This window comes from Bartonella bilalgolemi (assembly GCF_023500045.1).
GTDB classification, from domain to species: Bacteria; Pseudomonadota; Alphaproteobacteria; order Rhizobiales; family Rhizobiaceae; genus Bartonella; species Bartonella bilalgolemii.
The window spans coordinates 115,343-173,013 of record NZ_JAMCOF010000002.1 but is presented as its reverse complement, the minus strand read 5'-3'; the positions used below and the strand labels follow the sequence as shown (position 1 = coordinate 173,013).

The 57,671-nt window shown below is 34.3% G+C and carries 42 protein-coding genes, 2 tRNA genes and 2 pseudogenes (2 of these 46 running past the window's edge); 24 read left to right on the top strand and 22 right to left on the bottom strand.

Annotated features, from left to right (window positions below; genetic code table 11):
* Together rnhB and M4Z11_RS02080 are read right to left on the bottom strand one after the other, a co-directional pair.
* Nucleotides 1-357: the 5' portion of a ribonuclease HII gene (gene rnhB, locus M4Z11_RS02085; RefSeq protein ID WP_249675535.1), read on the bottom strand. Its footprint begins 282 nt before the window's first position; only the first 357 of its 639 coding nucleotides appear in the window; its start codon is at nucleotides 355-357; its stop codon lies off the left edge, out of view.
* 675 nt (nucleotides 358-1,032) lie between these two features.
* Nucleotides 1,033-1,809 carry an energy transducer TonB family protein gene (locus M4Z11_RS02080; protein ID WP_249675532.1) on the bottom strand — a complete coding sequence of 259 codons (777 nt, stop codon included), beginning with the start codon at nucleotides 1,807-1,809 and terminating at the stop codon, nucleotides 1,033-1,035.
* A gap of 258 nt (nucleotides 1,810-2,067) precedes the next feature.
* On the opposite strand from M4Z11_RS02080, the gene M4Z11_RS02075 reads away from it, so the two are divergent.
* The 5 genes from M4Z11_RS02075 (at nucleotide 2,068) to M4Z11_RS02055 (ending at nucleotide 8,368) form a co-directional block, all read left to right on the top strand.
* Nucleotides 2,068-4,269 carry a TonB-dependent hemoglobin/transferrin/lactoferrin family receptor gene (locus M4Z11_RS02075; RefSeq protein ID WP_249675529.1) on the top strand — a complete coding sequence of 734 codons (2,202 nt, stop codon included), beginning with the start codon at nucleotides 2,068-2,070 and terminating at the stop codon, nucleotides 4,267-4,269.
* A gap of 241 nt (nucleotides 4,270-4,510) precedes the next feature.
* On the top strand, nucleotides 4,511-5,554 hold the full coding sequence (locus M4Z11_RS02070; protein ID WP_249675527.1) for a hemin-degrading factor: 1,044 nt from the start codon (nucleotides 4,511-4,513) through the stop codon (nucleotides 5,552-5,554).
* Nucleotides 5,555-5,570: 16 nt separating this feature from the next.
* The gene (locus M4Z11_RS02065; protein WP_249675524.1) at nucleotides 5,571-6,473 is read left to right on the top strand and encodes a heme/hemin ABC transporter substrate-binding protein; all 903 of its coding nucleotides are present in this window, start codon (nucleotides 5,571-5,573) and stop codon (nucleotides 6,471-6,473) included.
* Nucleotides 6,474-6,479: 6 nt separating this feature from the next.
* A complete protein-coding gene (locus M4Z11_RS02060; protein ID WP_249675522.1) occupies nucleotides 6,480-7,577 on the top strand; it encodes a FecCD family ABC transporter permease in 1,098 nt (365 codons plus the stop codon).
* Nucleotides 7,574-8,368, top strand: coding sequence for a heme ABC transporter ATP-binding protein (locus M4Z11_RS02055; RefSeq protein ID WP_249675520.1), 795 nt, complete (start codon nucleotides 7,574-7,576; stop codon nucleotides 8,366-8,368). The genes M4Z11_RS02060 and M4Z11_RS02055 overlap by 4 nt, the downstream gene beginning before the upstream one ends.
* Nucleotides 8,369-8,708: 340 nt before the next feature.
* Here M4Z11_RS02055 and M4Z11_RS02050 read toward each other — a convergent pair.
* Nucleotides 8,709-8,799, bottom strand: a tRNA-Ser gene (locus tag M4Z11_RS02050).
* Between the two features lie 367 nt (nucleotides 8,800-9,166).
* Here M4Z11_RS02050 and M4Z11_RS02045 point away from each other — a divergent pair.
* From M4Z11_RS02045 to M4Z11_RS02000, 10 genes are all read left to right on the top strand, one after another.
* The gene (locus M4Z11_RS02045) at nucleotides 9,167-10,426 is read left to right on the top strand and encodes a porin (RefSeq protein ID WP_249675517.1); all 1,260 of its coding nucleotides are present in this window, start codon (nucleotides 9,167-9,169) and stop codon (nucleotides 10,424-10,426) included.
* Between the two features lie 576 nt (nucleotides 10,427-11,002).
* Nucleotides 11,003-12,829: a phosphomethylpyrimidine synthase ThiC gene (gene thiC / locus M4Z11_RS02040; RefSeq protein ID WP_249675515.1), complete on the top strand. Its 1,827-nt coding sequence runs from the start codon at nucleotides 11,003-11,005 to the stop codon at nucleotides 12,827-12,829.
* The gene (locus M4Z11_RS02035; RefSeq protein ID WP_249675513.1) at nucleotides 12,826-13,776 is read left to right on the top strand and encodes an FAD-dependent oxidoreductase; all 951 of its coding nucleotides are present in this window, start codon (nucleotides 12,826-12,828) and stop codon (nucleotides 13,774-13,776) included. The genes thiC and M4Z11_RS02035 overlap by 4 nt, the downstream gene beginning before the upstream one ends.
* A gap of 3 nt (nucleotides 13,777-13,779) precedes the next feature.
* Nucleotides 13,780-13,977, top strand: a complete 198-nt coding sequence (thiS, locus tag M4Z11_RS02030) for a sulfur carrier protein ThiS (RefSeq protein WP_249675511.1) — start codon at nucleotides 13,780-13,782, stop codon at nucleotides 13,975-13,977.
* Nucleotides 13,978-13,981: 4 nt separating this feature from the next.
* Nucleotides 13,982-14,755 (top strand): thiazole synthase, encoded by a 774-nt coding sequence (locus M4Z11_RS02025; RefSeq protein WP_249675508.1) that lies wholly within the window; start codon nucleotides 13,982-13,984, stop codon nucleotides 14,753-14,755.
* Complete coding sequence (locus M4Z11_RS02020) at nucleotides 14,752-15,357, top strand: thiamine phosphate synthase (RefSeq protein ID WP_249675506.1); 606 nt, start codon at nucleotides 14,752-14,754, stop codon at nucleotides 15,355-15,357. Before M4Z11_RS02025 ends, M4Z11_RS02020 begins: the two co-directional genes overlap by 4 nt.
* Nucleotides 15,348-16,106, top strand: a complete 759-nt coding sequence (locus M4Z11_RS02015; RefSeq protein ID WP_249675504.1) for a hydroxymethylpyrimidine/phosphomethylpyrimidine kinase — start codon at nucleotides 15,348-15,350, stop codon at nucleotides 16,104-16,106. The genes M4Z11_RS02020 and M4Z11_RS02015 overlap by 10 nt, the downstream gene beginning before the upstream one ends.
* Before the next feature lie 126 nt (nucleotides 16,107-16,232).
* Nucleotides 16,233-17,054: a uracil-DNA glycosylase gene (locus M4Z11_RS02010; RefSeq protein WP_249675503.1), complete on the top strand. Its 822-nt coding sequence runs from the start codon at nucleotides 16,233-16,235 to the stop codon at nucleotides 17,052-17,054.
* A gap of 83 nt (nucleotides 17,055-17,137) precedes the next feature.
* Entirely contained in the window at nucleotides 17,138-19,765 is a 2,628-nt protein-coding gene (pepN, locus tag M4Z11_RS02005) for an aminopeptidase N (RefSeq protein WP_249675501.1), read from the top strand.
* A 293-nt stretch (nucleotides 19,766-20,058) separates the two neighbouring features.
* Entirely contained in the window at nucleotides 20,059-22,368 is a 2,310-nt protein-coding gene (locus M4Z11_RS02000; protein WP_249675499.1) for a sensor histidine kinase, read from the top strand.
* 4 nt (nucleotides 22,369-22,372) lie between these two features.
* Here M4Z11_RS02000 and M4Z11_RS01995 read toward each other — a convergent pair whose 3' ends face one another.
* From M4Z11_RS01995 to M4Z11_RS01940, 12 genes and pseudogenes are all read right to left on the bottom strand, one after another.
* Entirely contained in the window at nucleotides 22,373-22,828 is a 456-nt protein-coding gene (locus M4Z11_RS01995; protein WP_249675497.1) for a methylated-DNA--[protein]-cysteine S-methyltransferase, read from the bottom strand.
* A 461-nt stretch (nucleotides 22,829-23,289) separates the two neighbouring features.
* A complete protein-coding gene (locus M4Z11_RS01990) occupies nucleotides 23,290-26,214 on the bottom strand; it encodes a bifunctional [glutamine synthetase] adenylyltransferase/[glutamine synthetase]-adenylyl-L-tyrosine phosphorylase (protein WP_249675494.1) in 2,925 nt (974 codons plus the stop codon).
* A gap of 100 nt (nucleotides 26,215-26,314) precedes the next feature.
* Complete coding sequence (locus tag M4Z11_RS01985) at nucleotides 26,315-27,706, bottom strand: sensor histidine kinase (RefSeq protein ID WP_249675491.1); 1,392 nt, start codon at nucleotides 27,704-27,706, stop codon at nucleotides 26,315-26,317.
* Nucleotides 27,703-28,389, bottom strand: coding sequence for a response regulator transcription factor (locus M4Z11_RS01980; protein WP_249675488.1), 687 nt, complete (start codon nucleotides 28,387-28,389; stop codon nucleotides 27,703-27,705). The genes M4Z11_RS01985 and M4Z11_RS01980 overlap by 4 nt, the downstream gene beginning before the upstream one ends.
* Nucleotides 28,390-28,468: 79 nt before the next feature.
* Nucleotides 28,469-29,974 (bottom strand): Do family serine endopeptidase, encoded by a 1,506-nt coding sequence (locus M4Z11_RS01975; protein ID WP_249675484.1) that lies wholly within the window; start codon nucleotides 29,972-29,974, stop codon nucleotides 28,469-28,471.
* Nucleotides 29,975-30,180: 206 nt separating this feature from the next.
* A complete protein-coding gene (locus M4Z11_RS01970) occupies nucleotides 30,181-30,609 on the bottom strand; it encodes a cytochrome c-type biogenesis protein (protein WP_249675482.1) in 429 nt (142 codons plus the stop codon).
* A complete protein-coding gene (locus M4Z11_RS01965) occupies nucleotides 30,606-32,570 on the bottom strand; it encodes a heme lyase CcmF/NrfE family subunit (protein WP_249675479.1) in 1,965 nt (654 codons plus the stop codon). Before M4Z11_RS01965 ends, M4Z11_RS01970 begins: the two co-directional genes overlap by 4 nt.
* Nucleotides 32,560-33,057 carry a cytochrome c maturation protein CcmE gene (ccmE, locus tag M4Z11_RS01960; RefSeq protein ID WP_249675476.1) on the bottom strand — a complete coding sequence of 166 codons (498 nt, stop codon included), beginning with the start codon at nucleotides 33,055-33,057 and terminating at the stop codon, nucleotides 32,560-32,562. The genes M4Z11_RS01965 and ccmE overlap by 11 nt, the downstream gene beginning before the upstream one ends.
* A 152-nt stretch (nucleotides 33,058-33,209) precedes the next feature.
* Complete coding sequence (locus M4Z11_RS01955) at nucleotides 33,210-33,989, bottom strand: tetratricopeptide repeat protein (protein WP_249675472.1); 780 nt, start codon at nucleotides 33,987-33,989, stop codon at nucleotides 33,210-33,212.
* 74 nt (nucleotides 33,990-34,063) lie between these two features.
* Nucleotides 34,064-34,492, bottom strand: coding sequence for an RT0821/Lpp0805 family surface protein (locus M4Z11_RS01950; RefSeq protein ID WP_249675469.1), 429 nt, complete (start codon nucleotides 34,490-34,492; stop codon nucleotides 34,064-34,066).
* A gap of 209 nt (nucleotides 34,493-34,701) precedes the next feature.
* Nucleotides 34,702-36,103, bottom strand: a pseudogene (locus M4Z11_RS01945) (sensor histidine kinase).
* Nucleotides 36,104-36,106: 3 nt separating this feature from the next.
* Nucleotides 36,107-36,552 (bottom strand): annotated as a pseudogene (locus M4Z11_RS01940) (response regulator transcription factor); the annotation flags it as partial.
* 610 nt (nucleotides 36,553-37,162) lie between these two features.
* On the opposite strand from M4Z11_RS01940, the gene M4Z11_RS01935 reads away from it, so the two are divergent.
* The 3 genes from M4Z11_RS01935 to M4Z11_RS01925 are packed head-to-tail and all read left to right on the top strand — an operon-like array spanning nucleotide 37,163 to nucleotide 40,461.
* Nucleotides 37,163-39,286, top strand: a complete 2,124-nt coding sequence (locus M4Z11_RS01935) for a transglycosylase domain-containing protein (protein WP_249675464.1) — start codon at nucleotides 37,163-37,165, stop codon at nucleotides 39,284-39,286.
* A 49-nt stretch (nucleotides 39,287-39,335) separates the two neighbouring features.
* Nucleotides 39,336-39,929, top strand: a complete 594-nt coding sequence (locus M4Z11_RS01930) for a DUF1214 domain-containing protein (protein WP_409337878.1) — start codon at nucleotides 39,336-39,338, stop codon at nucleotides 39,927-39,929.
* On the top strand, nucleotides 39,922-40,461 hold the full coding sequence (locus tag M4Z11_RS01925) for a DUF1254 domain-containing protein (RefSeq protein ID WP_249675458.1): 540 nt from the start codon (nucleotides 39,922-39,924) through the stop codon (nucleotides 40,459-40,461). The genes M4Z11_RS01930 and M4Z11_RS01925 overlap by 8 nt, the downstream gene beginning before the upstream one ends.
* A gap of 493 nt (nucleotides 40,462-40,954) precedes the next feature.
* On the opposite strand, the gene M4Z11_RS01920 is transcribed toward M4Z11_RS01925, so the two are convergent.
* A complete protein-coding gene (locus tag M4Z11_RS01920; RefSeq protein WP_249675455.1) occupies nucleotides 40,955-41,323 on the bottom strand; it encodes a hypothetical protein in 369 nt (122 codons plus the stop codon).
* A gap of 1,006 nt (nucleotides 41,324-42,329) precedes the next feature.
* Here M4Z11_RS01920 and M4Z11_RS01915 point away from each other — a divergent pair.
* Nucleotides 42,330-42,791 (top strand): DUF5330 domain-containing protein, encoded by a 462-nt coding sequence (locus M4Z11_RS01915; protein ID WP_349628736.1) that lies wholly within the window; start codon nucleotides 42,330-42,332, stop codon nucleotides 42,789-42,791.
* A 130-nt stretch (nucleotides 42,792-42,921) separates the two neighbouring features.
* Nucleotides 42,922-43,332, top strand: coding sequence for a SufE family protein (locus M4Z11_RS01910; protein WP_249675453.1), 411 nt, complete (start codon nucleotides 42,922-42,924; stop codon nucleotides 43,330-43,332).
* A gap of 107 nt (nucleotides 43,333-43,439) precedes the next feature.
* Here the strand turns inward: M4Z11_RS01910 and M4Z11_RS01905 are convergent, their stop codons facing one another.
* A complete protein-coding gene (locus M4Z11_RS01905) occupies nucleotides 43,440-43,877 on the bottom strand; it encodes a Ros/MucR family transcriptional regulator (RefSeq protein WP_249675450.1) in 438 nt (145 codons plus the stop codon).
* 522 nt (nucleotides 43,878-44,399) lie between these two features.
* Between M4Z11_RS01905 and M4Z11_RS01900 the strand changes: the two genes are divergently transcribed.
* Nucleotides 44,400-46,493 (top strand): S9 family peptidase, encoded by a 2,094-nt coding sequence (locus M4Z11_RS01900; protein WP_249675446.1) that lies wholly within the window; start codon nucleotides 44,400-44,402, stop codon nucleotides 46,491-46,493.
* A gap of 84 nt (nucleotides 46,494-46,577) precedes the next feature.
* On the opposite strand, the gene M4Z11_RS01895 is transcribed toward M4Z11_RS01900, so the two are convergent.
* Entirely contained in the window at nucleotides 46,578-47,180 is a 603-nt protein-coding gene (locus M4Z11_RS01895; RefSeq protein ID WP_249675441.1) for a superoxide dismutase, read from the bottom strand.
* Between the two features lie 1,810 nt (nucleotides 47,181-48,990).
* Nucleotides 48,991-50,184 (bottom strand): outer membrane protein, encoded by a 1,194-nt coding sequence (locus M4Z11_RS01890; RefSeq protein WP_249675438.1) that lies wholly within the window; start codon nucleotides 50,182-50,184, stop codon nucleotides 48,991-48,993.
* 290 nt (nucleotides 50,185-50,474) lie between these two features.
* On the opposite strand from M4Z11_RS01890, the gene M4Z11_RS01885 reads away from it, so the two are divergent.
* Nucleotides 50,475-51,260: a DUF1499 domain-containing protein gene (locus tag M4Z11_RS01885; protein WP_249675433.1), complete on the top strand. Its 786-nt coding sequence runs from the start codon at nucleotides 50,475-50,477 to the stop codon at nucleotides 51,258-51,260.
* 508 nt (nucleotides 51,261-51,768) lie between these two features.
* A tRNA-Gln gene (locus M4Z11_RS01880) sits at nucleotides 51,769-51,843 on the top strand.
* 612 nt (nucleotides 51,844-52,455) lie between these two features.
* Here the strand turns inward: M4Z11_RS01880 and ppdK are convergent.
* The 3 genes from ppdK to M4Z11_RS01865 form a co-directional block, all read right to left on the bottom strand.
* Entirely contained in the window at nucleotides 52,456-55,128 is a 2,673-nt protein-coding gene (gene ppdK, locus M4Z11_RS01875; RefSeq protein ID WP_249675430.1) for a pyruvate, phosphate dikinase, read from the bottom strand.
* Nucleotides 55,129-55,324: 196 nt separating this feature from the next.
* Entirely contained in the window at nucleotides 55,325-55,975 is a 651-nt protein-coding gene (locus tag M4Z11_RS01870; RefSeq protein ID WP_249675428.1) for a DsbA family protein, read from the bottom strand.
* An 89-nt stretch (nucleotides 55,976-56,064) separates the two neighbouring features.
* The gene (locus M4Z11_RS01865; protein ID WP_249675426.1) at nucleotides 56,065-56,559 is read right to left on the bottom strand and encodes a DUF721 domain-containing protein; all 495 of its coding nucleotides are present in this window, start codon (nucleotides 56,557-56,559) and stop codon (nucleotides 56,065-56,067) included.
* A gap of 200 nt (nucleotides 56,560-56,759) precedes the next feature.
* On the opposite strand from M4Z11_RS01865, the gene mutY reads away from it, so the two are divergent.
* A protein-coding gene (gene mutY, locus M4Z11_RS01860; protein WP_249675423.1) for an A/G-specific adenine glycosylase crosses the window boundary here: on the top strand, nucleotides 56,760-57,671 show its 5' portion. It continues 147 nt past the right edge of the window; 912 of the gene's 1,059 nt are visible here — the first part of the coding sequence; its start codon is at nucleotides 56,760-56,762; its stop codon lies off the right edge, out of view.

Here is a 57,671-nt window from a genome sequence, read left to right as displayed (position 1 = left end):
AATCAACGCGTAATGTGCTGAAATGGCAAGCCCTGTAACACAACGCCGCATTGCTTCTAAAGTCGCTTTTCTAATATCAGACTTATCAATTGTCCGAGCACAAAGACTAGCAACCGAAATCGCTAATGCATTTTGCAAAATTTCATAATAAAGTCTATTGCGTTGTTGGCTAGAAAGCTTTTTTGAATCATTCAAGCCTTCAGGAATATGGTCTTTATCTAAAACAACTGCTGCCGTCACTACAGGCCCAGCTAAAGGCCCACGTCCAACTTCATCAACACCTGCTACATAAAAAAAACCCTTTTTTTGCAAATCCAATTCATATGAAAAATTTGGCTGAAACGGTACATTAAGCATATCTGAAAATCACGAATATGAAAAAATATGCATCCATTTTTGCATCGCTACCCATTTTCTGCAAACCTTATAATAAATTATTGCTATATTAGCATAACAGTTAAATAATTTAACTTAATTTTTATATAAACGCATTGCTTATTTTCTGTGTACAACAAAATAGTTTTACTTTTAAAAGTAATTACTTCCTTCCTTTTTACTGACCTTCTCTATCTCTTCTCATTGAGTATCTAGAAAGAATATGCGCATAAATTTCAGTTAGCCCTTCAATCTTAACAAAAATTATAAGCTAATTAGTTTTTATTGGGTAACATACACTTTTTCTTCGAGGATATATTCAAAGTAATCTCAGTTTCGTAAATCTCGCAAAGCGAATTTTGCCATAAAGTTAAGCGTTTTTAACAACGTTCTCTTCCATAAATCCCTATATAGTCATAACTGCATCTTTGTTATAAACATAAACATTTTTAGTAACGTAGAAACGCAGATATGTAATCAGAAATATTGATAGTGTTATCAACTTTTCTATCTCTATAAATCTAACAGAAGCTATCATGAAATTAGTTATTCCCATTCTCAATACGACTATGAATACCACAAGCCCCAATAATATTATCTTCCTGAAAAATCTAAATACGATATAAGGTATGATTTTGTATAGTAATTTTACTTTCTTTAATTAAAAACCAAAGATACTCTGATAGTTTTATTCACCATTTCACGTGGTGGTGGAGGAAACATGTCAATACGTTTAAGTGCTGTCATAGCCAACCAATCAAGTTCCCGACTACCAGAAGAAAATATAACACGGTTGGCAAAAATATCTCCTTGTTCACGCACCTTAAATTCTAACTGCACGACTCCCTGTACACTACTAATACGCTGTCCTACAATGTAACTTTTTTGTTTTTCTAACTGTGTTTGCACCTTTGCTAACCAATGTTCTGATAATGCATTATCAAGTGCTATTGTATTACTCTCTCTACTTACAGCAAATGAATGTGCTTTTTTTCGATTAATTTTCTTCTCTGTAATATTCAGTGTTGATGATTGCTTTTTTATAAAAACTTTACGATTTATCTTTGATGGAGAAGATCTTTTCAAAGGTTTCAGCACTGTAAAACCATCTTTTTTTACGATAGACTGAAACTCTTTCGTAATCTGATGCTCTTTTGATAGAGAATTCTCTGGTCGAACTTTACTAAGTTCTGGTTTTGATATTTCTTCTTCCTTTAAAACATTAAACTCTAATATTTCTGAATCTGGATTAACATCAGGGTGCACAATTTCTGGTACAACAATTAACATAGCCATCGGTGAGAATACAAACCCATTTATATGAATACTCTTCGAATAAAATCGTGCTCCTACTCCAACATGTAAAGCAAAAGCACACCCAAAAGCACCTATCCAAAGAGCTGATATTCGCCAAATACTTGCACCCTTCATCATCTCATCTACCACCATCCTAAGCTAAATAATCGATGCTTAATTTTATGAAAACAGGTCGTCTTTAAAGCACAACTTTTTTCTTGACGATTTTTATCATGTTTAATATGATCGCGTTAATAGCTATAAATTGAATTAGCGCTTGGCTTATCAATTATATGACTACATTTTGTAATTAGTAAGGCAAATGTTTTTATTGTATTTGTTTTATATGTGAGAAGCTATAGAGGGGGACATTTTTTTAAAGAACTATGGTGGACTATGCGAATAAAACGGAATATCTATAAAGAGTATAAAGGGCATATGATTTTAAGTATGCTCTTAGTTTGTATACCTTCATTTGTTTTTGCACAAAACAACGGTAAGATAACTAAACTTAAACCAATCATAATTGAAAAAAAAGTAGAACATCCCTTCAATAAAAAAACTGTTTTGACAGATCGTAACACTGCTCAAAATATTGATAAGAAACAAATAAATGATATTCACGATGTTAACCATCTTAATCCATCTATAAACTATAGTGCAGATAATAACAGCTTTGTAATTCGTGGTCTAAATGCCAATCGCATTTTAACAACAATGGATGGCATTCCTCTTCCATGGCTTGACGATGGGGTGCGTGGTATTAAAGGTGGAAGTTCTGCATTTGCTTTTAATGCGCTTTCTACAATTGACATTGTTCGTGGTTCAGATTCTAGCCTTCATGGTTCTGGTGCACTAGGTGGGATTATTGCCTTACGTACTCTTAATCCTGAAGACCTCCTCACAAAAGAAAAAAAATGGGGGACTCTTACAAAAGGGAGCTATAATTCTGTTGATAAAAGTTGGCACGTAGATCAAGCTTTTGCAGTGCGAGCTAATCAAACTTTATTGCTTTTTCAAGGTTCTCGTGCAGAAGGTCATCAACGTAAAAATATGGGTACTGTAGAAGGTTATGGAGATAAACGTACACGAGAGAACCCTGCTAACTTTGATAAAAATAATTTGCTTTTTAAAGTCCACCAATATTTTAATGATAATCACCGATTTGGCTTTACAGCAGAGCGTTTTGCTTACAATAAAGACACTCATGCATTAAATACTTCAACTGAAATATTTTTGCGACAATCTGTTTACAATGAGAAACACACACATCGTAAACGTTTTTCTGTCTCCTATGATTATAATGGTAATGAAGATGCTATTTTTGATGCATTTCATGGACAGCTTTATTGGCAAAAGCAATCAAATAATCACATCTTAAATGGATATCGTATACAAATGCCAAAAGGAGACTATTTAAGAGATAATTTTATGAGAAATATTGGTTATGGCTTTAATACTCATAGTTTCAAAAAATTAGATATTGGTTCTGTAAGTCATAAGCTAAAGTTTGCTACAAATGTTTTCGTTTCTAAATTCCATCAATATGCATTGGGTAAAGATAATTGTCATTTAAAAGGAAGTGAGCATGCATGTGTATTCCTAAGTACCAACAAATCAGATGCACCAAATACAAATAGCCAGGCTTTTGGTTTGGCTTTCGAAAACGAAATTGGTTTTTCTAACAATAGTCTTCGTCTTATCCCAGGAATACGTTATGATTGGTACAAACATATCCCTCAAAAGACACCTGCTTTTGAAAAAGCATTAGGTTCTAAAGTAATGCCCAAAGAAAGTAGCGGCTCACATTTTTCTCCTAAAATGCGAATAGAATGGGATACTGATAATCAAATATTATTTTATACTCAATGGGCGCAAGCTTTTCGTGCTCCAAGCGTTTCAGAGCTTTACTTAACCTTTGTCAGGCCTTCTTTTTATTATATGATTGGAAATCCTAATCTCAAACCAGAGACTGGTAATGGATATGATATCGGTGTACAATACAACAACATGCATTTTAATGGTTCTTTCAGTGTTTTCACCAATGAATATAAAAACCTTATTGATGTTATAGATAAGGGGCCTTCAAAAGAATTTATATATGCGCGCAAACATTATATAAATCGTGCTCATGTGCGTATTTCTGGTGTTGAAACAAAAGCACATTTCACCTTGATGAATGGTCTTTATAGTAATTTTGCCCTTGCTTATACACAAGGAAAAGATCTTGATAAAAATGAATATCTTAACTCAATCCCAGCCTTTAAAACAGTATTTGGATTAGGATATGAAAAAGAACTTTGGGGAACAGATATTGTACTTACTTTAGCTGCTAAGCGTGATAAAGTAAAAGGAAATTCTGATTATAATACAGTTCCAGGTTATGGTGTAGTTGATATATTGGGTTGGTGGAAACCTTTCGGTGAAAAAGGCCCAATTATAAGAGCTGGTATTTATAATCTTTTTGACCAAAAATACTGGAATGCAACTGATCTACCTTCCCCTTCTCCTATCCCTAGACGCCAATCACTACCACCAAAAGATTATTTTAGTCAGCCGGGTCGTAATTTTAAGGTGTCTTATGTACAAAAATTCTAATTGTTGCTGTTAATCTTTAAACTATTAAGGAAATCATAATTGATAAAAAGGTATGTTATTACATTTTAATCCTTACTTTATTCTACCCTCCCAAAAGGATTATAAATATTTTAATTTATCAGATTCAATTTTTGTTATTGATAGGAGCGATTTATTAGCAGGCTGAGTCATTGTTTACAATGACTCAGCGTAGTTTTTTAAAATGAAGTAAAATTGACTCTAAATAAAGTAAGGAAAATCTATGTCTTATACAGCTGAAATGATTATTAAACTGCGTGAAGAAAAAAAAGATATGCGTAATCGTGATTTTGCTACTTCGATTGGTATATCTGAAGCAGAATTCATCGCAGCTTATCGTACAATCGGAAAAGCAAAAAGACTAAAAGTTGATATTCCCACTCTCCTTGAAAAAGCTCCTAAAGTTGAAACGGTTATGGCATTAACACGCAATGAATATGCCGTTCATGAAAAAACAGGATGTTTTGAAAAAATTGTTCTGAATGAACATATCCCTATGACATTTGGGGAAATTGATTTGCGAATTTTTCCCAAAAAATGGGAATTCGGTTTTGAATACGAAATGATGGTTTTTGGAAAACCAACAAAAAGTTTACAATTTTTCGATCAATACGGAACTGCTATTTTTAAAGTCTATTCTAAAGATATGACAAATATGAAACAATGGGATGAACTTGTTGAAAAATTGCTTCATGAAGATCAATCATCTGATCTTCACATTCTTTCTACCCCCGCGCCTATACAACACAATATAACAAATTTAGATGTTGAGAAATTTCGTGACCGTTGGAGAAAAATGACTGATGTGCATCAGCTCCATGAAATTACTTCCGAATTTAAAATTGGTCGGCATGATGCTGTAAAACTCGCTGGAAACGAGTTTACTGATGAATTAAGTGTAGAATCTATTGAAATTATGCTGAATAAGACTGTTGAAAAAGAAATACCAATTATGTGTTTTGTTGGTAATAAAGGCTGCATCCAAATTTTCAGCGGACCAATTAAAAACATTAAACAAATGGGACCTTGGCTCAATATTCTCGATGAAAAATTTCACTTACATATGCTTATTTCTGGCGTTAACAAAGTATGGCACGTTCGCAAACCTATAAGTGAGGGTTATGTTAGTTCTCTTGAAGTTTTTGACCAAAATGGCGAAATGATTGTTCAATTCTTTGGTCTAAGAAAAGAAGGTCAAAAAGAATGCGAAAAATGGCGTTCTTTATTGAATAATTTACCTTTGTACCAAGAAACAAACATTACTTAAAGGATAAAACTTAGATATGTTGAGACCTTTTTTACATAAACCATCAGGCCTTTCTGTTTTAGGTTTGTTGTTCTTTTTTACTTTTTTTTCTAGACAAGTAATTGCCGAACCGACAATAAATTTTCCTGAAAATGCGCGAATTATTTCCATTGGTGGTTCTCTTACAGAAATTGTTTATGCATTAGGAGCTCAAAATCAACTTGTAGCTCGTGACAGCACAAGTATCTATCCACAAGCTGCACTCAAACTTCCTGAACTTGGGTATATGCGTAACCTTTCCCCTGAAGGTATTTTATCTCTTTCTCCAGAAGGTATATTACTTATTGAAGGAAGCGGTCCTCCTTCAACAATTGATGTTCTCAAAAAAACATCAATACCTCTTATAATCATACCAGAAAACTTTTCACGTGAAAGTGTCATAGAAAAAATTCACCTTATTGGTAAAGCTCTACATCGAGAGGTTCAAGCAACTGAACTGATTAAAAAACTGAACCGTAACTTTATGAACAATGATATGCTTTTAGCAAAAATAACTAAACCAAAACGTGTTCTTTTTATTTTTTCCGTACAAAACGGAGGTGTTATGGTATCTGGAACAGATACTGCAGCTGATGGTATGATAAAACTTTCAGGAGGTATAAATGCCATTTCTGATTATAAAGGATACAAACTTTTAAATAATGAAGCCTTATTAAACTCAAATCCTGATTTCATCTTGTTTGTAAATCACAATGGAAATGCAACTAAAATTGATACAATTTTAGCTATACCAGCAATTCGAGCAACACCTGCAGCTCAAAACCATGCTATTAAACAAATAGATACCATGTATTTTTTAGGTTTTGGTCCACGCACTGCAGATGCATCAAAAGAGCTGATTAATATGCTTTATAACACAGAACAAAATGGTAAGAGTTGAATAGAAATGGTTAAGCATATTTCCACAACGCATATTTCTGAAACAATAGAAAATACAAAAGAAAAAACTACAAACCGAGGAAAAATTGCGTTATTAAGTTTAATAGTGCTCCTTATCTTCAGTATTTTTAGTGGATTATTCAGTGGTGCATCAAATGCTTCTCTCATTAATCTCATTCATATAATTCTTACGCAAAATTTTTCAGTAGCTAGTAAGACATATGATTACCTTATACTTATTGATATCAGATTACCTCGTATTATCTTAAGTTCATTGGTTGGGGCAGCTCTTGCTGTTTCTGGGGTTCTTATGCAGGGGCTCTTTCGTAATCCTCTTGCAGATCCTGGAATCGTAGGTGTATCAGCAGGTGCGAGTCTCGGCGCTGTATTAGTCATTGTCATTGGTGTTTCCTTCCCACCTTTCTTTATTCCTTTTCTAGAATCTTACAAAATTGTCATAGGTGCATTTCTTGGTGGGCTTTTATCAACAATGATTCTCTATGTAATAGCAACACGACACAATTTTACCTCTATTGCAACGATGCTTCTTGCAGGCATTGCTCTCAGTGCTTTCAGTAGTGCTATTGTTGGAAGTTTAATTTTCACTGCCAATGATCAACAATTGCGTGATATTACTTTTTGGAATCTTGGTTCCCTTTCAGGTGCCACGTGGTTAAAAGTTTGTCTTATTTTACCTATTGTTTGGATTGGCTTGCTTTTTTCTCCATTTTTATCACGTGCGCTCAATGCACTAGCACTCGGAGAAGCTGTCGCTCAACATATTGGTTTTCATATTCAACGAATTAAAAATATTGCTGTTTTACTTGTTGCTCTCATGTGTGGAGGAGCAGTTGCTGTCAGTGGTGGTATTGGTTTTATTGGTATTGTTGTTCCACATATTTTACGTCTGCTTATTGGTCATGATCACCACTATCTCATTCCCTGTTCAGCTCTCTTAGGGGCAGTATTACTCATTTTTTCTGATACCTTTGCGCGTTGTATTATTGCTCCAGCAGAATTACCTATTGGAATTGTCACAGCACTTTTTGGCGCACCTTTTTTTCTTTGGATCCTTATATACCAACGAGGAATAAATTTTTCATGATTGAGGCAATTAATATCTGTATTCAGCGCGGGAAAACACATATTCTCAATCATATTCATCTTCAAGCTAGAAGTGGCGCTCTCACTATCATTATTGGCCCAAATGGATCTGGAAAAAGCACCTTTATACAAGCACTTAGTGGAGAAATTCCTTATAATGGCAAAATGACTCTAAATGGCCATGATATTAAACAAACACAAGCAAATAAAATGGCAATGATGCGTGCAGTTTTACCCCAATCAACAACATTAGCATTTCCATTTTTTGTTCATGAAGTAGTAAGACTTGGTCTTTCTATCAACCAAATTAACATCACAAAAGCTCAATTTAAAAGCCTCCCTCAAAAAGCCTTAAAACGTGTTGGTCTAGCAGATTATGAAAACCGATATTATCACCAGTTATCTGGTGGCGAACAAGCTAGAGTCCAGCTTGCCCGTGTTCTTTGCCAAGTATGGGAGCCTATTTATAATGGAGTTGCTCGTTGGTTGATATTAGATGAACCTATTGCCAACCTTGATATACAGCATCAGCTGATTGTTATGAATATTATAAAAAATTTCGTTCGTTGTGGTGGTGGTGTTCTTGCTGTTCTACATGATCTCAATCTTGCCGCTCACTATGCCGATAAAATGATACTATTAAAACAAGGGAAAATTTGTTGTGAAGGAGACGCCTCCACTGTTTTAACAACAGAAAATCTGCGTAAAGCTTATAATTGCTCGCTCACAGTTTCTGAAATACCTAAAAAAAACATCCCTTTCATACTACCACAAACAGCATCTCATTTATAACACATATAATACAATATCTTTTCCTGAAAAAAATTTGATTCAATCGGAAAATCAAGATTTTCGAATAGACTTTTTCATATAAACTATTGTTCTTAATATAGATACTTCTGTAGAGCAGTTTAGCATCTTACACTCAAACTTATTAACTCATTATTGAACCATCAAATTAACGAAACTTCTCTATAGCCTCTACAGCTTTTTATATACCAGAGCTTTAAAAAATTTAATGGAGAAAGCCGAAAGAAAAAAGACGCGCGCTCTAGGAACAAATATCAAAGCCCTATTCCAAATCTTAGTTACCTATCTCTAATCTTTAATAATATATTATTTTTATAAAAACTGGCGGAGAGGAAGAGATTCGAACTCTCGAGAGCCTTTTGAGCCCTACTCCCTTAGCAGGGGAGCGCCTTCGACCACTCGGCCACCTCTCCAACTAAAATGCATAAACAGTATCAATAAAAAATTCAAGATATTTTCGATTTTTTTCAAAAATATCTGAAATTTTCATTTTCATTGATTAGATTAAATTAAAAAATAAAATAATGGAGATTCGTGTCTTTTTTATCGCATGAATCTAAATAGTACATAAATCATTTTTAACAAGATTATTATTTCAACCAGATTAATTTATGTTTGTATTTTCAATAAAGATTTGTATATAAAGATTCGTATAGTTAACATTATGTAATGTTTTGTTTAATTGCGTCGTACTTTTTTAGTAAGCAGACATAATTATGTGCTTTATACCTTTTATACACTTTATACGTTCTATAAATAAATCCAACTGGAGATCCTTTAATGAATATTAAAACCTGCCCTTTAAGCTCTGCATTAGCTCTCTCTTTAAGCTCTACATTAGCTCTCTCTGGAGTTTCTGGATCTCAAGCGGCTTCAACTATTCCAGCAGAGCCTGAACCTGTAGAATACGTACATGCATGTGATGCATACGGTGCAGGATATTTCTATATTCCTGGAACAGAAACATGTATTCGTATATCTGGTAATGTCCGCGCTGATTTTGCAGGTGGTGATAATATTAATGCAATAACCGATGCGGAATTAGCAAATGGTAAAAAAACTTATCGCACAACTTCACGTTTAACCCTTATTTTCCAAGCTGCTTCTGAAACAGAATTAGGAACACTTCGTTCATATGCAGAAATTCGCTCACAATGGGGCAAAGGAAAAGATAATTCTGGTGGGCAACTTCGTGCTGCTTATATAGAAATTGGTGGCTTTCGTGTAGGTCTTGATAAAACGATTTTCGACAGTTGGACCGGTGGTTATGGTAAAGTTATAAATGATGACAGCATAGCACCAGCAGGTGATATACGCACTAACGTTATCTCTTACACTTTTAATGCTGATTCTGGTTTTTCTGCTATTGTCGGAGTTGAATTGGGCAATGCTTCAGGCCCTTCTCTTAAAACAAACGCTGGTGATAATATCGACTACTATTATATCGATAAAGATAGCAAAATTGTTCGTGTTGATGATACAGATCTTCCTAGCAAACAAACAAAAGACTATAATCCTAATATCTTATTTGGTATGAAATTTATGCAAAAATGGGGTGGTGTTTCAACTATTGTCGCTTATGACGCTTACTACAAAAAATGGGCCGCTAAGACACGTGTAGATTTTAATATTAATAATAATTTGAATCTTTGGGCAATGGGAGGTTATAAAAATAACTTAGATTACTATATAGTAAATACTGTAGAGGATTCTAACAATGTATTGTCACGTCAGAATACGACTATTTATGCAAACTGGGGTGGTAAATGGGCAGCGTGGGCTGGTGCAACTTACAAAATCAATCCAAAAGCAAATTTGAATGCTCAAGTATCTTATAGTGCTATAAAAACTTTCGCAACATCTGTTAATATTGCATACAAACTGATTCCAGGATTTGTTATTACACCTGAGCTAACGTATATTTCTTGGAAGGACGACCGTACTTTCAAAGGTAAAGCAAGTAATGACACACACTATAGCAATGCTTTGAATGGAAAAAGTGCCTTGCAAAGTATGATTCGTTTCCAACGTTCATTCTAATCCTTGAGAAATTATGCTCATAGAAACTGGTAGCCTGAAGTTACCAGTTTCTTTTTTACTGATAACATCTATAATAATCACAAATCTTTTATAAGATTGAATTCTTTGATAATTATCTAATAATAATAGCAACTTCACTATATATATATTACAAGTGTTCTACTAATAATAGAGCTATACCTTTTATATCAATAGATCACCTATGAAATAAATCATAAGCATATATTTTTTATATGCTATTTCTCTAATATTATAGGTTGATTACTTACAATTTTTCTCGATCCCATTCAAAAAACATTCCCAAATTATTCAAAATACATCTTTGCAATTGACAATATGAGTGTTTCAGCTGATCATAATTATATAAATAAATGCTCTGACTGGGAGTGGATTACATATGTAGACATTACAAAAAATATTTTTATTGATTTTTTCAAAATAAATTTTCTGAACTTTGTCAAATGTGTATTGATACAAAAAATGATATTGTGCGTAATCCTTGATTTATTGAGTTGAACGCATCCTTGATAACCTTGCAAAGCGTTTTTTCACTACGAATCTATAAGGAAAAAGTTTGTGCAAAAAAACACTCCATTAATTAGTTTTTCTCCTTTCCCTGCTTCACGCAAAATTTATCAAAAGAGTCTTCTCTTTCCCAACGTGCACGTACCATTCCGTGAAATTTCTCTGGTAGATAATAGTCATGAAAAAACTTTGAAGGTTTATGATACTTCAGGTCCTTATACCGATGAAAATGCAACTATTGATATTACAAAAGGATTACCTGACATTAGCACACCTTGGCTATCTGAACGTTCTGATATCGAATCCTATCCGGCTCGATTAATTCAACCTGCAGATAATGGTTTTACTCATGATAAAAATCTTGCACCAACTTTTGAACAAATTCGTCCCGTTTTTCGCGCAAAAAACGATAAAGCAGTTACACAAATGGCTTATGCACGTGCAGGTATTATTACCGCAGAAATGGAATATGTTGCTATACGTGAAAATGAAGGTTTGGTAGCAAAAGATCAAAAAAAAACATCGGGTGAAACATTCGGAGCATCAATACCAGAAACCTATACTGCAGAATTTGTTCGTAATGAAATTGCTTGCGGACGCGCTATTATTCCTCAAAATATCAATCACCCAGAATGCGAACCAATGATTATTGGTCGTAATTTTCGTGTTAAAATTAATGCTAATATTGGCAATTCAGCAGTTACTTCATCCATGGCAGAAGAAGTTGAAAAGATGGTTTGGGCCATTCGTTGGGGTGCGGATACAGTTATGGATCTTTCAACAGGTCGTAATATTCATAATATTCGTGAATGGATTATTCGCAACTCTCCTGTTCCCATTGGAACTGTCCCAATTTATCAAGCGCTCGAAAAAGTACATGGTATTGCCGAAAATTTAACATGGGATATTTTTCGCGATACCTTAATTGAACAAGCAGAACAAGGTGTTGATTATTTTACTATTCATGCAGGATTAAGATTACCCTTCATCCCCTTAACTATTAGCCGCATAACAGGTATTGTTTCACGAGGTGGTTCTATTATGGCTAAGTGGTGTCTTCATCATCATAAAGAAAATTTTTTATATGAACATTTCGATGAAATTTGTGATATTGCACGCATGTATGATGTCTCTCTTTCATTAGGAGATGGATTGCGTCCAGGCTCTCTTGCGGATGCAAACGATGAAGCTCAATTTGCCGAACTTGAAACTTTGGGAGAACTAACAAAAATTGCATGGGAAAAAGATGTACAGGTTATGATTGAAGGGCCTGGTCATGTACCAATGCATAAAATTAAAGAAAATATGGAAAAACAATTAACCCTCTGCCATGAAGCACCCTTTTATACTTTAGGCCCTCTTACAACTGATATTGCTCCTGGATATGATCATATCACATCAGCTATTGGTGCTGCTATGATTGGTTGGTTTGGCACTGCCATGCTTTGCTATGTAACGCCTAAAGAACATCTAGGGCTACCAGATAAAAATGATGTAAAAACTGGAGTGATCACTTATAAAATTGCAGCTCATGCTGCTGATCTTGCTAAAGGCTTGCCTGGAGTGCAATTGCGCGATAACGCCCTCTCACGTGCACGATTTGACTTTCGATGGCATGATCAATTTAATCTTTCTCTTGATCCAGATACAGCATGCTCTTTTCATGATGAAACAATGCCTAAAGATGCACATAAATTGGTGCATTTTTGCTCTATGTGTGGGCCTAAATTCTGCTCAATGCGTATTTCCCATGATATCCGTGATGCAGCAACAAAAAGAAAAAAAGAAGGTATGATTGCTATGGCTGAAAAATATCAAAAAAATGGTGATCTCTACGTAGAAAATGCTCCCTCTAGAAAAGAGAGAGCAAACAATTGAAAAATATTCTTATTAAAGGTGCAGGTGTAGGCGGTTTAACAGCTGCTTTTATGCTACAACAAAAAGGTATCCCTATCACTGTATCTGCCCCTCTCCATTCTCCTATAGGGACTGCAAGCTGGTATGCAGGAGGTATGTTAGCACCTTACTGTGAAAAAGAAAGTTCTGAACAAATCATCGAAGATCTTGGTATACAAGCTATGCAATGGTGGAGAGAAATACTTCCTGATATTGTAGCACAAAAAGGTACTTTGGTTGTTGCTCCTACGCGAGATATAGCAGAGCTCGAACGATTTTCAATGCGTACAAATAATCACAAAATCATAGACAATACAGAAATAGCACATCTTGAACCCGATCTTGCTGAACGTTTTAACCGTGCACTTTTTTACGAAACTGAAGCGCACATTGATCCACGCAAAGCACTGATCACTTTAAAAGAGATTCTTATAAAAAATGGAGCCTGTTTTGTTGATATAGGAATATGCGAAGAGAATTTTAATACTGTCATTGATGCAACAGGAATAGCACGTTTAGGCAAAGACAAAAATATACGAGGAGTTCGCGGTGAAATGCTTCTAGTGCGCAGCACAGATATTAAAATTTCTCGTCCAATTCGTCTTCTCCACCCACGTATTCCACTCTATGTAGTCCCCAGACAAAATAATATCTTTATGATTGGAGCAACAATGATTGAAAGTGATTTTAGTGGTGCTATCTCAGCAAGATCAATGATGGAATTTCTTAACGCAGCTTATACTCTTCACCCTGCCTTTGCTGAAGCAGAAATTATTGAATCCGGTGTTGGTATTCGTCCGTGCTATCCTAATAATTTACCTTATGTTCATAAACATGATAATCATATTTCTATTAACGGATTTTATAGACATGGTTTTCTTTTATCTCCAGAAATGGCAAAACAAGCAGTAAAATTAGCGTTGGAATAAAACATGAAAATATCTGTTAACGGTGAAATAATTGAAACAAAAGTAACCTCCCTCAATTTGCTTCTTGATGAATTAGGTTATGAAGGTAATTGGCTAGCAACAGCTGTTAATGCTGAAGTTGTTTCTCTTGATGAACGAAGTCAATTTGTCTTGCATGAAGGAGATAGAATTGAAATTCTAAGTCCAATGCAAGGAGGCTAAAACGATGTTGAATTTTTATGGACGCAAATTCTCTTCCCGCCTTTTATTAGGTACGGCTCAATATCCCTCACCAGAAATTCTTCGTAAAGCTATTCATAAATCTGGTACAGAAATTATAACAATTTCATTACGTCGAGAAACTGCAGGAGGAAAACAGAGCGGACAATTTTGGCAATTTCTTAAAGAGCTTGACATAACTGTACTTCCGAATACTGCTGGCTGTTATACTGTTAAGGAAGCAGTAACAACAGCCCAATTAGCACGAGATCTCTTCAAAACGCCTTGGATTAAACTAGAAGTTATTGGTAATCCAGATACATTACAGCCAAATGTTTTTTCTTTAGTCGAAACAGCGCAAATTTTAAATAATGAAGGATTTCAAATTTTTGCCTATACAACGGACGATCTTATTGTTGCTGAAAAACTCTTTGAAGTTGGCTGCCGTGTCATTATGCCTTGGTGTGCGCCTATTGGATCTGCTAAAGGTCCCCGTGATACTGATGGATTACGTTCTATCCGTGCATATCTTCCTGATCTTACTCTTGTTATCGATGCTGGTATTGGACGTCCATCACATGCTACCATTGCTATGGAGCTTGGCTATGATGCAGTACTACTCAACACAGCTGTTGCTAAAGCCGGTGATCCTGTATTAATGGCTGAAGCATTTTCTAAAGCTATTACAGCAGGACGTATGGGTTACAAAGCAGGATTACTTGAAGCACGCAACGTAGCAGTTCCTTCAACACCAGTTATTGGCAAAGCAATATTTTCATGAAACTTGACCCATTTTATCTCATTGTTGATAGTGCAGATTGGGTTGAACGTTTAGTTCCCTTTGGGATTAAGCTGATACAATTACGCATAAAAGATAAGGATACAGAAACGATTATTCAACATATAAAACGAGCAAAGAATATATGTAATAAATTTAAAGTCCAATTAGTCATTAATGACTATTGGAAAATAGCCATTGACGAAAAATGTGATTTTATTCACCTTGGACAAGACGATTTAAAAAATGCTGATATTTTGGCAATCCGTAAAAGTGATATAAAATTTGGTCTTAGTACTCATGATGAACACGAATTAGATATAAGTTTATCTATCTCTCCTGAATATATTGCACTTGGTCCCATTTATCCAACAATTTTAAAAAAGATGAAATGGGCTCCACAAGGATTAGAAAAAATCAAGCAATGGAGAAAGAAAATTGGTTCTTTGCCTTTAGTAGGTATTGGTGGTTTAACACCAGAACGCGCAATCAATATTTTAACAGTTGGAGCAAATAGCGCTGCTGTTGTCACTGATATTATTTTAAACAAAAAGCCCGAAGAACGTGTCCAACAGTGGATAAAGGTGACCCAAGCATGGCGCTAATGCCTTCTATACTTATTGTTGCAGGTACCGATCCAACAGGAGGAGCCGGTATTGTTCGTGATATAGAAACAGCAACACATTTTCAAACAAAAGCAAGTTTAGCCATCACAGCTGTCAACGTACAAGATAACAACCATGTTGCTGAAATTGTACCCATGAGTAAAGAAACTGTTGCTGCACAAATGCATATTGCCCTCAAAAACAATTCAATACATGCAATTAAAATCGGTATGACAGGAACCCAAGCAATTATAGAAGGGATCTGTGATATCTTAAAAGATTATCATCATATTCCTACCATTCTTGACCCTGTGCTTATTGCCTCATCAGGAGGGCAACTTACCACAGAAAAAATCACAGATATTATGCTCAATAAACTGCTTCCTCATATTGATCTTTTAACACCCAATATGGCAGAGCTCGCTCTTCTCAGTAAAAGCTCTTTGACTTCTAATCATGAAGAAGCAATCCACCAAGCACAAAAACTTCTCTCATTTGGCCCACGCCATATATTAATAAAAGGTGGACATACCGAAGATAATTTCGCAACAGACAGCTTAGTTAACAAAACTGAAGTTATAAATATTTCCTCTCCGCGTTTAAAAGGAACAATGCGTGGAACAGGTTGTATCCTTTCAAGTGCTATTGCTGCACATCTAGCGTTAAAACAATCGATGATTGAAGCCATAAAAAATGCGAAAGCATACACTTACACATTACTTCTGAAGCATTGTCAAAAGGATCATTAAAATCTAATACCACTCCATTTTCTGAGAATATACTGAATTTCTATTCGCAATAAACATATTATAAATCTTGAAGAATAATTCTTCTTAGTCTATTGATTTATAGATCAGTACAAAGCAAAAAGAAAAATGTCAAAAAAAAATAAAGACGTAATCTTAAATGAAGATCTACTCAGTTTCTATAAAGAAAGTGGTGTTGACACTGCGCTTACTGATATTCCTATTGATCGTTTTAATCAAGCTATCCCTGTAGAACCGCAATTAAACCAAGCATGCGATATCCCCTATCATCAACAAATACCACCAACCATAAAATCGCATACTACTTTACTTGATAATCCGGATAAAACGCACCCCGTACTCTCGGTCGTAGAGATAGCAAAAAAAGCTCAAACACTTGATGAGCTGAAATCTGCTCTTCTTTCTTTTAACGGCTGCTCATTAAAACTAACAGCCAAAAATACCTGTTTTTCTGATGGAACAGCAGGAAGTCCTCTTATGCTCCTAGGTGAAGCTCCAGGACGAGAAGAAGATATACAAGGAATTCCATTTGTAGGAAAAGCAGGCATACTACTCAACAAAATACTCGCATCAATTGGTCTCACAAGACAAAATGTTTATATAGCAAATACTATTCCCTGGCGTCCACCAGGAAACCGCACACCAACACCACGCGAAATTGCATTATGTCGCCCTTTTATTGAACGTCAAATTTTATTAGCCAAGCCTCGTATTCTTATAGCGCTGGGAAGCACTGCCGTGCAATTTTTTACGGGAATGCAGAGTGGCATTATTCGAATAAGAGGAAAATGGCTTACCTACGAAAACGAAGATCTTAAAATACCTGTTATGCCAACTTTTCATCCTGCTTACCTTTTACGAACGCCTAGTCAAAAAAAGCTCACATGGATAGACTTTTTAGAAGTAAAAAACCGTTTAAATAATCTTTAATCATTTTTAAATTCTGCTTTTTCTTAAGAAATAAGCGGCCTTTCAACAAATTAACCTCCCCCAATATAGCAAGGAAAACAATTATGAAACAAGAAACAATCCCTGTTTATCATTTAGAAGATTACCAACAAACACCCTATGCCATACCTAAAACACAACTTAATTTCTGTCTGGAACCAACAAAAACTGTCGTTAAGGCAACATTGTCTATTGAACCTCGTAAACATACAAAAGAATTAACACCTCTTGTACTTTCCGGTGACGAACTGACATTAGTTTCTGTTACTATCAATGGAGAAAAATTAGCCGAAAATGCTTATAAAAGTACTCCTTCAAACTTAGAAATCATTGCTCCTTCCACGACTTCTTTCACATTACAAATAGTGACAGAATTGAATCCTGAAAGTAACCGTCAACTTATGGGGCTTTATCTTTCAAATGGTGTCTATTGCACACAATGCGAAGCAGAAGGCTTTCGTCGCATTACTTATTTTTATGACCGTCCCGATATTCTTTCTACCTATTCAGTAAAAATTGAAGCAGATTCTCAAACGATTCCAATCTTACTTTCTAATGGTAATCTCATTGAAACAGGAATCCTTGAGAATAACCGGCATTTTGCTCTTTGGGAAGATCCTCATCCAAAACCATCTTATCTTTTTGCTTTAGTTGCTGGAAATCTTGACAAACTTGAAGATCATTTTATCACAGCTTCCGGACGATGTGTCAAACTTGGTATCTATGTGGAAAAAGGTAAAACTAAACAAGCAATTTATGCTATGGATGCCCTCAAACGTTCCATGCGTTGGGATGAACAATGTTTCGGGCGTGAATATGATTTAGATGTTTTCAATATTGTCGCTGTCTCTGACTTTAATATGGGCGCAATGGAAAACAAAGGTCTTAATATCTTCAATGATAAATATGTTCTTGCAGATCCTGAAACAGCAACAGACAAAGATTATAGAAATATTGAACGCATCATTGCACATGAATATTTCCACAATTGGACTGGTAATCGTATTACCTGTCGTGACTGGTTTCAACTTTGTTTAAAAGAGGGATTAACTGTCTACCGTGATCAGGAATTTTCTGCAGATCAAAATATACGTAGTCTGCAAAGGATTGAAAACATAAAAATGTTGAAAGCTACGCAATTTCCTGAAGACTCTGGTCCTCTTTCTCATCCTGTACGCCCCCATCAATATAGTCAAATCAATAATTTTTATACTACAACTATCTATGAAAAAGGAGCAGAAATAGTGCGTATGGTACGTACTATTTTAGGCGCTGTACTCTTTCGTAAAGGTATGGACCTCTATTTTCAACGCCATGATGGACAAGCTTGTACTATTGAAGATTTTATTGCTTGTTTTGCTGAAGTATCGAATCAAGATTTCTCACAATTTATGCTATGGTACGAACAAGCAGGTACTCCTCATGTGGAAATTGATAGCCATTATAATGATGGTATTTTAACAATTCATGCAAAGCAACATATTCCACCAACACCACAGCAAAATAATAAGAAACCCATGCTTATCCCTATTGCCTTTGGTCTATTAGGACCTGAGGGACAATCACTCCCCTATGAAGGGGACACAACTATTCAATCAGATGTTATATTACTTTCTAAGGAAGCTCAAACTTTCCAATTAAAAGGACTGCGTAATAAACCTATCTTATCACTCCTGCGAGATTTTTCTGCTCCTATTATTTTACAAACTCCATTTAATGAAAACGAACTGATTTTTCTTGCTCAAAATGATAGCAATCAAATCAATCGTTGGCAGTCACTGAATACTCTAATAACACAAGCCCTTGTTCGAGCCATTCAAGATAAAACACTCGAAAAAGCAACCATGCCCTTTAACCTATTAAAGCTGATTAAAACCATCATCAAAGATGAAACCCTAGAGCCAGAATTTCGGGCATTTTGTTTAAATTTACCAAGCGAAAGTGAACTTGCACATGCAATTGGTAAAAATATCGATCCAGACCGAATCTATGATGTACGTAATCAATTTTTAGCTTCTATTGCACACACCCATCAAGAACTTTTCACAAAATTCTATGTACAAATGCAGGTAAAAGAATCTTATTCGCCAAATGCTGAGCAAACTGGAAAAAGAGCATTACGCAATATTATATTAGACTATCTCTCTATTGCCGAAGCTAATCCAAAACGTGCTGCCACACAATATGCAGTGTCTGATAATATGACCGATCGTATTGCCAGCATAACAATTTTAGTACAACGCTTTAACAAAAGCGAACAAACGCAAAATGCTTTAAATGATTTTGAAAATCGATATTATCATGATCCTTTGGTCATGGATAAATGGTTTTCAATTCAAGCAACGGTTGCAGGAGCATCAACACTTGATTGTGTTCAAAAACTCACAAAACATCCGCTTTTTTCACAAGATAATCCCAATAGAGTACGTGCTTTGATCGGCGCTTTTGCTTCTGGTAACCAAACGGGTTTTAACAGGATTGATGGTGCATCTTATCATTTCCTATGCCAAACTATTTTAGAAATTGACCCTAAAAATTCACAACTTGCTTCACGGTTATTAACAATTATGCGCTCTTGGAGACAATTGGAACCTATTCGACAGAAAAAACTCGAATCTGCATTAAAAACAATTGCAACAGCAGCAAAATTATCAAGCGATGTGACAGATATTATCAATCGTATCCTTGCTTAAAATAAAAATATTGACAATTAAATCGTTGTAATATTGCTCTATTAATGAATCGAATTTGATTCTTTTAAGGCTTTCATAACAATAAGCCTATAAATAAGCTATTCTAACCTATTTATAAGTAATATTAAAGTTCTTTTAATTTTCACAATTTATACTCATAAGAGTAAAATTATTCTTTTTTTAAAAAAAAGACTAGACAGAAGACTCTTGTTTTGATTCATTAGGCTTGTTGAACTGTTATAAGTATCAAACAGTTTTCTAGTTACATTATTCATGATTAAAGGACCCCAGAAATGGCTAAATTGGACGCGTATAACGCGGCCACAAGAATGCGTTCTGATTCAAAACCAAGCACTTCAAACTGCAAGGTAGGAGTAGCACGTATTTCTAGTTCAACTTACCAGAAACTCCTCTTTATCGAACCTTGGTTACGACGTTCTATTCCGTTCGCCATTATTATATCTTTGATTGTGTTAGCAATAATACGCTTTGCGTCACTTTATGATTGGCGCCATACAATTGACAATAATGCGCACTCTACACTTTCTCTTTTATCCTCCTCTATCGTAAATAAAATCAACTATGATTTACTGGCTTTTACTCAGCAAAAAAAAGTAGCTAGTCTTTCTCATAATCATTTACAAAATATTCTGATAAACTTTCATCATCAAAGCTTTACTAATATCAATCCTATGATAGCTATCCTTGATCGCAATGGGAATATCTTAGCCTTATTTAATTCAGAAATAATTTCAGAAAAATCTTTACAAGATTTTATTTCTGAAAATATCGATTCATTGCCTCTCAAAAAAAATACTGGAATCATACAAATTACAATAGGACAAGAACTTGCTCTCGCTTCATTCAACCAAACAGACAATGGCCAATATGGGGTATTCATTAGTGCAACAAAAAAACATATCTATACGGAATGGCAAAAAAAATTCTCATTAAATATAACTTTATTTATAGGAACAGTGAGTACTATTTTAGTTCTTCTCTATGCTTATTATAATCAAATCATACGAGCGCGTAATACAGATCTGATTTCAGAAAAAATTCAAAATCGCATTGATATGGCTATGATGCGCGGACGTTGTGGATTATGGGATTGGAATATGGCAAGTGGGCGCGTTTATTGGTCACGAGCAATGTATGAAATGCTTGGCTATGAACCTCAAAATGCACTGCTATCAATTTCTCAAATTACTGCTATCATTGACCCAAAAGATGCCAATTTTTTTGAACTCGCTCAAGAATTAATGGACAATAAAAAAAAACATATCGACATTAATGTACCTATGCGTCACGCTGAAGGCTACTATGTATGGATGCGCATTCGCGCCGAAGTAACCGATGAAGAAGAACCTCACTTGGTTGGCATTTCCTTTGATATTAGTGAACAACATCAATTTGTTGAACAAACTGCACAAGCTGATCTTCGTATCCGTGATGCGATTGAAAATATTTCTGAATCCTTTGTCTTGTGGGATTCAGAAGGGCGTCTAGTTATGTCTAACAGCAAATTTTGTGAATATGCTGCTATCCCTAAACAAATGCTACAATCAGGAATCGAACGTGCAACTGTTGAAGCCATGTCACGTCCTGCTATCAATGAATATCCCCTCAAAATAGATGAATCTGGTAACTTAACGAGTATTCGCCAAACTGCAGATGGCTACTGGCTAAAAATTAACGAGAGACGCACACAAGATGGAGGACTTGTTTGTGTTGGTACTGATATATCTGAACTTAAACAACAACAAGAAAAATTTGAAGATAGTGAAAGGCGGCTTTTTTCATTTATTCAAGAACTAAAACGTGCTCGAGGAAATGCTCAACAACGTGCTACAGAAGTTGAAAAGCTTAATAAAAGCCTACAGGAAGAAAAAGAGCGAGCCGAAAGTGCTAACAAAGCTAAATCAGAATTTTTAGCCAATATCTCCCATGAATTGCGTACTCCTCTTAATGCTATTCTTGGTTTTTCAGAAATCATGTTGCAATCTACCTTTGGCCCCCTCGGTTCACAACGCTATAAAGAATATATGCATGATATTCATAATTCAGGAACCCATCTTCTAACTCTTATCAATGATATTCTTGATATGTCAAAAATCGAAGCTGGAAGATTCACCCTTAACCGTAAAAATATCAACCTTGAACCAATTATCAGTGAAACAATTCGTACACTAACACCACAAGCACAAGCGAAAAAGATTTCTCTTACAACAAATATTGAACAAAAACTTCACGCTGATGTTGATTGCCGCGCTATGAAACAAATTTTTCTGAATCTTATCTCCAATGCTGTTAAATTCACACCTTCTGGCGGCAGTATTGATATCCGTGCTTTCCAGAAAAATAATAACCTTATCTTTAGTATTAAAGATACAGGTGTTGGTATTCCCCAAGAAGCAATCAAAAAACTTGGACAACCCTTTGAACAAGTTGAAAATCAATTTACCAAAACCCATCCCGGATCAGGCCTTGGATTAGCTATATCCCGTTCTTTATTAGAATTACATAAAGGGAAACTGGAAATCACGTCTAAAGAAGGAAAAGGCACAATTGTAACGATTATAATGCCAATTCAACAAAATTAAATTTTTAATATCGCTCACGTTGTAGCAAAATTTGTTTGCGTTGAATACCCCAACGATAACCAGAAAGAGCACCATTCTTACGAACTACACGGTGGCAAGGGATCACTAATGCTAATTCATTACATGCACATGCATTAGCAACGGCACGGTATGCTTTTGGCATACCAACATTTTGTGCTAACTCTTCATAAGAAATTGTTTCTCCACATTGTACTTCACATAACGCAGCCCAAACTTTCTTCTGAAAAACCGTGCCATCTATATCTAATCGAAAATTGTGATGCTTCACCAATTTAGGAGTTTCAATCATTTCTACAATACACTCTATATCTTGATGCAATGCAAAATCATCCACATTGTGCTTTATATTGGTAAAACGCACTTCTAATTCTTGAAACAACTGTGCAGTCAAATCTCCTAAAGCAATATAACAAAGACCCTTATGAGACTTCACCACCATAAGATTCCCTATTGATGTTTCCCTAGCCATCACAATAACTGCAGCCTGCTTGCTCTTGTTTTTTCTCCTCTTTATTATATCTTGTGATATCGTTAAATTCACAAAAATCCTCTAAAAATTAAACTTCTACCCATAAACAAATAACCTTATTCCAAATGTGAAATACTGTTACCCTTTTAGCTACAATTTTACATATAAAATGCATATATTAAATTGAACATAAAAATAAATTATAAGAAATATTATTAACGACCGCTTTTAGTTAGTAAAGAAAAGAATAGCTGCTTAAAAGGAAGCTTATTTGTGTAATAAACTCACCTGCCTTACTAATTGAAAATAAAAAAATTTTATTTATTAAGCAGAAAAAAATAGGGAATATTATAATATTCATGGCTTATTTTAACATACATTAATTTTTTTATACTAAAAAGTTAATGTATGGTTACATAAGAGCATTATATCTAACCTCCCATGACTTGGGTAAAAATTGTACGTACTGATCGTCCTATTTCTTCAATTAATTTTTCAACACGTGGCAAATCAGGCTCACCTATACTACGCAACAAAAGATCACTCAATCCAGGTGGCATATCATCAGGATTAAGAGAAACATTTAAACAAAGACGTATAATTTGACTCAAATTTGTATAAAGACAATAAGCGTAATGTAAATCAGAAATCAATGATTGACTTAGAAAATCCGGTGGTAAACGAGAAAGAATATCAGCTGTAGTTGCTCCAATTTGAAAATCAATAACATGAGTTATAAGAGCAAATTGAGCAATAAATTCAAGATCCATAATACCACCAGGTATAGTTTTTAAATCCCATCGATTCGCTGGTGGTTTTTCTATTTCAATTAAAGCGCGCATTTCACTCACTTCTTTTGCAACCCTCTTTTTATCACAAGGAAGTGCAATAATTGCGCCTACTTCATCTTCTAATTTTCGCAAAAAATCGGCATCTCCGGCTATGCCTCTCGCACGGGTTAAAGCAAGATGTTCCCATATCCACGCTTCCTGGCGCTGATATTTTCTAAAAACCTGAAAGGGAACAGCAATGGGCCCTTTATTACCCAATGGCCGTAATCTTAAATCAACAGTATAAAGAACTCCTTGATTTGTAGAAGTAGATAAAGCAGAAACAAAACGTTGTGTTAAACGCGTATAATATTGAGAGACATAGAGTGGCTTTTCTCCATCAGACATTTCTATATCTTCATCATGTTCATACAATAAAATAAGATCAACATCCGATCCTGCAGTTAATTCACAGCTTCCTAGCTTACCCATACCCAATATACCAATACGTCCCCCTTTAATATGGCCATGGTGATGAAAAAATTCTTCCTGAACAGCAATAAGTGTTTTTTCAATCATGAGATCAGCAAGCGCAGTAAAAGCAAGGCCTGCTTTATCTCCCTTAATTGTACCATTCAAAAGCCGAATACCAATCAAAAAACGCTGTTCACCAGCAAAAATCCTTAGATGATCAAGAATTTCTTCATAAGCAGTGACACCTTCAAGAAAATATTTTAAACGATTTTCTAAATAATTTTTTGTCGGTAATTCTGAAAAAATTGCTGGATCCAGCATCCCATCAAAAACATGTGGTGTACGTGTAATAATCTCCGCAAGACGCGGTGCAGCGCCCATAATACAAACCAACATATCTAAAAGGGGTGGATTCGACTGCAATAAACTAAAAAGCTGTATTCCTGAAGGCAAACCTTGCAAAAAACTATCAAAACACAACATTGCCTCATCTGCTCTTTTGGTAGCACCAAAAGCCTTTAAAAGTGCTGGTGTAAGCTCTGTTAATCTTTCACGCGCTTCAGCAGATTGAGTCGCCTTATAACGCCCACAATGCAATGTCCGCATAATACGACAAATATCACTTGCTCTTTCAAAGCCTAAACGACTTAATGTAACAAGTGTTTCAGGATCATCTTCCTCACCTGTAAAAACCAAGTTACCAATTTCCAAGCCAAGTTCTTGCTCATGCTCAAACAGTGCAGCATAATGCTTTTCAACTATCAAAAGTGTTTCTAACAAATCACGAATAAAACAGCGACTCTCTTGATATCCCATCAAATATGCAACACTCGTAAATCGAGCAACTTCTTCTGGCAAAATATGCGTTTGTTCATCTGCAAGCATTTGAATACGGTGTTCAACATTACGTAAAAAGGCATAGCTTTTTATAAGACTATCTTTAATTTCCTCTCCGATCCAACCAAGCTTGCAAAGCTCTGCTAACATCTCAACTGTTTCACGTCCACGTAATTGAGGTAAGCGTCCTCCAGCAATTAACTGTTGTGTTTGCACAAAAAACTCAATCTCACGAATGCCCCCTCGTCCCAACTTAATATTATGACCATAAGCAGCAATTTGCCCATAATTTTTATAGGTATGGATTTGGCGTTTAATAGAATGAATATCAGCAATAGCTGCATAGTCTAGATATTTTCGCCATACATAAGGAGAAAGTTCTTTAAGAAAATTAAAACCTGCATCAATATCACCTGCTACTGGACGAGCTTTAATCATAGCTGCACGTTCCCAATTTTGACCACGTCCTTCATAATAACGCAGAGCAGTCCTAATAGGTAATGCTAAAGGTGTTGAACCCGGATCCGGTCGGAGTCGCAAATCGAGCCGAAAAACATACCCTTCAGCAGTGCGTTCTTGAATGATACGGATTAATCGACGCACCATTTTTGAAAATATATCAATACTTTCATAGAGATCTCCCACGTGAGGAGACATTTCATCAATTAAAATAATCAGATCAATATCAGAAGAATAATTAAGCTCTTCAGCACCAAATTTTCCCATACCTAAAACAATTAAACCACAATCTTTCTCTGGTGTATCACGGTTAGCTAAACTTATTTTTCCGCAATCATGTGCTTCTCTCAAAAGAAAACGTAAAGCCGCACCTAATGCTGCTTCACCAAGACGTGTTAGCCATGCACAAGAAACCTTATAAGTAAAAACACGAGCTAAATCAGCTAAAGCAATAAGAGTATGTGCTTCTCTTTTTTTGCACCTTAAAGCCGCCATTAATGAAGTTTCATGAATCATTTCAGCTCTATCAGCAGCAGCAATATCTGCTATAATTTGACTTAGCCTTGTTTCTATATCTACAGTCAATAAAGGACTAAGATAAGAGGGATTTGCTATCAAAACTCCACGCAAAAAAGGAGATAAGGTCATGACCGCACAGATGAAATCAACTTGCTCTCCTCCACCTACAATATAGGAAACCAATGATTCTAAATTCTCTTTCCTTGCTTGTTCTTCAATATCTTTTAACCATTGTGAACCACTCTCATCAAGAGGGCGTAAAGGAAAAAGACGCGTTTTTAAAAAAGCTGTTTTCATTTGCATTCCATCAAGAAAGCATTTTAATTTTCATTCTATTTTATTGGATTACAAAATTAGAACAAGGCAATACCTATAAAATAACCAAGCAATAATAATATTAAGAAAACAACAAAACAGCTCTCAATCCTGGATTTGCATTTTCAAGCAACAATTCGCCTCCATGAAGTTTCATAACGGCTTTTGCTATACTTAAACCAATACCAAAACCAGGTTGTGTGCGACTTTCTTCAAGACGAACAAACCGTTCTATCACTTTTTCACGTTTATCTTCTGCAATTCCTGGACCATTATCACTAACTACAACGAGCAAACGTCTACCATCATACTCCATTGATAAAGAAACCTCTGCCTTCTTTTCACCTATAGATGCATATTTGATTGCATTATCAATAAGATTAAAAATTGATTGTGTAATAAGCTCACGATTCAGCTTGAGTTCTTTATCAAAAGTATGTCCCAATCGAAGTAAAACACCAGCCTCTTCGGCAAAAGGTTCATAAAATTCAACTGCATCTTCAAGAATCAATTTTATATTCATTATTTCAAGATTCTCAATTGAACTACCTGCTTCAATACGCGAAATCATTAAAATAGCATTAAAAGTACGAATAAGATAATCCGATTCAGCAATAACTTCATCCAGAACCTGACGATATTCAAGCTCTGTTTTTTTTCCTAAAAGAGCTTCTTCAGCACGATTTCGGAGACGAGTTAGTGGTGTCTTAAGGTCATGTGCAATATTATCTGATACCTGACGCAAACCGGTGTTTAATTCTTCAATGCGATCTAACATAACATTAAGATTAACTGACAGTCGATCAAACTCATCACCCGCCCCAGAAACAGGTAAGCGTCCACTAAAATCACCATTCATTAAACGCTGTGATGCATCTGTTACACGATCAATCCTTTGTAAGGCCCGCCTACCAATAAAAAACCATATTAACAAAGCGCCTCCAACCATTGCTGCAAGAGCAATCATAACGGCTTTACGAATAACTGTCACAAAACGTTCCGGCTCATCCAAATCTCGCCCAACAAGCAGCTTCATAGCATTGGGTAAATCAATAATGACCGCTAAAGCACGATGTTTATTGGATTCATTTATTTGGTCATTTTCTCCAAAGCGTGAATACAAAAAAGAATGAGAAAGAGAGCCCTTAGACTGAAGAAGCCCAGGTTCGATATGGGCAACATTCCCTGCCAAAACACGGCCCATTGGATCGGTGACAAGATAAAGAAAAGCCCCTGGTTGTCGTGAACGATAATTAATAGTACGCATTAATAAAGGAAGTCCACCATAATTATAAGTATTCTCGATATTCCTTAATTCTTCACGTAAAGCTTGCTCTGTTTGATCTATCAGTAATGAAATAGCGAATGCCGTCATATAAAGAGAAAGTCCCGCTGCAACTAATCCAAAAAGCAAAATATAGAGCGCAGAAAGCCTCAACGCTGTCGTGCGCATCATGTTGATTAAACGGTTCATATTTTTTTTTCTGGTGCCTTTAGCATATATCCTGCCCCACGAACTGTATGCAAAAGTGGAACATCAAAATCTTTTTCAATTTTTGCTCTTAAACGAGATATATGAACATCAATAACATTTGTTTGCGGATCAAAATGATAATCCCAAACATTTTCCAAAAGCATAGTACGAGTGACAACCTGTCCAGAGTATCGCATTAAATATTCCAGTAAACGAAATTCACGCGGTTGCAACATAATATTCTTGTCACGACGTTTCACTATATGTGCTAACCGATCAAGTTCGAGATCGCCAACACAATAAACAGTTTCTGCTTCTTTCGGATTTTTTCTCCGTTGTAAAACTTCAACACGCGCAAGAAGTTCAGAAAAAGCATAAGGTTTTGTTAGATAATCATCTCCACCTGCACGCAAACCGGTTACACGATCGTCAACCTGACCTAAAGCAGAAAGAATAAGAACTGGTGTTTCGTTGCCTTTTGCACGCAACTCAGTAACAATAGAAAGACCGTCACGATACGGAAGCATGCGATCAATAACCATCACATCATAATTTACCGTCTCTGCCAAAGTATAACCAGTATCTCCATCATAAGCAATGTCAGCTGCATGTCCTGCTTCCAAAAATGCTTTTTCGAGATAACGCCCTGTCTCACGATCATCTTCGATAATGAGTATCTTCATAAAACGCATCTCCATTATTTTATTAAATGATTAATGAAACAGAAATCTCAGTAAATTTCTGTTTCACTTCTCATAAATATTATTTTTTTAAAATTGGAAGAGCAATAAAACGATTCTGATCATTTGTTCGCACTTGCAATAATATCGCATTTCGCCCTAATTTTTTTGCATCTTTGATTGCATCAGTAATATCAGATGCTTTTTTGACAGGTCTATTATTAACCGTTACGATAACATCACCAGGACGTACACCCCTATCAGCTGCATCTGTATCTGAATCCACATCAGTTACAACCAACCCCATACCATCATCAGAAGGAGCTACAATCAAACCATAATCTTCTAATGTTTCATCTGAATTACCGTGCTCGCTTGAATATTTTGCTCTTTCTCGCTGTCCCTCATCCACTGGCATCGTATCAAGCTTAACCTTGACACTTTCCTCTTTACCCGATCTCCAAATTCCTAAAGTAACAGTTTCTCCGGGTGTAGTGTTTGCAATACGCTTTGCTAGATCACGTGCATCATTAATTTTTTCGCCATTAACCGCAATAATTACATCACCTGCTTTAACACCAGCTTTTGCTGCTGGCCCTTTGAGCGGATCAGTAATTAAAGCACCTTTAGCTTCTTTTAGACCAATCGAATCAGAAATTTCTTTTGTGACAGGTTGAATTTGAACACCAATCCAACCTCGCTGAACGGAACCTTTTTCCATAAGTTGTTTTACAACCTGTTTCGCTGTTGCTGAAGGAATAGCAAAAGCAATCCCAACATTCCCGCCAGAAGGAGAAAAAATTGCTGTATTAATTCCAACAACTTGTCCATTAAGATTAAAAGTTGGACCACCAGAATTACCACGATTAACAGCAGCATCAATCTGAATAAAATCGTCATAAACACCAGCACCAATATCACGTCCACGTGCAGAAACAATACCTGCTGTTACAGTTCCACCAAGGCCAAATGGATTTCCGACAGCAACAACCCAATCCCCCACATGAATTGTCGAGTCATCTGCAAAACCAACATATGGAAACTTCCGTTTATCATTTACTTTTAATACGGCAAGATCAGTTCGGGGATCTGCTCCAATAAGTTTTGCCTCAAATTCTGTACCGTCATCAAGAATGACAGAATAGCTTGTTCCATCTACAATTACATGGTTGTTAGTAACAATATAACCATCAGGGGAGATAAAAAAACCAGATCCAAAGGCTACAGGACGAAATTTACGCGAACGATTCAAAGGCTTATCATTAGGAAGAGCATGATTATAAAAATCTTTAAAAAATCTTTTCAAAGGATGTTGATCTGGCAACTGATCAATCCCTGGATTACTAAAAAAATTACTAAAGAACCGTTCTTCTTTTTTGGCATTACTCTTCACTTGCACAGAAACAACAGCTGCCTTTACTTTAGATACAACATCTGCAAACCCTTGTTGTTGTACTGAAGGAACAAATACAGGATTTGCATGGGTAGTTGTCACCCAAAAGTTTGATCCATTAAAAAACATCGTACTTGCTAAAAACACAGAGCAACTTACTGCTGTTAACATCATACGAAAATTTGATTTGACCATTTTTTATGCTCCTACTCAGTAATATTTTAATCATATTATCATTAACAATAAAACAGTAAATATTACCGTTTTCTGTCTAAATTATTAAAGTTTTGTAAAGTCGATGATAAATAAATTCAGATGATAATAAATCTAAAAGATCCGTTTAAATTCCTTGCTTTTCTTTTACTCATATTAAATTGCAACAATATTATAAAATGCTTCCATTAATTAACATCCAAAGAAATGAATGCCTTTCTGCTTGTCCATTTTATTCGAAATAAAATGAAACTTATACCAATAATAATTATGATCAAAGGTGATAACCATAAAAACCACGTCGTTTTATTAAATGGTGGTGTTAATAAAATAAATTCACCATATCGCTCCACAAGAAAATTAATAACCTGCTGATTATTATCGCCTGCTTTCAAGCGTTCACGAACTAAAAAACGTAAGTCACGTGCTAATGAAGTATTTGAATCATCAATTGTTTGATTTTGACAAATTGGACAACGCAAATATGATGAAATATCACGAGCGCGCGCTTCGAGTACTGGATCCATTAAAATCTCATCTGGCTCTACCGCTCTCACTAATTGCATAGAAAAAATGAGCACAAAGAATGTAAAAGTCCCCCAAAAAAGCTTCCTCATCTTGATCCCTTTATAATCGATTGCAACCGACCTACACGTATCCAATGATTTAAAAGAGACAATCCTCCTCCTACTGCCATCATAAATGCACCAAACCAAATACATATCACATAAGGTTTCCACCATATATGCACAACAAGCCCTTGATCATTTATACGACCAGGAGCAATATAAAATTGAGAAAAGCCATGACTTTTAATACCAACTTCCGTTGTTGATCTATTGTGGCTTAAATAAAAACGTTTCGAGGCTACCACATCACTAATCACATTTTTGTTATCATATATTTTAAAATCAAATTGTATTGCTGAATAATTTGAACCTGCAATATTATGAACTTCATCAAAACGAATAGTCTTATCAGCTATCGTAACTGTTTCTCCTATTTGCATAATTAAAATACGTTCTTGCCCAAAAGTTGCAACACAGATAATGCCAAATAATGTAACTCCTAATCCCATATGTGCCAACGCAGCACCAAAAACAGACAATGGTAATCCCAAAAATCTCTTAACTCGCACTAAAAAAGGTACCTTATAATAGCCACTCTTGCTCCAAAGATCAGCTAAACCACCCCAAAAAACAAAAACTGCAAGTCCAACGCCTAAAGCGGCAAAAATATCACGTAAAGAATTTACATAAAATGTTATAAAACACGCTACACAAGCCAATGCAAATACAAACCATAATCGTTCGAAAACTGCAAAAAAATCGCCATGTTTCCAAGCTATCATCGGCCCAAATGGAACAAACAACAAGAGTACCATCATTAAAGGTCCAAATGTAAAATTAAAAAAAAGAGCACCTACAGAAATTTTTTGCCCCGTTAATGCCTCAAAAAAATAAGGGTAGAGTGTACCAATTAAAACTGTTGATGTTGCTGTTATAAGAAGCAAATTATTTAAAATAATAAAACCTTCACGCGAAACTGGATAAAAAAATCCCCCTGTTTTCAAAATAGGCATCCGTATAGCAAAAAGAAGAAGAGCACCTCCCGTGAAAAAAAACAAAATAGCAAGAATTGCTTTCCCACGTGTTGGATCAACAGCAAAACTATGTATAGACATTAAAATACCCGAACGAACAAGAAAAGTTCCCATAAGAGAAAGAGAAAACGTAAGAATAGCTAAAAATAAGGTCCAGCTTCTCAATAAGTTTCTTTTTTCAAAAACAATCACCGAATGTAAAAGAGCAGTTCCCGAAAGCCAAGGCATCAATGAAACATTTTCAACTGGATCCCAAAACCAATAACCACCCCAGCCTAATTCATAATAAGCCCAATAAGACCCGACCGTAATGCCAACTGTCAAAAAAATCCACGCAAGCAAAACCCATGGTCGTATCCAATAGGCCCAAATCTTGTTAAGATATCCTGTAATCAATGCAGCTATTGAAAAAGAAAAACAAACCGAAAAACCAACATAGCCCAAATAAAGAAGTGGAGGATGGATTGCTAAAGAAATATCCTGTAATACAGGATTAAGATCATTTCCCTGCAACACCGGTGGATGAACACGTATAAATGGATTAGATATAAAGAGAATAAACAAAAGGAAAGCACTTATGATCCAACTTTGGCAACTTAAAACTAATGCTTTAAACTGTTCTGGTAATTGTCGAGAAAATAATGCAATCAATGTACTAAAAAAAGCTAAAAGCAAAACCCATAATAACATTGATCCTTCATGGTTACCCCACACACCAACGATTTTATAAAGAATTGGCTTTTCTGAATGAGAATTCTCAACAACATTAAGAACAGAAAAATCAGATACAATATAAGCGTAAACAATGATCAAAAAAGATAAGAGCAATAATATAAAAATGATATACGTTAACGGCACTGCTAATTGCATCAATAAAGGCTTTTTTTGTAAAGCACCAAAAGTTGGTAAAAATGCCTGCAACAAACTAACTGCCAATGCTGCAGCTAAAAAAAGATGACCCAATTCAACGAGCACAATCGAATTGCCTCTTCATATTCTGACACTTATTTACGCGATCAGCCATTTCTCTAGACATATAAGTCTCATCATGTTTTGCCAAAATACGCGTACCTATAAAAAGTCTTTGTTTATTGAAATATCCTTCTACAATAACTCCTTGTCCTTCACGAAAAAGATCCGGTAATATGCCAGTAAAAACAACCTTTTCACGTTTTAGACTATCAGTTACAAAAAAGGTAACCTGCATATTTCCACTGTATTCAACAGTTCCTTTTTCAACAAAACCACCTAAACGTAAGGAACGCCCCGTTAAAATATCTTCTCTTGTAATATCAGATGGCGTACGAAAAAAATTCACTGTATTACGAATTGTATACAATATAAAACTCGTAGCAATTGCCATAATAAAAAGACATGACAAAATCATAAGTAGTCTATTTTTCTTTCGCTTCTGCAAAACAAGCTCAAGTGAAAAAAAATCTTTTAAAGGTCGACTGTTCATGGCCTACTCATGAAAATATTTTCATCAATGTATGTTGTATACATGCCCTACCTTTTACTAAAATAGCTTTGTATATTCTTTGATATAAGTAAAACTTAATTATACGTATTTTTCCATCTCTGAATAAACTCACCTAATTATGCAATTATAAATTAGTCTAAATCTTGCTCATCAGAAACACTACGCAACTGAATAATCATTTCTTCAATACGCGATCTTCCTTTAATATTCTTAGGCGTTGTATTAAGGAAATTTTGTAAAAGCTGAACCGCTTGAGAAGAGCGGCCTGCTTGATAAAAAGCACTTGCTAAAAGTAAATGAGGATAAAAATCTTTTGGTGCTAAATTAACAGCCTTTTGAAAAACATCCTGTGCTTCTTGCGTAATCACTCCTCCTTCGTAATTAACTAACGCTAAACCATATCCCACCAGCCTTGGAGCTGTTTCTCCATTTAAATGAAGTGCATATAAATAGGTATTCACAGCATCCTGAAAACGACCTGCTTCAAGATACCCTACTGCCAATGCATCTGCTATCTTTCCATCATGAGGCATACGAAAAAAAAGCACTTCTAAACGAATAAGTCTTTCATATTCATTTAGCGTATTGGGATCTCTCTCCATCAATTCACTAAAAAAATAACTTTTAACTCTTGGACTGCCCGTCAGACTATAAACACCCCATGTTACAAAAAAAATAAATAAAAGACTTAGCACTATAAGCGCACAAAAACTTTTTGGATATTTATAAAGTTTTCGTATACTTTCTTCGTCAAAAGTGCAACGTTTAAAATCAGCTTTACTCTCACAGTGTTGAGTGTGATCAATACTGAAAAAAGAAATTTTCTCTTGCCTTATTCTACAATAAAAAAGCAGAAAAAAAATAATTGTAAAAAAAGTAAAAAAAAATGCAGCTAAAACTGATAATAGCATATCACTTTAACACCAATATAGAAATCAAAAAACTACAACCAATTTCTTTCATATTCTTATATTAATTGTAGCGCTTATATAAGAGGCATCCAACTTCCATCAGGATTGCGACACGCGCTACCGTAAACTACTTCAGATATACCATTAAGTGTAAAAGAATGACTATACTGACGACAATTTTGTGAACCAACTTGATAAAACTGCCCTGCACTTACTTCACCAAAAATACCTCTTTTTGTAGATACCCAACGCACTTTTTTTCCAGCGTTAGCATATTCGAGTGCATTATATTCTGCTTGCAAAACTTTATAACGATCGCCTAAAGATAATAGCATAAAAGAAGATCCAAGGAGACCAGTCCCCATCCCATTAATCTTATCGAAATTAACCTCTTCTACTTCTACATTTACATTGAGATCCTTTGTATCTAATTTCAATGTATGGCTACACCCTAACAAACTGACAATCAGCATACCAATCAGTAATAAAAAAACTTTCTGCATTATGACACCATAAAACTCATCATCAATTTTTCTGATATCTATAACACCATAAAAACAAAATTTTCATTTATATTCTCCATTACATACAAAGATAGCTATTAAGGCACGAAGATATTATTATTTGCTATCTTAAGCTATATACAAAATATTGCTTTGTTATTACAGATGTCGTCTTTGATATATACACCAAGTAAAAGAAAATACATTTATCATCTTGGTAATACAATTTTTGTATATAATCTACCCCGCTTAGAACGCGACAAAGAAAAGCTTCCACCATATTCACTGACCATAACTGAAACAATCGCTAATCCTAATCCTGTTCCTGGCTTACTTCCATCAAACCGTTGACCTCTTTTTAAAGCTTTATCAATTTGCTCTTCTGTCAAACTAAGACCATCATCTTCAATAATAATACTAAAGAATGCTGTTTCTTCAAAACTTTCTTCTCAAAAACAACAAATTAAGATTTTAATACGAAACCACCGAGCAGCATTCTCAATCACATTACCCGCAATTTCCTCTAGATCTTCCTTTTTATCAGAAAAAAATAATATCATTAACATCCATAGTAAATTGAATCTGTTTACCAGAATTAAATTTTTTCATGACCCTAACCAAACGATTAATTGTTTCCCGAACAGCTATATGAGAAACAATACTATCACGCCGTGCTGCAATCCGGACACGACGCAAATAATGATTAATCTGAGTACGCATTATTTTAGCTTGCTCGTGCAATAAGAGGGCTAGTTCCTCTGCTATGTTATCGACTTTATTAATGATAACTGATAAAAGTGTCTTTAATGAATGAGCAAGATTAACAACCTGAGTTCGAAATTATTCAATAATACGCTGATTATTATCAATAAAAGCATTCATTTTTGTGCCAATGACATAACCTCACTCAATAAATCTGTACTTATATAATCAGTTTTTCCCATGCGAATATCATTCAACGTTTGTTGAATTCATCTCAATAGCTGAAAACTAAAAAATAAGAAACAAATTGATGAGAACACTATTTATATCAAAACTCCACAGAAAAATTTGTAAAGTCTGTTCAAATTATTTACCTGTGCATACACTTCATCAATATTTCCAACAAAGCGAAAACGAGCAACATGACTCTGATTATCAAAAATAACAAACTTTCAATAACTTTCAGGTTTTCCACATCTATACCTTTATTCGATAAGAGAGAAAAAATTGACTATTAAAAGAGACATTAACAACGCTCGGTAAAAAAATTTCTTTAGTTCCTAATGATCGTGATACCAATCTTCCATGTAAATTAAATGATACAGGCCACACCGCCCAATACCATCCAGATGTTGAATCTGAATAATGAATATCACCAAATTTATGATTCCCTTTCAAACATCCCTCAGATGTAACAGTTACAGCTATAATCAGACTATAAAGATGAGAAGAAAGAATACCATCCAAACTTTGTTAATTTAAACACTTATAGAATAAATACTGACTGCTGAAACAGATAAAAATGAAATAATGGCCTATAATGTTGATAAAATCATAACACGTAGATCCAGAGATTTTTCAATAAAAAAATAACCGCTTCAATCGGTTATTATTCTTCAAAACTCTCATTTGTCACCCAACATTATTTATTCTACAGCCTAATCCACGACCAGTCTCAATCAAATCTACTCCAAGTTTTTTACGCAACTGCCTTACAAACACTTTAATCGTATTCGAATCTTTAACAAAATCCTGATCATAAGGTACTCAATAAACTCTGTCCTTGCAACTACTTTATCGCTATGATGCATAGTATAAGACAGAAGCCGAAATTCATATGATGTTAATTTAATTAACTCTCTATCAATAAAAATACGAGAAGTTTTAGAATCTAATAAAACCTTCACACAAAATAACATATTTGTTGCATGTCCCATCGAACGGCGAATTAAAACGCGCAACCGTGCCGTCACTTTCTCTAAATAGAATGGCTTAACGACATAATCATCAGCAACCGCATCAACACCACGTACCTTATCAGACCAACGATCACGCGCTGTTAACATTAAAACAAGCATCATAAAACTCTGTACTGCCTAAAAATAGGCATCACTCCACCTGGAAAAGTGAATCGGCAGCAATAACAACCTCAACACATCGTGATTTATCTTCATTATGCTCAGGAAAAACAATCACAACCACACACATATTTTTGCTATCTTCGACACTCGGTGTTGAACAAGTTATTGTTCCATTTTATTGCATAGCAACTTTTTTTCCTATTTTAATACAGTCAGCTGCTAAAAAATTTAAATTAATAAGACTTATGAATATCGAAAAAAGAAAATTTTTTATAAGTCATTTTATCTGAATAGAAAACGAATAAACGAACTAGTTTATTTCTTAAATTAAAATCACACAAAGAAAAATATAACCTTATTATATATATATCGTAATATTAAAATTTTAGTAATTATAAATTCATTTTTTAATGACCTGCAAAATTAAAATAACAAAAATTTTTTAAAATATAAAATTAAATAAAAACTAAATATATGTGTCAAATAAACTAAGTATCAAAATCCCAAATAAATTCTTTTTTTGCCATGCCTATAGCAAAAAAGTTCTTATACTCCATATAATTAATTATCAAATTGTTCAGTTGCATTACTTTATCATAGGCTTTTTATGTTTGATTTTTTAAAAAAAAAGAAAATCCAACAAAATAAACCATTCCATAGCCCTAAACTTATTGAATTAGACGCATGGCTAGACACGACACTTTACAATATCCGTACTTTTCACAATTTCTTCTGGAATAGAACAGCTCTTATTTCACAACGTTTTCATGTACGAGGATGGAAACGATGTATCGTTGAAATCCTCGATGAAACATTAACATTAGGGTTGATTGGTTTTACTTTATTCACCATCGTTGGTCTTTCTGTTTTTGAATTAACAAAAAAAGATTGGTATTCATCCAAGAATTTTTCCATTCTTTTTCTAGACCGCTACGGAAATTCTATTGGATACCGTGGAGCTTTACCAGCTCTATCTGTCCCTGTCGAGGAAATGCCTGATTATCTTATCAAAGCAGTTCTTGCAACAGAAGATCGCCGTTTTTTTCATCATTGGGGAATTGATTTTTATGGTCTTATACGAGCAATTACACAAAATATACAAGCTAAAATTATCGTTCAAGGTGGTTCAACTCTTACACAACAACTCGCGAAAAATTTATTTTTAACACATGAAAGAACTATAACACGCAAAATTAAAGAAGCTTATCTTGCTCTATGGCTGGAAGCAAATCTCAAAAAAAAACAAATTTTGCAACTCTATCTTGAACGCGTATACATGGGAGGAAATAATTTTGGTATTGCAGCGGCATCAAAATTTTATTTTGATAAAAATGTACGCAACATATCTTTAGCAGAATCTGCTATATTAGCAGGTCTTTTTAAAGCACCGACAAAATATGCTCCTCATAGCAACTTACCTGCTGCACAAGCACGTGCAAATACAGTTTTATCTAATCTTGTTGACAGTAATTTTATGACGGATAGCCAAATTATCAAAGCATACCGCTACCCTGCTAAGATTATTACAAAAGTAAAAAACAGTCAGCCTAATTATTTTCTTGATTGGGCATTTGATGAAATACGCCAAATCAGCAATCAATTACCAAGCCATACCTTAATTGTTCAAACCACTCTTGACCCAAATATTCAACGAGCAGCAGAAGAAGCAATCGAATATTATCTATACCAATATGGCCAACAATATCACGTAACACAAGCAGCCACCGTTATTCTTGATAATAACGGAGCTGTACGCGCAATTGTCGGAGGACTTGATTATGAAAAAAGCCAGTTTAATAGAGCAACACAAGGTGGTCGACAGCCTGGTTCTTCATTCAAACCATACGTTTATGCAACTGCAATGGAACATGGTTTATCCCCCAATACTATAGTCTCTGATAAACCTATCAATTGGGGCGGTTGGTCGCCACGAAATAATTCTGGCCGTTATATCGGCAATGTCGATTTAGCAACTGCTTTAGCCTTTTCTATTAATACAGTACCTGTCCATATTACTTACCAGTATCTTAATCGTGATACTCAACCAATCAGAAATTTGATTAAAAATATGGGTATTAATTCTCATATTTTATCACACAAAACCATGGTTTTAGGGACATCCAATATGACACCAATGGATCAAGCAATTGGTTTTAATGTCTTCGCTAATGGAGGCATAGCTGGAAATCGCCATGGCTTTACACGAATCAGCACAATAGATGGTCATGTAATATGGGATTGGACACGTAATGGTAAGAAATCATATCAAGTTATCAGTAAACAATCAGCTGCTTATATGAATCAAATGCTGGTTGGCGTTACAACACGAGGATCTGGTAAACGTGCAGCGCTGCCCATGTCACTTGTTGCTGGAAAAACTGGAACATCACAAGCCTACCGTGATGCTTGGTTTGTTGGCTTTACTGGTAATTATACCGGCGCTGTATGGATGGGAAATGATGATTTCTCATCTATGAATCGCGCTTTTGGTGGTGTTATTCCTGCCATGATATGGCATCGTATTATGCTCTATGCACATCAAAATATAGTTCTCCAACCACTCTATGGAGTAAAAAATTCTATTTTGCCTTATCAGTCACCAATTAATTCTCCCCATGATAATAATCCTTATATCATTTCTAAATTGCCGCAAATACTCTCACCAGCAACATTAAACGCTATACGTTCTATCAACAAAGACCTACAAAAACTACCAAATATGACCTTATAAAATACGAAAACTACTTTTTCTTCAACAAATGCAATTTGAGTATCCTACAGTGCTTTTTAATATCACTTTTACTTTTCTAATCTTCGTTTTTTCCATTTTATGTGGAATATTCAGCATTAATTATATGCTTAATATTACCGTCAATTTTGAGTGTTTAAAGATTAAAGAATGGAAGAGCTATTTACACATAGGAACAGCTAAAGCTGATCCTTACACCCGCGCACGCACTGCAAAGCATGGTGATATTTCCCTTGGATATCCAGAAAATCTGACTTTCCAACTTTGGACAGATAACCAGGGGCATCCGTTACATCCTGACTGCCATTATTTACTTAAAGGACACATTCCTGAAACGCGCCTCTTTACTCTGTACACAGCTGATAAATTCCTTAAACCATACACTTCAGCAAACAATACTCCTTCTGCACTCCACACTTACAACGTAATTTATGAAAATGATGGTTCATTACGGATAAATATTTCACCAACACCGCAAACAGGCAATTGGCTTGCATCAACTAGTAAAAAAGAATTTGGACTTATCCTTAACTTATATGACACTTCAATTCTCTCTACAACAGCACTACGAAAACCTATGATGCCCTCTGTAGAACGAATTCCATCAGGAGAAAAATGTGTTTAAATTCATTCATACAATTCTTCTTATAGGAATCAGTACAATCATTGTTCATATTGGTATTTTACTGTTAATTCCTCATTACACACGAAATAATATATGGACAAGCCTTGAAAAAATAGGGCCTCCTTATCAATTTGTCGACCTGGCTTCATATAATCCTATTCGCCAATCTATGGATCCTTTATTTCTTCTTAAAGTATGCAAATTTAATCTGGAAAATGGTCCTGTTCACTTAACCACTCCGCAAACAACACAATTTTGGTCATTGTCAGCCTATACAAGCGAAGGAATTATTTTCTACAACCTCAATGATAAAACAACTCCAAATGCTAAGCTCAATCTTATTATTGGAAGCCCTCTACAAATAACAAAACTCAAACACTCAAAAATTGAGCATACTCTTAACCCAGTTTTAGTCTCTCAAAAATCAAATGAGGGTTTTACTATTTTACGCGTATTCACTCCATCTCCACTTGAAAAAAAAGAAAGTGAATCCTTTCTTGCAAAAGCAACTTGTCGTATATTCAATAAATAAAATTGCCCTGATCTTTAATTTAATAAACCAACTTTAGTATTTTAATCAAAGTCTTGTAATCAATTTCTCTATTATGGGAAAGCGTAAATATTTTTGACTATTTAAAATCATTTTCAGTTCTTAATCTTCTATACAGATGATTATTTCTCTAAGAGCTGAAAATATATAAAGCTCCCTTTCTCAAAATAATATCCACAATACAACATTTAAAATGGCTTCTTTGAGTAAAGCATTCAATGTCGTTATTGAAGCATTTGCTATCTTTAATGCACTATACCTAATAAATAAAAACTATAATTCTCTGATTATTTATAATAAAATATTTTTTAAATGCTAATGGATCATTTTATATTCCTACTATGTTCTAATATGATATATATTGGCGTTACTTACTTCATCTAGAAGACCACCGTATAATTTAATTTTGCCAATTTCTTCTACCTATCTACTAAATTTCCTGATATTGCTTTTTGAGCAAGCACGAAGATAAATCTTAATGTAAACTACTTGAAATAGAAGCAGAAATAATATGAGAATCCGCTTTGTTTCTTATTTGTTTTTCAGATAAAATAGAATCTTCTGCTACAGCTGAAACCAATGCTAAATTTATATTAGTCAATACATCTTGGTGCATTTTCATTTGTGAAAACAAGGCATTCATAATAAAAAATCCAAAACTTATAATAAAAATAAATAACCCTATCACTAAACAAGCATTTGCACATGTATGGCGATAAAACTGTTTTATTAACCAAAGAACAAAACGAAACATTACTGTCAAAAACGCTATAGTAATAATCCTCTGTTTTACAGATTTATTTTTTCGTTTCTTTCGTTTATTTGCCATAATAGAAACTAACATATATTATTTTCATTTTCAGTTAGTGAAAAATTATTTATATTACCACTCTCTATCCTTTGATCTTACATTCAACAGAACTTTAACACAAATAAAAGAAATTCCTACTATACAGTATTTTATTTCATGTTAAGCTATTACCTCATCCAATTATTTTTTCTATTATTATCTCAGTCGCATTATATAATTAATTTAATTACACTCCTTTTGTACCTATATTTGATAACATTTAAAATCAAATTAAGCTTTATTGTAAAATACAGCATACACTTTTCAAAGACAATGTAATAATAAATTTATACCTTTGTATAACAGTAAATTAGTATAATTATTTCAGATATAATATAATATGCAAATGGTAATCCATGCTGTTAGTATTCAACAAATTTCATAGACTTCATCTATAACTGTATTTGAAATTTTCAAGATAATAAAAAACTACTTAATTTTTTTAACACAAATTGGTTATTTTTTCTTTTGCCGTAAAATAAAACTTCACTCGCAAAATTATGAAAGTCCTATGAATAATCCGAACAATGAGAAAAAAGACTAAAAACTAAATCAGTCTCTTATCTGGATTTCAATCTACAATTTAATACTAGCTCTAAACTGTAATATTAAAAAATGCACTGTATTTTACTAGAATTTTCTATATTTTTGCCTATTAATTTCAAAAGTCTAAAATTTCATTCAATTATTTTGGAAGAGGGTATTTATAAAATACTTTTCTGCTTAAAACTATCCATAAAAACAGCACAAAGCATACAAAAGTTGCACAGCACTCTGCATATTAATTTAAATATCATTAGATGCCCGCTGTTCATACCTCTTATAATGTAATAATCCTATTTATATTCTACTTAAAACACAAATGGTATACATTCTCAATACTTTCCTATATACAAACAAATTTAATGTTAAATTTTTAATAAAACAATGATAAAATATCATTTATATACAACACAAAATATATATTTTATAATATCACTCACGAGATAAATCATTCAAAATGAATGCTCAATTTCATAAAATATTAAGCATTACGAATACCGCATCAAAATATTATAAGTTATCCTTATATTCATTTATAATAGCAGCATATTGGTCTAATATGATACGTTTTTTAATAAAATCAGCATTTTTTTTATTTTTTATTTTTATCATCATCTCGTTTTTTACAACGAAGCAAAACAATAATAATCCTTCCTCCTCTAAAGAAACTGATGCAACAACAAAAGATATAATTATTGCTTTTAAGGAAACTATAAATGATTTAGGAATGTTCTGTGAACGAAACATAGAGGCTTGTAAAATCGGAAAATCCTTTTTAGGATCAATGGGTGAACGCGCACGTAATGGTTCAAAAATTATCTATGAATATCTTGACCGTACATTTAGCAATAAAAACACGAGAGCTCCCCAAGAAAATAGCTTCAGTACAGGTACAAAAAAACCAAAAGAAAATAAATAATATAAAATTACCTTGTAAAAATACTCTTATTTCTTCTAGTACTTCTCATTAACTTCATTAAAAACAAGATAATTTCTGTCAACAAGAAGCCATCATAAAAGCGCCTCAGAAAACAAGGAAGAAGTTTATTATGACAAGAACGATCGATGATATTATAGAGGATTTTTCCCAGCTTGATAACTGGGAAGATCGTTATCACTATGTAATTGAGCTTGGCCATGCATTACCACCTTTTCCAGAAAGTGCGCGAAACGATACTAACAAAGTTCGTGGTTGTGTTAGTCAAGTATGGCTTTTTTCCTCACGTGATAATTCAGAAAATCCAATATTAACATTCCAAGGAGATTCTGATGCTCACATTGTACGTGGTCTGATCTACATCCTTCTTGCTTTCTATTCAGGCAAAAAAGCTTCTGAAATCCGTGTAGCTGATGTTGAAGGACTTCTTGCAAAGCTTGGTCTAAACGAAAACTTAACGCCACAACGATCTAATGGCCTTAAAGCAATGATTAAACGAATTCGTGCAGAAAGCTTTCTATAACAATAAGACTCTTTTTCCCCCAAATACATTAAATCTTCATCACTAACATGCTTTCTAAAAAATACTTCTAGACTTCAAATTAAGACAATATCTTTGAAATAACGCAACTATTTGATTTTCTTTTTTTCGCTTTTACGTCCAAGTCCCATTTCTTTAGCCAAAGCTGAACGTGCTTTCGCATAATTAGGTGCGACCATGGGATAAGAGCTGTCTAATTGCCATTTTTCACGATATTCCTCGGGCAACATCCCGTAATGCGTCATGAGATGACGCTTTAAAGACTTAAACTTCTTTCCATCTTCAAGACAGATAAGATAATCAGGAAAGATTGAACGTTTTGGATTAACAGCAGGCCTTTGTTTTTCGACTTCAACTTCCGCTAATGTCATATTCCCCGCTTTTAGAAAAGCAGCATGAACATCAGCAATCAAACTTGGCACTTCCGCCGGCCGTATCGAATTATTACTCACATAAGCAGCAACAATATCGGCAACCAACGTAATAACTAAATTGCTTTCAGTCTCCAAGACTGGACGATGTTCCATTCTTATTTCCTTTAATTTTAACCGAGACATCATTGTATTTATACTCGTAATAACGAGATTATACACATATAAGGTTCATATTGTACAAAAATCTTTTTTGTCAATTCAATTATTTTATAAAATTGCGTTAACACAAAAAAATCAAATAAACTTCTCTTTGTTGTCATATTATATAATAAAAACGCATAAAATTAGAACTAGAAATGTCAAATGCAAATTTATAATATAAAAACAATTTTTCATTTTAAATAAAAACGTCACACCTTGTATGAGTTCCATCAATTTCAATTTTGATATCAAAAATTAATCTTTTCTTAACAAAAAAATAATTTAAGAAATTATTTTTAATTTCAATAATAAAAATAAATATCATGAATAAAAGTGTAGCATATAAATTATAAAATCCATCTAACTTATATTTTTGTAAATAAATAAAAACCCATTAGGCATTGGACTTGAATTAATCTATCAATAATCTTGATTTAACACATAGAAAATACTGATATCTTCATAGGATTATGCATGCCTCGTTCGTCTATACTCCCTCCAAAAGCACCCAAAATTATTCATAAAGAAATTCATCACGGTATTTACCGCGAAGATCCTTATCATTGGCTGCGGGCCTCAAACTGGCAAGATGTTTTAAAAAAAACCAGCTGTCTTGATAAAAAGATTCAACAACATCTCGAAGCAGAAAATGCTTATCAGACTGATCAAATGGCTGATACAAAACCATTACAAGACTTACTTTTTTCAGAAATGAAAAACCGTATTCAAGAAAATGACAGTTCTGTTCCTATAAAACATGGACCTTTTGCCTACGGATTCTCTTATGTAATCGGAGGTCAACAACCACATTATTTCCGCACACCAAGAAATGGTGGGGAAAAAAACATTTACCTTAATGGTGATGTTTTGGCGAATGGTAAAGATTATTTCAAATTTGGTTCAGTTCAAATATCTCCTAATCATAAATATGCAGCATGGACTTATGATGATAAAGGCTCTGAATATTACACAACTAAAATTCATAATTTTGGAGTATTGCCTCACTATACTGATACAATCATTAATACATCCGGACAAATCGTATGGGATGCCAATTCTGAAGGATTTTTTTATACTAAAATGGATAGAAATCATCGCCCTTCAGAGCTTTACTATCACCGATTAAATACTGATCAAGCTCAAGATAAACTTATTTTTTGTGAAAATGACCCAGGATTTTTTCTATATGTGAGTGGTTCTAAACTGAATGACTTTATTTATATTAATATTCATGATCATGAAACTTCAGAAGTCTGGCTGATCCCTGCCAATGCTCCTCTCAATTCTCCTCAATGTGTACGAAAAAGAGAAAAAGGCATTGAATACTCACTCACAGAAGGAGGCGATGTCTTTTATATTCTCACTAATCGAGATAATGCAAAAGACTTTAAAATTATGGTAGCACCATATACATTACCGCAATCAGAACACTGGTCTGAAATTGTACCACATCAATTGGGGCATCTCGTCCTTTCCCATGATGCTTATCAAGAATTTCTAATTTGGCTTGAACAATTTGAGGGACTTCCTCGTATACAAATCATGGAGCGGACCACTAAAAAAACTCATTCTATTGCTTTTACAGAAGAGGCTTATTCTTTAGATCTACAAGGGGCAGCTGAATACAACAGCCAAACTATTCGATTTATTTATTCATCCATGACAACCCCTAATCAAGTTTTTGATTATGAAATAAAAAATCGTAAAAAAATTCTTTTAAAAACGCAAAACATTCCTTCTGGGCATAATCAAGATAATTATATAACACAACGTATTATGGCAACTGCAAGTGATGGAGAGAAAATCCCTATCTCCCTTTTTTATCATAAAACTACTGATCTTAATGGTAATGCACCTTGCCTCCTTTACGGCTATGGCGCCTACGGAATCTCAATTCCTGCAAATTTCAATAGTAATATATTTTCGCTGGTCAATAGAGGCTTTATTTATGCTATTGCCCATATTCGTGGAGGAAAAGAAAAGGGGATGGAATGGTATGAAAAAGGAAAACACCTCTTTAAAAAAAACACATTTACAGACTTTATTGCCTGTGGACGTCATCTCGTCAATAATAAATTCACTGCTCATGATCGACTAATTGCTTATGGCGGTTCAGCAGGAGGAATGTTAATGGGTGCCATAGCAAACATAGCCCCACAAGATTTTGCTGGTATTATCGCAAATGTTCCTTTTGTAGACGTCCTAACAACAATGCTCGACGCTTCATTGCCTCTAACTCCTCCAGAATGGCCAGAATGGGGTAATCCTCTTGAATCTGAAGAAGATTATCATCTTATTTCCTCCTATTCGCCCTATGATAATATCAAGGCCCAACAATATCCTCCTATTCTTGCCATTGCAGGATTAACAGACCCTCGCGTAACGTACTGGGAGCCTGCAAAATGGATAGCGAAATTACGTGATTTAAAAACAGATGATAATGCAGTTTTATTACGGATTAATATGGATACAGGCCACGCAGGGGCAGCTGGACGTTTCTCAAAATTAGAAGAGATTGCATATATATACGCATACATTCTGAAAATAGTAGGAAAAAACAACTGCTAACTTCAATATCTTATCCTACGAAAGGCTTCATAAACTATAAATTTGAAGCCTTTATTAATTATAATGAACTATACACTCCCAGTCCTATAATACATAGCTTTCATAAAGTTCTAAAACATAATCCCAATTAATTAAATGATCCACAAATGCCTCTAAATATTTTGGACGAGCATTACGATAATCAATATAATAGGAGTGCTCCCATACATCAACACCTAGAATAGGTTGCGCATCATGAATTAAAGGATTCTCGCCATTTGGTGTTTTCATAATTTCTAGTTTATCATCCTTAAGAGCAACCCACGCCCAACCAGATCCAAATTGAGCACCACCAGCTGCTATAAAATCTTCACGGAATTTATCATAACCACCAAGATCAGATTCGATAGCTTTAGCTAATTTTGCAGGAAGTTTTTGTCCTCCACCACCTTTCTTCATCCAATTCCAAAAATGGTTGTGATTATAATACTGAGCTGCGTTATTAAACAAACCAGGATTTTTTCCAAAGCTTTCTCTAATAAGATCTGTAAGATTCTTATCTTCTAAGCCTAAATCTCTTATAAAATTATTAGTATTCGTAAGATAAGCAAGGTGGTGCTTATCATGATGATATTCAAGTGTCTCGCGTGACATATAAGGCGAAAGGGCATCATAATCATAAGGCAACTCAACTAATTCAAAAGTCATTTAAAAATCTCCTTGATTCTAATTATTAATCTCACTCCTAAATCTAATTTGATACTTATAATATTTTTAAGAACAAACATCGAATAATGTTTGATATCAATTGAATAATATACACTATAATAGCTTTTGAGGATATCTGATCATTAATCAATGATATTGCCTTGAATACAATCATATTCTGATAAATATTCCTAATCTGATTATCTACCAAAATATCAAATTACCTTTAAATAATAAAAAGAAGAAGAGTTAATAGCTATCGGTTCTTACATTTTCGACATAAAATATTGTCCAACACCCCACGAAAATATTCTTACCTGTCTTTACAAAACTCTTCCTAGCATATTTGTCATTGAACTTGTTACTCTTTTTATCACAGAATCCAAAATAAGGTTGCTAGTGACTACTTTTTAGAAATTAAAGTTTTCTTTTTCTAGATCTTGATAATATCTCATAAGTTGCATCACACTTAATACCCTGTTTATACTGATCCCAAATAGAACTAGAGGCAATAAATTTCTCACTTTCCTCTGCATTATTGGCCTAATCTATGAATGTAGAGGAAAAATTAATATATGTTACACAACCAATAAAGCTACTTCTTTTTCTAAAGTTGAAATAAGTTCTCCTCCTATAGAAAGCTGTTCTATTGCCTTCATTGTATTAAACTACGGATTAACACAAAAAGTTGAAGCAGCAGCTCTTAACCGCCTTAACTTCACATGGAATATCAATATGTAATACATATTGAATACAATTCCCAAACTCAGTTAAAGAACTCCTGGAATATCAAGTGAGCTCTGTAAAATAAATCTCAATGCCATTTAAACAAATTAAACAAAAAATCTGTTCAATTTTCTCAATTAAAACCTTAAGAATATTATTAATAAATTAAATATACTTCATCAAAGAAAAAATCAAACGCAATTTTTTAGATTACCAATTTCCGCAAGTTGTTCAAAAAGTTTTAAGAGTAGCTATAAAAGAAATATTGAATAAAATCTGGAATGAGACATCATTTATCTACTACACAAATATTTATACTCCCTGTTCATCAATTTGCGTACGCATAATATTAAAAATTCAATAATAGATTTACCCAAAAAATGATTTCTACCCTGCGTTTTAAAACAAAAAGTCGTTATTTAATGGCTCCAACAAGTGACTTAGCTATATTTCTATAGCGAGCTGACACCTGAAAAAAAGATCTGCACTATAAACAAATAGTGCTTGCAGATCTTTCAAGCCAATAAGAAAAGACTTCATCAATAGCAATACGAAAGACACCATTCAGTATACCTTTCTGTACTAGCGTTACAAAAAACCAGCAATTTCATATCTGCTATTGTTGTACAAATTGAATGTTATTGTTCTCACAATAAATCAAAACTTCCAAACTCTTTATCTTCTTTCCTTATTCAAGAAATTTACAGCTCTACCCATAAAAATATAGATATACTTTTCATAAACTAGATGGAGTTTAATAAAAACTTATATTTTTTAAATCACCCTTGTATCTTTCTTATTTATAAATTTATTGCTAGCCTAATCAATCACCTTACACTAAACTCTTCCTACAGTTCATCTGAAAAGTCTATATTCCAACAGCAAATCTACACATTATAATATTTTTACTGCATTACATCTTTTAATTACTAGAAACCTTATAATGAAATTTTAAATAGGATTTTCTAATTGTCACTCTGCAAAACTTACCTCTATAGCTATCCTCAAACCCCTTCCCAACTACCTTAAAGCAGGTTTTCATTCAGAAAAATATAACTTTTAAGTAATTTTATACTTTAACAAATTAAAATTTATAAGCTAAACCAACACGAAAATCATTAGTTTTATAGTATTTTAGGTTTATTTTGTTGAATTTCTTTTCACCAAAATCGGAGTAACGATACTCTGAGCGTAGCAAAATATGATCAGTCACCGCAAAATCAAAACCACCCCCAAGAGTATAACCAATCATTGTTTCTGCACTATCGAACAAACTCGAAGAAGTATTTTCCTCGTCTATTCCCTTAATTGACTTCGAAAAAGTACCTTGAATCTTTGTATAAGCAATACCACCAGCAATATAAGGCATAACACGACCATTAGACAAACCTAAACGTATCCGCGTAGTACCGATCCATTCCTGTTTTAAAGTATGAGTATATCTTTCAACAAGATTAGGCTGTCTTAACATTGGGTTCGGTGAACTTACACTTCCCGAAGCAGGAAGCGGTGATATACCCTCAGGAGAAACACCTTTTACCACGACAGGCTTGGATTGAATACTAGATGAATCAACACCTCCTGTTGATCGTTTCTTTCTTACAGAAAATGAGGTATCAACATCTCCTCTGGCAGCTGAAGATCTCAATTTTCTTGTATCGCTAGCAACATATGTTTGCACATCGCGTGCCTGAATAACGCTGTTATTAGGATTTGTTATTGTATAAGTAATGACTTGAGGATAACTTGAAGTTGAAGGAGAAGGTGGATAGGCAATTACCATTTCCTTTCCCGAAGAAGTACTTACGCGCTCCTCACCCGATGGTGTCAAAATCGACATTGAACGTGCAGGCGCTCTTGACGGCGCTCCGCGCTCTGCTGGTTTTTGTGGCGGAACAAAATTTTCAAATTTGTTTTTAACAAAAACTTTTGTATCCTTTTTATTAGAGAAAACGATATCTGTATCAACACCTAGAACAACACGATTACCCAAATCAAAGTTAAAACCAGCGTAGAAACCGCCCGTAATACCAGAAAACTCAGATGAAAAATCTTCATCAATCGAATTCCATTTTTTAGTTTTATCTATATCATTATATTGTAAAATAGCAGAACTAGAAAAGCTGCCCATCTGTCCCCCAAGATAAAAACCTTCCCAAGAATAAACAGGAGCAGAAATTGATTTTAAATTTGAAGGAACTACGATATCAGCCGCCTGTATTTTAGAAGTTAAACTAATAACTAAAATGGATACCATCATAAATACTTTAATATTCATCTTTTAAAAACCTAAATTAAATACAAAACATTTCGTTAAAAAAAAACATAAACAAAATAATATTACGACAAAATGTCCTCTTTTTTCCAAAGACTCTCTTATCTAACATAAATTCTATAAAAAACAAATTGATAATTATTCATATGAATAAATTAATTTTAATTACTGATAATGTATATTGCTTAAAGTGCTCTTGATTTCAAAAGTAAGCGCTCTATTTACTTATATCATTAAACATAAAATCTAAAGAAGATTTTGTTTAGAGTACTTTATTGGGGAAAAAACGTTTCATGAAAAAGGAATATGTTTTGTTTACCTCAAGAGCAGCAGTATGGTCTCCTCGTTTTAGTGGATTGGCATTTCTGATTTTATTATTATCAACACTTTTACAACGCTATTCTATGCTTCGTATCAGTGATTTTATCGTTTTAGTAATCCTTTCTGCCTGCTGTATTTTTCTCTCTCTTTTTCTTGCTATCAAAGCACTCTATAGTTTATGGACATACGGTACTAGAGGTGGAATGAAAGCACTGAAAGGTATCATTTTTTCGTTAATCACTGCCACACCACTGGTACTATCTACTGGATGGTGGTTTGCCTTACCAGCTATTTATGATGTTTCTACTGATACACAGAAACCACCAGTTTTTTTCCGTACTCTGCGTCCTAATGATTCTTTACCTTTCAAAAATGATTTAATTAAACAAGCGACAGTACAAATGTCACAATGGCCAGAAATGTCAGGACGTCGTTATGACGGCTCACCTGATTATATTCGTAAATCAGTTTTTAATGTCTTAGCAGCCCGCGGCTGGCCTGTGCTAGCTCAACAAAGTATCAAAAGCGAAGATAATGAATTTTATATTGCAACAATAGCAAAAACTATTTGCCTAGGTTTTATTTCCGATATTGTAATTCGCTTAACAGATGAAGGAAATACAACTTTTGTTGATATGCGTGCTACTTCGCGTCATTTGCCAAGAGATTTTGGTACAAATGCTGCTTTCATCATTGCTTTTATGGATGCACTTGATACCGAAATAGCTTCTATTCCTTTTTCTTCAAGCAATGAATAAAAATTATAAAATATGATTACATTTTCAAAGTAAATAATTATTTTATTTTGATATAAGAAAAAGATAGATAATTAAAATATTTTCTACAATTTTAAATTAATGCCCCAATAAATTATTTTATAAGCTTTGTAATTGAATAATTTCTGTAATTACATTTGCCAAAACGGTATTTTTATAGATTATTATGATGCTTCAATTTTTGAAAAAATACAATATTTTTTTTTGATTTGTATACGCTCATAAACGTAGATATTTATGAATTTTATATTATAAATAATAGATATTGAATGTTAGAATAATTACTGTAAGGAAAATGTGATATTTGATTGATATACATCAAATTAATTTTTTAGTGTAATTTTCTTAGAAGCTAGTAATGTATTTTTATGATATCATGATAGAAATAAGCTTTTATAAGAAGAAAAAATGAGCACTTCTGCTTTCACATATTGCGTACAGTTGTAAAAATCGTTATAAGGCGCGATCACTAGCGTGATTATGTTGTCTTTGGGGTATAGCCAAGCGGTAAGGCACCGGTTTTTGGTACCGGCATTCCCTGGTTCGAATCCAGGTACCCCAGCCAGTTTTTCCTAAATCACAAGTTTAGGTGTTGATTCTTTATAATTCTACCATGAGGTTCTGCTGAATTGTTTTTACAATCTGTAGTTGATTGCATCATCGCATACTATATAAATATGATTATAACAACTAATCAATAAGATTCTTTAATAAGCCTAGTGTGCTTTATTTTAAAGAATATGTGCTTGCTAATAACAAAGCTAATATTCTAATATTTTATAGTTATATCTTTATATTAAAAGAAAGTTTATGATATTTAATCAATAATTTAGAGTAAAATTTGTTCCGGTTAATTTATAAAACTCATATCTATTCTAGATTAAATTATTGAAGGTAGTAGCTCTATTACTAAAGGGCAAGATCGAAAAGAGTAGAACTTATTTATGTAAATAATTAATTTGAACAAATTTTTAATAGTATAAATTTATATTCCCTTATTAACCGTTTATAAAAAAATCTGCTAGCTTTTAGAATTAAAGCAGTTTTTTAATCTATAAAGATACTATCGAAAATATCGATAAAACATACAAAATAAAAAATGAATATCAAAAATTGTAATAAAAGCAATTTTATACAATGGAAACATCAACTTTACTCGATGATTGATTGTATCACTTCAATAAAAAGTTTTTTTGGCAATTGCTGACTGTGCTGCTGCTAAACGTGCAACCGGTACCCGAAAAGGCGAGCATGAAATATAATCTAGACCATTTTCTTCATAAAAAGCGATAGAATGAGGATCGCCTCCATGTTCACCACAAATACCCAGTTTAATTTTCGCACGTTGAGAACGCCCACGTTCTGAAGCAATAGCGATAAGTTCTCCTACTCCATCTTGATCAATCGATACAAAAGGATCTTTTTCCAAAAGTCCTTTTTGCAAATAAGTTGTCAAAAACGGTGCTGCATCATCACGCGAAATACCAAAAGTAGTTTGTGTCAAGTCATTTGTTCCAAATGAAAAAAATTCTGCAGTTTCTGCAATTTCACCCGCTCGAAGAGCAGCTCTTGGCAATTCAATCATTGTCCCAACTATATATTGAATATTAACATTCTTTTCCTTCATCACTTCACCAGCAACATAATCAATACGCGCTTTAACAAAATCCAATTCAGACTTAAGAGCCACGAGTGGTACCATAATTTCTGGAATGACAGGAGATCCTGTTTTCTTAGCTGATTCTACTACCGCTTCAAAAACTGCTCGCGCTTGCATTTCAGCAATTTCAGGATAAGTAATGATTAAACGGCATCCCCGTAATCCAAGCATGGGATTAAATTCATGCAATTGGTGCACACGTTCTACAAGTAGTTCAGAAGGAATTCCCATTGCCATTGCAACACTAAGAATTTCTTTTTCTGTTTTTGGCAAAAACTCATGTAAAGGCGGATCTAAAAAACGGATAGTCACAGGTAAACCAGACATAATTTCAAACAATTCAATGAAATCTGATCGTTGCATTGGCAAAAGCTTATCCAACGCTTTGCGACGTCCATCTTCATCATTACTTAAAATCATTTCACGCATAGCAACGATACGCTCACCAGTAAAGAACATATGCTCAGTACGACAAAGACCAATACCTTCAGCTCCAAAAGAACGCCCCATATGTGCATCAGTCACCGTTTCAGCATTAGCGCGAACTTTCATTCGGCGCATTCCATCAGCCCATTCCATTAATTGAACAAAATCCCCACAAAGTTCGGGCTGCAGCATTGCAACCTTTCCTTCTAAAACTTCCCCCACTCCACCATCTATTGTAATAATATCGCCTTTTTGAAAGCTCTTACCTGAAGCAATCATTGTATTTGTCTTATAATCAATCCGCACACTGCTAGCACCAGAAACACAGGGTTTTCCCATACCGCGAGCGACAACAGCAGCATGACTCGTCATCCCACCACGTGTCGTTAAAATTCCTTCTGCAGCGTGCATACCATGAAGATCTTCTGGACTTGTCTCTACACGTACTAAAATAACTTTCCGTCCTTCTATTGATGCTCTTTCTGCTTCTTCAGATGTAAAAACAATTTCACCAGTTGCAGCTCCTGGGGAAGCAGGGAGACCACGCGCTATAACACATCGCTTTGCTTTAGGATCAAGCATGGGATGTAAAAGTTGATCAAGTGATTTTGGTTCAATCCGCATCACTGCTTCTTCACAACTTATCAACCCCTCCGCAACCATCTCAACCGCTATCTTTAAAGCTGCACGTGCTGTTCGCTTTCCTGAACGAGTCTGCAACATCCACAATTTACCCTTTTCAATTGTAAACTCTAAATCTTGTATATCTCGATAATGCTGTTCAAGCTTATGCGCAATCTGGCATAATTGTGAAAAAGCTTCTGGCATAATTTTTTCTAATGATGGCTTATTTGAACCAGCAGCAACACGAGCAACTTCGGTAATATTCTGAGGTGTACGAATACCTGCTACAACATCTTCACCCTGTGCATTAACTAAAAATTCACCATAGAGTTCTTTTTTCCCTGTTGATGGATTACGTGTAAAAGCAACACCTGTTGCTGAATCTTCACCCATATTGCCAAACACCATAGCTTGCACATTAACTGCTGTTCCCCAACTTTCAGGAATATTATGTAAACGACGATAAGTAATTGCACGCGCTGTCATCCAACTTGAAAAAACTGCTCCAATTGCACCCCATAATTGTTTTTCAGGATCTTGTGGAAAAGGTTCTCCTAACTTTTCTTCAATACATGCTTTGTAAAGAATAATAATGTTTTTCCAATCAGTTGCTGTCATTTCTGTATCAACACCGTAACCATTACGTGCTTTTACTTCATCAAGAATCTCCTCAAAATGCGAATGATCTACCCCCAAAACAACACTGGAATACATTTGAATAAAACGACGATAACTATCATAAGCAAAGCACTCATTATCGGCTTGTATAGCAATTGCTTTTACAGTATCGTCATTCATACCAAGGTTAAGGACTGTATCCATCATGCCTGGCATAGAATTCCGAGCTCCTGAACGAACAGAAAGCAAAAGCGGCATTTGTTTATGAGCAAATTCCCGTCCTGTCTGTTCTCCAATACGTTGGAGTGCTTTTCTAACATCCTCCTGCAATTCTTCTGGATATGTACCATCATGAGTATAATAAAAGTTGCAAACTTCTGTTGTAAGAGTAAATCCAGGAGGAACAGGTAAACCAAGATTACTCATTTCTGCTAAATTAGCTCCCTTACCACCAAGAAGATTACACTCACTCGCACTTCCTTCTGCTTGACCATTACCAAAACTATAAACCCATTTTGCCATCGTATAAATCCGCTCAATTATCAGTATCACAATATTACTTGACTCAAGCTAATCATTAAAAATAGTCTTTCGATTATAAAATTAATGAAGCCAAATAAAATACTGCCTTATAGTAAGGTATGAAAAGTACTCCCCTCCAATAAGAAGACCAACAATCATAATTACCAATCTTCATTTTTGGAAACAATGTATATTGTTAAAGAAAACTATCAATTACTGAAAAGAAATTTTCCATTGACATAGCACCTTCATACTTTTTACCGTTAATAAAGAAGGTTGGTGTTGCTGTAACACCGAGCTTTTTTCCACGTTCAAAAGATGCGTTCACTTCGTTCAAAATAGATTGATTTTTTAGGCACGCATTAAAACTTTCATCAGTAAAACCAGCCATAAAGGCAATTTTTTTCAATGGCTCCAAAGCATCTGGTACCATAGCCCACTCATTTTGTTTTTGAAACAAAACTTCTATCAAAGGAAAATAACGATCTTCTGGAGCACACCTAGCCAACATAAAACCCGCTGTTGCCCGAGGATCATAAGCAAAATCCCGAAAAATAAGTTTCACTTTACCTGTTTTGATGTACTTTTTACGAAGTTGAGGAAGTATTACATTGTAAAAATCAGCACAAAAAGCACATGAAAGTGAAGCATATTCAATAATAATCACAGGAGCATTGTCTTCACCCTCAAATTTATCCTTAACTTTACCTGATTTAAGGAGTTCAGCCATATCAATGGTTGCTACTGGCTCAGTTTTACTTACTAAAGTTGTAGTTGCATGAACCTGTGCAGTTACACCCCAAATAAAAATTACTACGAAAGATACAATGAAACGATAATTAATCATAAATAACACTTTTCTGTTCGACTTAAACAAATAAAAATCTAATACCTCTTCATTAAGAGAAAGAAATATAAAATAGTTTTCCTTCTTTATTATTTTTTTTCCACAAAAATGCAATATCCAAGTTTATAAAGTGAGTGGTGTAAACTTTTATCTTCAATCTCTTCAAGCATTTTTTTTAAGCGTTGTTTATTTTTTTCATCTGGGAATAATTCTACTTCCGAACGATCCGTGAAAACTGATACCTGCTTTTGTTCAACTTTGATTCGGTCAATAGCGATATACCCAAAAAAACTATTAATTCTTTGAATCAATTCACCTGTTTCATGTATTAACTTTAACGTAGTGAAGCCTTCACATGCTACCACGAGTGTCGCAGGATGAAATGTTTCATTTTGATTTGCACGACCCTTCCAAATAATTTTGATCGGCATTGTACGTTCGCCAATATCCTGACCTACAATCTGTGACCAATTTTCTATGAGCGCTATATTAAGTCCTGTCCTTTTGCGTAAAATCGGATCAAGCATTTCGGATACCATTTCAGCAATAGAATAAAAATGATATTTTTGTGTTTTTTTGCTCATTCCATCCTAAACTGTTATTAAATCATAATTGTTTTCTTTTCGATATTTAAAGCCACTGCTTTGAAAATTAATAATAAATATAACTTAAGAAACTGCGTTGACTGAACTAGAATTTTTATAATTAATTATTAAAAGCAAACTATAAATTGCAAAATATATGCTTTTTTGTATTTTAGACTTGTTTATGATTAAAAACAACGATGTATAAAATTTCTTCACTTCTCCTTTCTTGGTATGATCAAAATTACCGCCATTTACCATGGCGTATGCCCCCTACAAAACAAATAAAAGGCATTTATCCTGATCCTTATCAAATTTGGTTATCCGAAGTTATGCTACAACAAACAACAGTTGAAACTGTTAAACCTTACTTTAAAAAATTTCTAAAACTTTGGCCCGATCTTTTTTCTTTATCACAAGCATCACAAGATGATATCATGAAAGCATGGGCGGGCCTTGGTTATTATTCACGTGCACGTAATCTTAAAAACTGTGCTATTCAACTCGTTAAAAATCATAGAGGTAAATTTCCACAATCGGTAAAAATATTACGCACTTTACCGGGTATTGGAGACTATACTGCAGCAGCTATTGCTGCAATTGCCTTTGGTCATCCTGTAGCCGTTGTTGATGGTAATGTCGAACGTGTTATAACGCGCTTATTTGCTATTACTTCAACATTACCTAAAGCAAAATCTGAGATCAAAGAAAAAACACTTGAAATTACTGATGTGAAACGTCCTGGTGATTTTGCTCAAGCTATGATGGATTTAGGTGCAACAATTTGCACCCCCCGTAAGCCATCTTGTTTACTCTGCCCTCTTCAAAATTTGTGCACAGCAATGAAAATGCAGACAACAGAATCTTTTCCAGTAAAAGCTCCTAAAAAAGAACGTCCTTTAAAAACTGGCGCTGCTTTTGTAATACTCAATGAAAATAAACAAATTTACTTAGAAAAACGACAGCATACAAAATTACTCAACGGCATGACCCAAATTCCTAATAACATTGGGATAAATGAAGAAAATGGACTACAAAATGCTCCCTGTTCTGCTAATTGGAAACTTAAGGGACAAATTACACATATTTTTACTCACTTTTCTTTAAAACTT

What these genes read in the sequence shown, in the direction of transcription:
- M4Z11_RS02080 (WP_249675532.1), bottom strand. Translation starts at nt 1,809, where the DNA reads ATGATGAAGGGTGCAAGTATTTGGCGAATATCAGCTCTTTGGATAGGT.
- M4Z11_RS02075 (WP_249675529.1), top strand. Translation starts at nt 2,068, where the DNA reads ATGCGAATAAAACGGAATATCTATAAAGAGTATAAAGGGCATATGATT.
- M4Z11_RS02070 (WP_249675527.1), top strand. Translation starts at nt 4,511, where the DNA reads ATGTCTTATACAGCTGAAATGATTATTAAACTGCGTGAAGAAAAAAAA.
- M4Z11_RS02065 (WP_249675524.1), top strand. Translation starts at nt 5,571, where the DNA reads ATGTTGAGACCTTTTTTACATAAACCATCAGGCCTTTCTGTTTTAGGT.
- M4Z11_RS02060 (WP_249675522.1), top strand. Translation starts at nt 6,480, where the DNA reads ATGGTTAAGCATATTTCCACAACGCATATTTCTGAAACAATAGAAAAT.
- M4Z11_RS02055 (WP_249675520.1), top strand. Translation starts at nt 7,574, where the DNA reads ATGATTGAGGCAATTAATATCTGTATTCAGCGCGGGAAAACACATATT.
- M4Z11_RS02045 (WP_249675517.1), top strand. Translation starts at nt 9,167, where the DNA reads ATGAATATTAAAACCTGCCCTTTAAGCTCTGCATTAGCTCTCTCTTTA.
- thiS (WP_249675511.1), top strand. Translation starts at nt 13,780, where the DNA reads ATGAAAATATCTGTTAACGGTGAAATAATTGAAACAAAAGTAACCTCC.
- M4Z11_RS02025 (WP_249675508.1), top strand. Translation starts at nt 13,982, where the DNA reads ATGTTGAATTTTTATGGACGCAAATTCTCTTCCCGCCTTTTATTAGGT.
- M4Z11_RS02020 (WP_249675506.1), top strand. Translation starts at nt 14,752, where the DNA reads ATGAAACTTGACCCATTTTATCTCATTGTTGATAGTGCAGATTGGGTT.
- M4Z11_RS02015 (WP_249675504.1), top strand. Translation starts at nt 15,348, where the DNA reads ATGGCGCTAATGCCTTCTATACTTATTGTTGCAGGTACCGATCCAACA.
- M4Z11_RS02010 (WP_249675503.1), top strand. Translation starts at nt 16,233, where the DNA reads ATGTCAAAAAAAAATAAAGACGTAATCTTAAATGAAGATCTACTCAGT.
- pepN (WP_249675501.1), top strand. Translation starts at nt 17,138, where the DNA reads ATGAAACAAGAAACAATCCCTGTTTATCATTTAGAAGATTACCAACAA.
- M4Z11_RS02000 (WP_249675499.1), top strand. Translation starts at nt 20,059, where the DNA reads ATGGCTAAATTGGACGCGTATAACGCGGCCACAAGAATGCGTTCTGAT.
- M4Z11_RS01995 (WP_249675497.1), bottom strand. Translation starts at nt 22,828, where the DNA reads ATGGTGGTGAAGTCTCATAAGGGTCTTTGTTATATTGCTTTAGGAGAT.
- M4Z11_RS01990 (WP_249675494.1), bottom strand. Translation starts at nt 26,214, where the DNA reads ATGAAAACAGCTTTTTTAAAAACGCGTCTTTTTCCTTTACGCCCTCTT.
- M4Z11_RS01985 (WP_249675491.1), bottom strand. Translation starts at nt 27,706, where the DNA reads ATGAACCGTTTAATCAACATGATGCGCACGACAGCGTTGAGGCTTTCT.
- M4Z11_RS01980 (WP_249675488.1), bottom strand. Translation starts at nt 28,389, where the DNA reads ATGAAGATACTCATTATCGAAGATGATCGTGAGACAGGGCGTTATCTC.
- M4Z11_RS01975 (WP_249675484.1), bottom strand. Translation starts at nt 29,974, where the DNA reads ATGGTCAAATCAAATTTTCGTATGATGTTAACAGCAGTAAGTTGCTCT.
- M4Z11_RS01970 (WP_249675482.1), bottom strand. Translation starts at nt 30,609, where the DNA reads ATGAGGAAGCTTTTTTGGGGGACTTTTACATTCTTTGTGCTCATTTTT.
- ccmE (WP_249675476.1), bottom strand. Translation starts at nt 33,057, where the DNA reads ATGAACAGTCGACCTTTAAAAGATTTTTTTTCACTTGAGCTTGTTTTG.
- M4Z11_RS01955 (WP_249675472.1), bottom strand. Translation starts at nt 33,989, where the DNA reads ATGCTATTATCAGTTTTAGCTGCATTTTTTTTTACTTTTTTTACAATT.
- M4Z11_RS01950 (WP_249675469.1), bottom strand. Translation starts at nt 34,492, where the DNA reads ATGCAGAAAGTTTTTTTATTACTGATTGGTATGCTGATTGTCAGTTTG.
- M4Z11_RS01935 (WP_249675464.1), top strand. Translation starts at nt 37,163, where the DNA reads ATGTTTGATTTTTTAAAAAAAAAGAAAATCCAACAAAATAAACCATTC.
- M4Z11_RS01920 (WP_249675455.1), bottom strand. Translation starts at nt 41,323, where the DNA reads ATGTTAGTTTCTATTATGGCAAATAAACGAAAGAAACGAAAAAATAAA.
- M4Z11_RS01915 (WP_349628736.1), top strand. Translation starts at nt 42,330, where the DNA reads ATGAATGCTCAATTTCATAAAATATTAAGCATTACGAATACCGCATCA.
- M4Z11_RS01910 (WP_249675453.1), top strand. Translation starts at nt 42,922, where the DNA reads ATGACAAGAACGATCGATGATATTATAGAGGATTTTTCCCAGCTTGAT.
- M4Z11_RS01905 (WP_249675450.1), bottom strand. Translation starts at nt 43,877, where the DNA reads ATGGAACATCGTCCAGTCTTGGAGACTGAAAGCAATTTAGTTATTACG.
- M4Z11_RS01900 (WP_249675446.1), top strand. Translation starts at nt 44,400, where the DNA reads ATGCCTCGTTCGTCTATACTCCCTCCAAAAGCACCCAAAATTATTCAT.
- M4Z11_RS01895 (WP_249675441.1), bottom strand. Translation starts at nt 47,180, where the DNA reads ATGACTTTTGAATTAGTTGAGTTGCCTTATGATTATGATGCCCTTTCG.
- M4Z11_RS01890 (WP_249675438.1), bottom strand. Translation starts at nt 50,184, where the DNA reads ATGAATATTAAAGTATTTATGATGGTATCCATTTTAGTTATTAGTTTA.
- M4Z11_RS01885 (WP_249675433.1), top strand. Translation starts at nt 50,475, where the DNA reads ATGAAAAAGGAATATGTTTTGTTTACCTCAAGAGCAGCAGTATGGTCT.
- ppdK (WP_249675430.1), bottom strand. Translation starts at nt 55,128, where the DNA reads ATGGCAAAATGGGTTTATAGTTTTGGTAATGGTCAAGCAGAAGGAAGT.
- M4Z11_RS01870 (WP_249675428.1), bottom strand. Translation starts at nt 55,975, where the DNA reads ATGATTAATTATCGTTTCATTGTATCTTTCGTAGTAATTTTTATTTGG.
- M4Z11_RS01865 (WP_249675426.1), bottom strand. Translation starts at nt 56,559, where the DNA reads ATGAGCAAAAAAACACAAAAATATCATTTTTATTCTATTGCTGAAATG.